At 61.3% G+C, this 43,224-nt stretch carries 46 protein-coding genes, 1 tRNA gene and 4 pseudogenes (1 of these 51 only partly in view); 30 read left to right on the plus strand and 21 right to left on the minus strand.

All coding sequences use genetic code 11. The annotated features are described in order from the left end of the window. Nucleotides 1-285, minus strand: partial view of a radical SAM family heme chaperone HemW gene (gene hemW / locus ACXJKO_RS02285; protein ID WP_457089456.1) — the beginning only. It extends 876 nt beyond the left edge of the window; 285 of the gene's 1,161 nt are visible here — the first part of the coding sequence; it begins with the start codon at nucleotides 283-285; its stop codon lies off the left edge, out of view. A 285-nt stretch (nucleotides 286-570) separates the two neighbouring features. Here hemW and ACXJKO_RS02290 point away from each other — a divergent pair, with 285 nt between their 5' ends. Together ACXJKO_RS02290 and ACXJKO_RS02295 are read left to right on the plus strand one after the other, a co-directional pair. Then, nucleotides 571-1,242, plus strand: coding sequence for a TetR/AcrR family transcriptional regulator (locus ACXJKO_RS02290; RefSeq protein ID WP_457089457.1), 672 nt, complete (start codon nucleotides 571-573; stop codon nucleotides 1,240-1,242). 123 nt (nucleotides 1,243-1,365) lie between these two features. Continuing rightward, nucleotides 1,366-1,842 (plus strand): DUF2852 domain-containing protein, encoded by a 477-nt coding sequence (locus ACXJKO_RS02295; RefSeq protein ID WP_457089458.1) that lies wholly within the window; start codon nucleotides 1,366-1,368, stop codon nucleotides 1,840-1,842. A 186-nt stretch (nucleotides 1,843-2,028) separates the two neighbouring features. Here ACXJKO_RS02295 and rdgB read toward each other — a convergent pair whose 3' ends face one another. Both rdgB and rph read right to left on the minus strand, forming a co-directional pair. Next, on the minus strand, nucleotides 2,029-2,670 hold the full coding sequence (rdgB, locus tag ACXJKO_RS02300; protein WP_457089459.1) for an RdgB/HAM1 family non-canonical purine NTP pyrophosphatase: 642 nt from the start codon (nucleotides 2,668-2,670) through the stop codon (nucleotides 2,029-2,031). Further along, nucleotides 2,667-3,380, minus strand: coding sequence for a ribonuclease PH (gene rph / locus ACXJKO_RS02305; protein WP_457089460.1), 714 nt, complete (start codon nucleotides 3,378-3,380; stop codon nucleotides 2,667-2,669). The genes rdgB and rph overlap by 4 nt, the downstream gene beginning before the upstream one ends. 147 nt (nucleotides 3,381-3,527) lie before the next feature. Here rph and hrcA point away from each other — a divergent pair, with 147 nt between their 5' ends. From hrcA to ACXJKO_RS02330, 5 genes are all read left to right on the plus strand, one after another. Next, entirely contained in the window at nucleotides 3,528-4,619 is a 1,092-nt protein-coding gene (gene hrcA, locus ACXJKO_RS02310) for a heat-inducible transcriptional repressor HrcA (protein ID WP_457089461.1), read from the plus strand. 134 nt (nucleotides 4,620-4,753) lie between these two features. Further along, nucleotides 4,754-5,182, plus strand: coding sequence for a hypothetical protein (locus tag ACXJKO_RS02315; RefSeq protein ID WP_457089462.1), 429 nt, complete (start codon nucleotides 4,754-4,756; stop codon nucleotides 5,180-5,182). Nucleotides 5,183-5,588: 406 nt separating this feature from the next. After that, entirely contained in the window at nucleotides 5,589-7,067 is a 1,479-nt protein-coding gene (locus tag ACXJKO_RS02320; protein WP_457089463.1) for a SulP family inorganic anion transporter, read from the plus strand. Between the two features lie 110 nt (nucleotides 7,068-7,177). Continuing rightward, complete coding sequence (lepA, locus tag ACXJKO_RS02325; RefSeq protein ID WP_457089464.1) at nucleotides 7,178-8,983, plus strand: translation elongation factor 4; 1,806 nt, start codon at nucleotides 7,178-7,180, stop codon at nucleotides 8,981-8,983. 238 nt (nucleotides 8,984-9,221) lie between these two features. After that, nucleotides 9,222-10,457, plus strand: coding sequence for an MFS transporter (locus ACXJKO_RS02330; protein ID WP_457089465.1), 1,236 nt, complete (start codon nucleotides 9,222-9,224; stop codon nucleotides 10,455-10,457). Here ACXJKO_RS02330 and arsC read toward each other — a convergent pair. Beyond that, nucleotides 10,454-10,879, minus strand: coding sequence for an arsenate reductase (glutaredoxin) (gene arsC / locus ACXJKO_RS02335; protein WP_457089466.1), 426 nt, complete (start codon nucleotides 10,877-10,879; stop codon nucleotides 10,454-10,456). The genes ACXJKO_RS02330 and arsC overlap by 4 nt on opposite strands. A 63-nt stretch (nucleotides 10,880-10,942) precedes the next feature. Continuing rightward, a complete protein-coding gene (locus ACXJKO_RS02340; protein ID WP_457089467.1) occupies nucleotides 10,943-11,569 on the minus strand; it encodes a hypothetical protein in 627 nt (208 codons plus the stop codon). 154 nt (nucleotides 11,570-11,723) lie between these two features. On the opposite strand from ACXJKO_RS02340, the gene ACXJKO_RS02345 reads away from it, so the two are divergent. Continuing rightward, entirely contained in the window at nucleotides 11,724-12,557 is an 834-nt protein-coding gene (locus ACXJKO_RS02345) for a lytic murein transglycosylase (protein WP_457089468.1), read from the plus strand. 55 nt (nucleotides 12,558-12,612) lie between these two features. Here ACXJKO_RS02345 and ACXJKO_RS02350 read toward each other — a convergent pair whose 3' ends face one another. From ACXJKO_RS02350 to ACXJKO_RS02360, 3 genes are all read right to left on the minus strand, one after another. Further along, nucleotides 12,613-13,701, minus strand: coding sequence for a TRAP transporter substrate-binding protein (locus ACXJKO_RS02350; RefSeq protein WP_457089469.1), 1,089 nt, complete (start codon nucleotides 13,699-13,701; stop codon nucleotides 12,613-12,615). Nucleotides 13,702-13,894: 193 nt separating this feature from the next. Then, a complete protein-coding gene (locus tag ACXJKO_RS02355) occupies nucleotides 13,895-14,071 on the minus strand; it encodes a DUF1328 domain-containing protein (protein ID WP_457089470.1) in 177 nt (58 codons plus the stop codon). 80 nt (nucleotides 14,072-14,151) lie between these two features. Next, complete coding sequence (locus ACXJKO_RS02360) at nucleotides 14,152-15,243, minus strand: ATP-dependent DNA helicase (protein ID WP_457089471.1); 1,092 nt, start codon at nucleotides 15,241-15,243, stop codon at nucleotides 14,152-14,154. 1,245 nt (nucleotides 15,244-16,488) lie between these two features. Between ACXJKO_RS02360 and ACXJKO_RS02365 the strand changes: the two genes are divergently transcribed. Further along, the gene (locus ACXJKO_RS02365; RefSeq protein WP_457089472.1) at nucleotides 16,489-17,172 is read left to right on the plus strand and encodes a hypothetical protein; all 684 of its coding nucleotides are present in this window, start codon (nucleotides 16,489-16,491) and stop codon (nucleotides 17,170-17,172) included. 111 nt (nucleotides 17,173-17,283) lie between these two features. On the opposite strand, the gene ACXJKO_RS02370 is transcribed toward ACXJKO_RS02365, so the two are convergent. After that, the gene (locus ACXJKO_RS02370; protein WP_457089473.1) at nucleotides 17,284-17,694 is read right to left on the minus strand and encodes a PRC-barrel domain-containing protein; all 411 of its coding nucleotides are present in this window, start codon (nucleotides 17,692-17,694) and stop codon (nucleotides 17,284-17,286) included. A 190-nt stretch (nucleotides 17,695-17,884) separates the two neighbouring features. Between ACXJKO_RS02370 and ACXJKO_RS02375 the strand changes: the two genes are divergently transcribed. Together ACXJKO_RS02375 and mepA are read left to right on the plus strand one after the other, a co-directional pair. Then, on the plus strand, nucleotides 17,885-19,045 hold the full coding sequence (locus ACXJKO_RS02375; protein ID WP_457089474.1) for an SDR family oxidoreductase: 1,161 nt from the start codon (nucleotides 17,885-17,887) through the stop codon (nucleotides 19,043-19,045). A gap of 102 nt (nucleotides 19,046-19,147) precedes the next feature. Continuing rightward, a complete protein-coding gene (gene mepA / locus ACXJKO_RS02380; protein ID WP_457089475.1) occupies nucleotides 19,148-20,059 on the plus strand; it encodes a penicillin-insensitive murein endopeptidase in 912 nt (303 codons plus the stop codon). 39 nt (nucleotides 20,060-20,098) lie between these two features. Here mepA and msrA read toward each other — a convergent pair whose 3' ends face one another. Then, on the minus strand, nucleotides 20,099-20,758 hold the full coding sequence (msrA, locus tag ACXJKO_RS02385) for a peptide-methionine (S)-S-oxide reductase MsrA (protein ID WP_457089476.1): 660 nt from the start codon (nucleotides 20,756-20,758) through the stop codon (nucleotides 20,099-20,101). Nucleotides 20,759-20,839: 81 nt separating this feature from the next. After that, nucleotides 20,840-21,160: a PetM family of cytochrome b6f complex subunit 7 gene (locus ACXJKO_RS02390; RefSeq protein ID WP_457089477.1), complete on the minus strand. Its 321-nt coding sequence runs from the start codon at nucleotides 21,158-21,160 to the stop codon at nucleotides 20,840-20,842. A gap of 200 nt (nucleotides 21,161-21,360) precedes the next feature. On the opposite strand from ACXJKO_RS02390, the gene ACXJKO_RS02395 reads away from it, so the two are divergent. The 10 genes and pseudogenes from ACXJKO_RS02395 (at nucleotide 21,361) to ACXJKO_RS02440 (ending at nucleotide 28,252) form a co-directional block, all read left to right on the plus strand. After that, a tRNA-Ser gene (locus ACXJKO_RS02395) sits at nucleotides 21,361-21,450 on the plus strand. Nucleotides 21,451-21,589: 139 nt separating this feature from the next. Beyond that, a pseudogene (locus tag ACXJKO_RS02400) lies at nucleotides 21,590-22,783 on the plus strand (tyrosine-type recombinase/integrase). A 118-nt stretch (nucleotides 22,784-22,901) separates the two neighbouring features. After that, nucleotides 22,902-23,168, plus strand: coding sequence for a hypothetical protein (locus ACXJKO_RS02405; protein WP_457089478.1), 267 nt, complete (start codon nucleotides 22,902-22,904; stop codon nucleotides 23,166-23,168). A 7-nt stretch (nucleotides 23,169-23,175) separates the two neighbouring features. Next, a complete protein-coding gene (locus ACXJKO_RS02410; protein ID WP_457089479.1) occupies nucleotides 23,176-23,805 on the plus strand; it encodes a hypothetical protein in 630 nt (209 codons plus the stop codon). A gap of 117 nt (nucleotides 23,806-23,922) precedes the next feature. Further along, the gene (locus ACXJKO_RS02415; protein ID WP_457089480.1) at nucleotides 23,923-24,120 is read left to right on the plus strand and encodes a helix-turn-helix transcriptional regulator; all 198 of its coding nucleotides are present in this window, start codon (nucleotides 23,923-23,925) and stop codon (nucleotides 24,118-24,120) included. A gap of 182 nt (nucleotides 24,121-24,302) precedes the next feature. Beyond that, nucleotides 24,303-24,551: pseudogene (locus tag ACXJKO_RS02420) on the plus strand (DUF7146 domain-containing protein); the annotation flags it as partial. A gap of 52 nt (nucleotides 24,552-24,603) precedes the next feature. Continuing rightward, a complete protein-coding gene (locus ACXJKO_RS02425; protein ID WP_457089505.1) occupies nucleotides 24,604-24,723 on the plus strand; it encodes a hypothetical protein in 120 nt (39 codons plus the stop codon). Further along, entirely contained in the window at nucleotides 24,680-24,973 is a 294-nt protein-coding gene (locus ACXJKO_RS02430) for a toprim domain-containing protein (protein ID WP_457089481.1), read from the plus strand. Before ACXJKO_RS02425 ends, ACXJKO_RS02430 begins: the two co-directional genes overlap by 44 nt. Next, complete coding sequence (locus ACXJKO_RS02435) at nucleotides 24,973-26,460, plus strand: YfjI family protein (RefSeq protein WP_457089482.1); 1,488 nt, start codon at nucleotides 24,973-24,975, stop codon at nucleotides 26,458-26,460. The genes ACXJKO_RS02430 and ACXJKO_RS02435 overlap by 1 nt, the downstream gene beginning before the upstream one ends. Before the next feature lie 948 nt (nucleotides 26,461-27,408). Next, nucleotides 27,409-28,252, plus strand: a pseudogene (locus ACXJKO_RS02440) (HD domain-containing protein). A gap of 75 nt (nucleotides 28,253-28,327) precedes the next feature. Here ACXJKO_RS02440 and ACXJKO_RS02445 read toward each other — a convergent pair. After that, nucleotides 28,328-28,582, minus strand: coding sequence for a hypothetical protein (locus ACXJKO_RS02445; RefSeq protein ID WP_457089483.1), 255 nt, complete (start codon nucleotides 28,580-28,582; stop codon nucleotides 28,328-28,330). Between the two features lie 551 nt (nucleotides 28,583-29,133). Between ACXJKO_RS02445 and ACXJKO_RS02450 the strand changes: the two genes are divergently transcribed. The 6 genes from ACXJKO_RS02450 to ACXJKO_RS02475 all read left to right on the plus strand — a co-directional run bounded on the left by ACXJKO_RS02450 (nucleotide 29,134) and on the right by ACXJKO_RS02475 (nucleotide 33,778). Beyond that, on the plus strand, nucleotides 29,134-29,694 hold the full coding sequence (locus ACXJKO_RS02450) for a hypothetical protein (protein WP_457089484.1): 561 nt from the start codon (nucleotides 29,134-29,136) through the stop codon (nucleotides 29,692-29,694). Between the two features lie 34 nt (nucleotides 29,695-29,728). Next, nucleotides 29,729-30,082 (plus strand): hypothetical protein, encoded by a 354-nt coding sequence (locus ACXJKO_RS02455; RefSeq protein ID WP_457089485.1) that lies wholly within the window; start codon nucleotides 29,729-29,731, stop codon nucleotides 30,080-30,082. A gap of 411 nt (nucleotides 30,083-30,493) precedes the next feature. Beyond that, nucleotides 30,494-31,153, plus strand: a complete 660-nt coding sequence (locus ACXJKO_RS02460; protein ID WP_457089486.1) for an ion channel — start codon at nucleotides 30,494-30,496, stop codon at nucleotides 31,151-31,153. A gap of 372 nt (nucleotides 31,154-31,525) precedes the next feature. Continuing rightward, a complete protein-coding gene (locus tag ACXJKO_RS02465; RefSeq protein WP_457089487.1) occupies nucleotides 31,526-32,212 on the plus strand; it encodes a hypothetical protein in 687 nt (228 codons plus the stop codon). Nucleotides 32,213-32,370: 158 nt separating this feature from the next. Continuing rightward, the gene (locus ACXJKO_RS02470) at nucleotides 32,371-33,192 is read left to right on the plus strand and encodes a lytic murein transglycosylase (RefSeq protein WP_457089488.1); all 822 of its coding nucleotides are present in this window, start codon (nucleotides 32,371-32,373) and stop codon (nucleotides 33,190-33,192) included. A 67-nt stretch (nucleotides 33,193-33,259) separates the two neighbouring features. Beyond that, complete coding sequence (locus tag ACXJKO_RS02475; RefSeq protein ID WP_457089489.1) at nucleotides 33,260-33,778, plus strand: N-acetyltransferase family protein; 519 nt, start codon at nucleotides 33,260-33,262, stop codon at nucleotides 33,776-33,778. Nucleotides 33,779-33,816: 38 nt separating this feature from the next. Here the strand turns inward: ACXJKO_RS02475 and ACXJKO_RS02480 are convergent, their stop codons facing one another. The 6 genes from ACXJKO_RS02480 to ACXJKO_RS02505 form a co-directional block, all read right to left on the minus strand. Continuing rightward, nucleotides 33,817-34,926 (minus strand): AI-2E family transporter, encoded by a 1,110-nt coding sequence (locus ACXJKO_RS02480; RefSeq protein WP_457089490.1) that lies wholly within the window; start codon nucleotides 34,924-34,926, stop codon nucleotides 33,817-33,819. A 116-nt stretch (nucleotides 34,927-35,042) separates the two neighbouring features. Continuing rightward, complete coding sequence (locus ACXJKO_RS02485) at nucleotides 35,043-35,297, minus strand: hypothetical protein (protein ID WP_457089491.1); 255 nt, start codon at nucleotides 35,295-35,297, stop codon at nucleotides 35,043-35,045. A gap of 108 nt (nucleotides 35,298-35,405) precedes the next feature. Continuing rightward, the gene (locus ACXJKO_RS02490) at nucleotides 35,406-35,777 is read right to left on the minus strand and encodes a hypothetical protein (RefSeq protein ID WP_457089492.1); all 372 of its coding nucleotides are present in this window, start codon (nucleotides 35,775-35,777) and stop codon (nucleotides 35,406-35,408) included. Between the two features lie 70 nt (nucleotides 35,778-35,847). Continuing rightward, nucleotides 35,848-36,411, minus strand: a complete 564-nt coding sequence (locus ACXJKO_RS02495) for an HdeD family acid-resistance protein (RefSeq protein WP_457089493.1) — start codon at nucleotides 36,409-36,411, stop codon at nucleotides 35,848-35,850. 94 nt (nucleotides 36,412-36,505) lie between these two features. Then, nucleotides 36,506-36,943 carry a hypothetical protein gene (locus ACXJKO_RS02500; RefSeq protein ID WP_457089494.1) on the minus strand — a complete coding sequence of 146 codons (438 nt, stop codon included), beginning with the start codon at nucleotides 36,941-36,943 and terminating at the stop codon, nucleotides 36,506-36,508. 549 nt (nucleotides 36,944-37,492) lie between these two features. Further along, a complete protein-coding gene (locus tag ACXJKO_RS02505; RefSeq protein ID WP_457089495.1) occupies nucleotides 37,493-37,663 on the minus strand; it encodes a DDE-type integrase/transposase/recombinase in 171 nt (56 codons plus the stop codon). A gap of 256 nt (nucleotides 37,664-37,919) precedes the next feature. Between ACXJKO_RS02505 and ACXJKO_RS02510 the strand changes: the two genes are divergently transcribed. The 3 genes from ACXJKO_RS02510 to ACXJKO_RS02520 all read left to right on the plus strand — a co-directional run bounded on the left by ACXJKO_RS02510 (nucleotide 37,920) and on the right by ACXJKO_RS02520 (nucleotide 40,471). After that, nucleotides 37,920-38,162, plus strand: a complete 243-nt coding sequence (locus ACXJKO_RS02510; RefSeq protein WP_457089496.1) for a hypothetical protein — start codon at nucleotides 37,920-37,922, stop codon at nucleotides 38,160-38,162. Between the two features lie 365 nt (nucleotides 38,163-38,527). Further along, on the plus strand, nucleotides 38,528-39,304 hold the full coding sequence (locus tag ACXJKO_RS02515; RefSeq protein ID WP_457089497.1) for an outer membrane protein: 777 nt from the start codon (nucleotides 38,528-38,530) through the stop codon (nucleotides 39,302-39,304). 204 nt (nucleotides 39,305-39,508) lie between these two features. Further along, entirely contained in the window at nucleotides 39,509-40,471 is a 963-nt protein-coding gene (locus tag ACXJKO_RS02520) for a DUF2279 domain-containing protein (RefSeq protein ID WP_457089498.1), read from the plus strand. A gap of 1,423 nt (nucleotides 40,472-41,894) precedes the next feature. Here ACXJKO_RS02520 and ACXJKO_RS02525 read toward each other — a convergent pair. From ACXJKO_RS02525 to ACXJKO_RS02535, 3 genes and pseudogenes are all read right to left on the minus strand, one after another. Next, a complete protein-coding gene (locus ACXJKO_RS02525) occupies nucleotides 41,895-42,140 on the minus strand; it encodes a hypothetical protein (protein ID WP_457089499.1) in 246 nt (81 codons plus the stop codon). 6 nt (nucleotides 42,141-42,146) lie between these two features. Next, on the minus strand, nucleotides 42,147-42,794 hold the full coding sequence (locus ACXJKO_RS02530; protein ID WP_457089500.1) for a calcium-binding protein: 648 nt from the start codon (nucleotides 42,792-42,794) through the stop codon (nucleotides 42,147-42,149). A gap of 206 nt (nucleotides 42,795-43,000) precedes the next feature. Further along, nucleotides 43,001-43,224 (minus strand): annotated as a pseudogene (locus ACXJKO_RS02535) (IS110 family transposase); the annotation flags it as partial.

Raw genomic sequence — 43,224 nt, forward strand, 5'->3', positions numbered from 1 at the left:
ATCCATGCTCCAAGCGCCGCCGATGGCGTCGAGAATCGCGCCGACCGTTTCCGGCTTCATGAGCGAGGGCGTGCCGCCGCCGAAGAAGATGCTGGTGACGGTCCGCCCCGGAATGCGCGCCGCCGTATGGGCGATTTCCCGCTTGAAGGCAGCCAGAAACCGCTCCTGATCCACCGGCTGGTGGCGGACATGGCTGTTGAAGTCGCAATAGGGGCACTTGGAAGCGCAAAAAGGCCAATGGACATAAACGCCAAAGCCCACATCACGCGTCGGATGATCGATCATGCGGGGTATATGGCAGGTCTTCCGCCGGACGTCACGGGTGCCTTTGTCGCGTGAAGCGCAGAGGTGTCATTCCCGGAAGGACTCGCCAGCGAAGGGGAAGGGAATCCATAGTGGTGCGCTTGATCGTGGATCCCCTTCCCGGCCCTGCTGGCCAGGGATGACACCGGAGGTGCAAAAGATTTCTGAACCTCTTCTCCAGGCAGTTGTTCACCCTGGAGAGCCCTTAAGCCCTAGCTTAGTCGGCCCCGGCGGCTTAAGGTCGAGGGCAGATACGAAGGATCCATCATGCGGCATTGGCGCGGCCCGTTCGACCGGCAGGGCTATCACCACGGCAATCTGAAGGAGGCGCTGATCGAGGCGGCGCAGCGCTTCATTGCCGAGCGGGGCCTTGGCGGGTTCACGCTGGCCGATGCGGCAAAGCTCGTGGGCGTAACGCCGGCGGCACTCTACCGCCATTTCCGGGGCCGTGACGCCCTGGTGGCCGAGGTAGCCTTCCGGGGCTACGACGAACTGGCGAAGAGGCTGGGCCGCGCTCTCCAGAGCGAGGGAACGCCGCTGGAGCGCTTCACCCGCATGGGCGAGGCTTATCTGGCCTTCGCGGAGCAGGAGCCCGGTTTCTATGCCGCCATGTTCTCGGCCAGACCCACGGAAGGCGAGGCCTGTGGCCCGTTCTGGGGCAAGGCTCAAGGTAAGGACGGCGAGAAAACGCCGGGCGCCGCCTTCGATTATCTCGTGAAGGCACTCGCTGAAACTTTCCCTGAAGGGTTTGAGAACGTCGATGGCCGTTTCATCGCCATCGAGGTCTGGGCACTCTCCCACGGCATTGCCACGCTGGATGCCGCCGGCCAGTTGCCGAAGGGCCATGGCCTGCCGGACAAGTACGAGCTCCTGCGTGCCGGCGTGCTTGCCCTCGTCCACGGCGCACTCAAGGGCCGGTCAGGGCAAACCGCCCGCTAGGTGCGGCAGTACACAGCCCGAAAACCCGTAGCCCGCTCCCGAAAAATAAACGGCGCTGTTCTCTTGAAACCGCCCAAGTCACCGCGCATGTTAATGTTGTTAGCATTAACATAGGACCTGCAAATGTCAGATTCTGCCTCCACCGCCTGGAATTCAGGCCCTCAACCGGGGCCCTGGAATGCCGGCGCCCATCGCCGCTGCGGGCGTCCGCCCCGGCGTGCGTTGGAGATCGTCGGAATTATCTTGGGCTTCATTTGGTTCTGGCCGCTCGCGCTGGCCTACGTGGTATGGAAAATGTGCGGATATCCCAAAAAAGACGAGGCGAAAGCCTTCTTCCGTGACACCTTCAACCGTGTCTCCGACGATATCTTCTCATCGCGTCGGTCGGCCGGTGGTTTCGGTTATGCCAGCACCGGCAATGCGGCCTTCGACGATTACCGCCGCAGCGAAATCGAGCGTCTTGAGGAAGAGCGCCGCAAGCTCGACCAAGAGGCCCGCGACTTCCGTGAATTCGTAGACGAGCTGAAGCGCGCCAAGGACCGTGAGGAATTCGATGCCTACATGGCCAAGCGCCGGGGCAACGGCCCGACGGCTGCGTAACGTCTAAGCTACGGGAAGCGCCCTCCGGGGCGCTTCTTCGTTTGTAGTTCAAACTTCTTTGATCATGGCCGGGCTCGTTCCGGCCATTGTCATTTCCAAATCACAAACCTCATGATGAGGGCGATGGGTTGGAAATGCAGTGGGCGTGGATGGCCGCAACAAGTGCGGCCATGACGGCAAGAGCTCTCAAACTCGCTTCAAGCACCCAGCCGCCAGCTTCACGAAAGCGCGCGCGCGGTGCGAGAGGCCTTCCGGTTCCGGCTTCGACCAGTCGACGCCGTGCTTCTCGTCCGAGGACAGTTCGCCGAAGGTTTCGGAAAAACCATCGGGCTTGAACATGGGATCGTAGCCGAAGCCCTTTTCTCCGCGCGGCGGCCAGACCACCTCGCCGAAGACGCGGCCTTCGAACAATTCCTCATGGCCATCGGGCCAGGCGATTACGAGAGCGGAGACGAAATGGGCCCGCTTGTCTGTGGCCTCGCGCTTTTCCATCTCGCGATGGACCCGCTCCATGGCCGCATAAAAATCCCTGTTCGGGCCGGACCAATCCGCCGTGAACAATCCGGGCGCGCCATCGAGCGCGTCAACGCAGAGGCCGGAATCGTCCGAGAATGCGGGCAATCCCGTGGCCTTCGCCGCAGCATGAGCCTTGATGGCCGCGTTTTCCGCGAACATGTGGCCGGTCTCGTCGGGAACCGGCAGGCCGAGATCGCCCGCTGAGACAGCCTCGATGCCGAAAGGCGCGAGCAGCTCGCGCATTTCACGCAGCTTGCCCGCGTTGTGGGTCGCGATGACGACCTTGCCGGTGAGAGGACGGCGCTGGCTCATGCCACGGCCTTTTTCTGCAGATCGACGAGCTGGGCCACGCCGGCCTTGGCGAGCTTCAGCAGGCTCAGGAATTCCTCTTCGGAGAAGGGCTTGCCTTCCGCCGTGCCCTGCACCTCGACGATGCCGCCGGAGCCGGTGATGACGAAGTTGGCGTCGGTCTCGGCGGCGGAATCCTCCGCGTAGTCGAGGTCGAGCACCGGCTGGCCCTGATAGATGCCGCAGGAGATGGCGGCCACGGGCTCACGCAGCGGGTTGATGGAGATGATCGAGCGACCCTGCATCCAGGTGAAGCATTCGTGCAAGGCCACCCAGGCGCCGGTGATGGAGGCGGTGCGGGTGCCGCCATCGGCCTGAATCACGTCGCAATCGAGCACGATCTGCCGCTCGCCGATGGCGGGCAGGTTCACGACGGCGCGTAAGCTACGGCCAATGAGGCGCTGGATTTCCTGCGTGCGGCCCGAAGGCTTGCCGGAATTGACCTCGCGCCGGGTGCGTTCGTGCGTGGCGCGGGGCAGCATGGAATATTCCGCCGTCACCCAGCCCTTGCCCGTGCCGCGCAGCCACGGTGGGCCTTTTTCCTCGAGCGAGGCCGTGCACAGCACCTTCGTATTGCCGAAGGAGACCAGGCAGGAGCCCTCCGCATAGCGCGCGACGCTTCGCTCCAGGGTGACGGGGCGCAGTTCGTCTGGGGCGCGGTTGGAAGGACGCATGGCCGGATTCTCCTTGAAACGATGACAGGTAAGCCTCTTAGAGGCGCTTAAGCGCTTTAGGCAAGCGGCAGCCTTGCCGAAAGCAGGCATGGTCCGCACATAATGCTGACTTGCATGGTGGAATTGTGAGAGCGTAGAAACCATTCGATGCACCCAACCAGCCCCTTCTCGAACCTGTCCGATCCCCGCGCCATCGCGGAGCTGAACGACCGTTCCCGCGAAATTTTCCGCCAGATCGTCGAGAGCTATCTCATGACAGGCGAGCCCGTGGGCTCGCGCCATCTCTCACGCCTTCTCCCCATGGCGCTCTCCCCCGCCTCGATCCGCAACGTCATGGCGGATCTTGAGGCGGCGGGCCTGATCTTCTCGCCCCATACCAGCGCGGGCCGTCTGCCCACGGAATCGGGCCTGCGGTTCTTCGTCGATGYGATGATGGAGATCGGCGACGTCACCACCGAGGAGCGGACCCGGATCGAAGCGCAGATGAAGGCTGTTGCCTCCGGCCATACGCTCGAAACGGCTCTCGCGGAGGCCTCCACGCTCCTCTCCGGAGTGTCCCGAGGCGCGGGCGTGGTGGTGACCTCGAAATCCAATACGCAGCTCAAGCATATCGAGTTCGTGCGGCTCGACCCCACCCGCGCGCTGGTGGTGCTCGTTTCAGAGGACGGATCGGTCGAAAACCGCCTGCTCGATCTTCCCGCTGGCCTACCCGCCGGCGCGCTGGTGGAAGCGGGAAACTTCCTCAACGCCCGTATTCAGGGCAAGACGATCGGCGACATCAAGCGCGAGATCGAGACCCGGCGCGGCGACATGGAGCGCGAGCTCGACGCGCTGACCGCCAAGCTAGTGGAAGCGGGCCTTGCCACGACCGTGGGTCCTGTGGGCGCGCGCCAGCTCATTGTGCGCGGCCAGGCCAATCTTCTCGATGACCTGAAGGCTGTTGAAGACCTGGACCGCATCCGCCTGCTCTTCTCCGATCTCGAAACGCAGACGGATGTGATCGACCTGCTCAGCCGCGCGGAAGGCGGTGAAGGCGTGCGCATCTTCATCGGTTCGGAGAACAAGCTGTTCTCGATGTCCGGCTCCTCGATGATCGCAGCGCCCTTCCGCGACGGCAGCCAGAAGATCGTAGGTGTTCTCGGCGTCATCGGGCCGACGCGGCTCAACTATGCGCGCATCGTGCCGATGGTGGATTACACGGCCAAGGTGATCTCGCGCATTCTCGAACAGGGACGATAAGCCGCTGTCGCTTCCGCTAGGGATTCCGACACAGTCTCAACACGTTGCCGTGAGATAAAGGAACCTGTGTAGCCACCCGCGTTAAACCTCTTGTCCATGATTGGACAATGTTCCTGTCTATCGAGGAGGCTCCAGTGAAAACGCTTACTATTCTCGCCGGGACCGGTTTCATCATCCTTGGCGCGCTCGGTTCGGCCCAGGCGCAGCTCAGCGGGACGCCGAATTCCCCATTCCCATATGCCGCTCCTAATGAAGTGCAGATCATCAACGGAATGCCCTGCCGCACCGTGCTCGATCGCGGCAGCAATCAGCGCATTCCGATTCAATGCGCAGGCCCGAGCGGTGTTGTCGGCTTGGCTCCAGACATGGCGCCCGGCATGGAACCCATGACCACCGGCAGCATCCTTCCAGCCCCTGTTCCGGGCGGAGCCGTGTCCGGCACTCCGGGTTCGCTCTTCCCGTATGCAGCGCCGCATGAGATCAGCTACATCAACGGCATGGTCTGCCGCACTGTTCTGATCCCTGGCACGAGCTCACGCGTTCCTGTGGAATGCGCCCGCTAGTCTAATCACCACGACAAGCGCGGATGTGAGTCCGCGTTTCTCGTATTGAGCCGATGATTATCTAACTCCCCCGCTCTTCAAGTACCGCCTGAAGAGCGGTGAAATCATGCAGGCCGATTGCGGGCGAATCGCCACGCGATTAAATCCTTGTCGCATGCGTCAAGGTCATGGCTTTGAAAGCGAATCGTCATTGCATTGCAGCTGGAGCCTGTTATGCAGGTTTGCATGCTCCAGACGATGGTTCTTGTCCTATTTTCGCAGATGACGCCGCCGTAGCGCTTGCGTCACGGCGCAGCCATGCGCGCTGAAGCTTCCCCATTTCTATTCTACCGCAAGGCACCTTGCTCCGCAGGAAGCGCGCCATCGCGGTCGATCATGCCCTTCGACGGCCCCCGAGATTTTTGACATGACGCACCTCTCCCGCCTCAAGGCCGAATGGTTTCCGAACGTTCGCGCCGATCTCCTCGCCGGCACTGTCGTTGCCCTCGCCCTCATTCCGGAAGCCATCGCCTTCTCGATCATCGCCGGCGTCGATCCGCAGGTCGGTCTCTACGCCTCGTTCTGCATCGCCATCATCACCGCCATCGCGGGCGGACGCCCCGGCATGATCTCCGCCGCGACCGGCGCCATGGCGCTCGTCATGGGATCGCTCGTGAAGGATCACGGGCTGCAATACCTGCTCGCCGCCACGCTTCTCACCGGTGCGCTTCAGATCCTGGCGGGTTTTCTCCGGCTCGGCGACCTCATGCGCTTCGTCTCACGCTCCGTCGTGACAGGCTTCGTGAACGCGCTCGCCATTCTCATCTTCATGGCGCAGTTGCCGGAGTTCAACGGCGCGCCTCCGCTCATGTATGGCATGGTCGCGGTGGGCCTTGCCATCATCTATCTGCTGCCGCTGGTGACGAAAGCCGTGCCTTCCGCGCTCGTCACCATCGTGCTCCTGACGGCGATCTCCATTTATTTCGGCTTCGACCTTCGTACTGTGGGCGACATGGGCCAGCTCCCGAGCGCCCTACCCACCTTCGCATTTCCCGACGTGCCGCTGAATCTCGAGACGCTCAAGATCATCCTGCCCTACTCGCTTACTCTCACGATGGTGGGCTTGCTCGAATCCCTCATGACCGCCGCCATCGTGGACGAGATGACGGATACGGACAGCTCCAAGAACAGGGAATGCACGGGCCAGGGCCTCGCTAATATCGTAGCGGGCTTCTTCGGCGGCATGGCGGGCTGCGCCATGATCGGCCAGTCGGTGATCAACGTGTCTTCCGGCGGACGCGGCAGGCTGTCGACCTTCTGGGCCGGCGCATTCCTGCTCTTCCTCATTCTCGTTCTGGACGATTGGGTGCGCCAGATCCCCATGGCGGCCCTCGTCGCGGTGATGATCATGGTCTCGATCAACACCTTCCAATGGGGCTCGATCCTGGCCATGCGCTTCCATCCGAAGAGTTCCAGCATCGTGATGCTGGCCACCGTCGCCGTGGTGGTCCTCACCCATGACCTCGCCAAGGGCGTGCTGGTGGGCGTGATCCTGAGCGGCATCTTCTTCGCTCGAAAGGTCGCCAAGTTCTTCCAGGTAGAGTCGAGCCGGGAGGGTAACGTGCGCACCTACCGCGTGAATGGGGAAATCTTCTTCGCCACGGCCGAGGCCTTCCACAGCGCCTTCGACTTCCGCGAGGAGAACCTAGAGAAGGTCGTCATCGACGTCCATGCCTCCCATTTCTGGGATATTACCGGCATCAACGCCCTCGATCGGGTTGTGCTGAAATTCCGCCGCCACGATATTCCGGTGGAGATCGTGGGCCTCAACGAGGCGAGCGCTACGTTGGTGGATCGCCTGGGCACCCACAACAAGGAAGGGGCCAAGCTGGCCTCGGGGCACTAAAGGGCCGCAAAAGGCCGGAAACGGCCACGCGACACCGCCTTCCCTTGGCTTTATGGGGCCGGGCTGCTATTGCCCGGCCAACAGGGTTTCATACCCGCCCGAGTTTTATGATGACCGCACGTACGTTCGACAACATCCGCAACTTCTCCATCGTGGCTCATATCGACCACGGCAAGTCGACGCTCGCCGACCGCCTGATCCAGACCACGGGGGCGCTCACCGCCCGTGAGATGACGGAGCAGGTGCTCGACAACATGGATATCGAGCGCGAGCGCGGCATCACCATCAAAGCGCAGACCGTGCGCCTGGAATACAAGGCCCAGGACGGCAAGACCTATATCCTGAATCTCATGGACACCCCCGGCCACGTGGACTTCGCCTACGAGGTCTCGCGCTCGCTCGCGGCCTGTGAAGGCTCCCTGCTGGTGGTGGACGCCTCCCAGGGCGTCGAGGCGCAGACGCTTGCCAACGTCTACCAGGCCATCGACGCCAACCACGAGATCGTGCCCGTCCTCAACAAGATCGACCTGCCCGCCGCCGATCCGGACCGGATCAAGGAGCAGATCGAGGAGGTGATCGGCATCGACGCCTCCGAGGCCGTGCCGGTTTCGGCCAAGAGCGGCCTCAATATCGAGGGCGTGCTGGAAGCCATCGTCAAGAAGCTGCCGCCGCCGAAGGGCGACCCGGATGCGCCGCTCAAAGCGCTCCTGGTCGATTCCTGGTACGACGCCTATCTCGGCGTGGTCGTGCTGGTGCGCATCATCGACGGCACCCTGAAGAAGGGCCAGACCATCAAGATGATGGGCACCAACGCCACCTACAGCCTCGACCGCGTCGGCGTGTTCAATCCGAAAATGACCGAGATGGCCGTGCTCGGCCCGGGCGAGGTCGGCTTCTTCACCGCCTCGATCAAGGAAGTGGCCGATACCCGCGTCGGCGACACCATCACCGACGACCGCAAGCCGACGGCGCAAGCGCTTCCGGGCTTCAAGCCCGTGCAGCCGGTGGTGTTCTGCGGCCTCTTCCCCGTCGATGCCGCCGAGTTCGAGAACCTGCGCGGCGCCATGGGCAAGCTGCGCCTCAACGATGCCAGCTTCTCCTACGAGATGGAAACATCGGCGGCGCTGGGCTTCGGTTTCCGCTGCGGTTTCCTCGGCCTGTTGCATCTCGAAATCATTCAGGAGCGCCTGGAGCGCGAGTTCAACCTCGACCTCATCTCCACCGCGCCTTCCGTGGTGTATCACCTGAAGCTGCGCGACGGCTCGACCATCGAGTTGCACAACCCGGCCGACATGCCGGACGTGATGAAGATCGAGACCATCGAGGAGCCGTGGATCCGCGCCACGATCCTCACCCCCGACGATTATCTCGGCTCCGTCCTCAAGCTGTGCCAGGATCGGCGCGGCGTGCAGATCGACCTGAACTATGTCGGCAAGCGCGCCATGGTGGTCTATGACCTGCCGCTGAACGAAGTGGTGTTCGATTTCTACGACCGCCTGAAGTCGATCTCGAAGGGCTACGCGTCCTTCGACTATCACATCTCCGATTATCGCGAGGGCGACCTCGTGAAGATGTCGGTGCTGGTCAATGCAGAGCCCGTGGACGCGCTCTCCATGCTGGTCCACCGCGACCGCGCCGAGAGCCGCGGCCGCGCCATGTGCGAGAAGCTGAAAGAACTGATCCCGCCGCACATGTTCCAGATCCCGGTTCAGGCGGCCATCGGCGGCAAGATCATCGCCCGCGAAACCATCCGCGCSCTGCGCAAGGACGTGACCGCCAAGTGCTACGGCGGCGACGCCTCCCGTAAGCGCAAGCTGCTCGACAAGCAGAAGGAAGGCAAGAAGCGCATGCGCCAGTTCGGCAAGGTCGACATCCCGCAGGAAGCTTTCATCGCCGCCCTGAAGATGGACACCTGAGGCGCGCCAATCCTGACTCTCTAAAGCCCGGCTTGGCAGCAAGCCGGGCTTTTTTGTTGGCCCCGGCAAATTGAAACTTCGGAACCCTGCCCTCCTGGTCCGAGTTCAACCCACGCACAGGGCTTGGCTCCCACCGACATTATCATGGCACGGCATTTCTTTTATGCCGGGCTTTGGCGCGTCATGAATGCGGACCGGGCTCTCACGACATGGATCGAATTTGCTTCTAGGAGAGCTTATGCCCACCTCCATGCGCTCCGTGCTGCCCACTCTGCTCGCGCTGCTTCTCGGCTATGCCCTCATTCAGATCGGCAATACCCTGCAGGGCACATTGCTGAGCGTGCGGGGTAGTCTGGAGCAGTTTTCGCCTGCGCAGATCGGCGCCGTCGGGTCGGCGTTCTGGGCGGGCATTGTCGTTGGCTCGTTGTGGGCGGGACGGGTGATCACGCAGGTCGGGCATACGCGCACCTTCGCGGCTCTTGCGGCCATCGCGGCAAGCACCGCGCTGCTTCATATCCTCGTGATCAGTCCTGCCGTGTGGATCGCGGCCCGGGCGCTGACGGGCTTTTGTTTCGCGGGCCTTTTCATCGTGGTGGAAAGCTGGCTCAACGCCTCCGTCACCGCCCAGACGCGCGGGCAGGTTCTCAGCGTGTACGGCATGACGGGCCTCATCGCAGGCATCGGCGGACAGATGCTTCTGCCCACGGGCGATCCCGCCAGTTTCCAGCTCTTCTGCTTCGTCGCCATTCTCATCTGTCTCTCGCTGGTGCCCACCGCGCTCTCGCGCGCGGGCGCTCCTGCTCATGCGGTGAGCGATACCCGGATCAACATCGTGCAGCTTTACCGCCAATCGCCTTTCGGCGTGGYGGCGGCGGTGCTCTGCGGCATCACCACGAGTTCGTTCTTCGCCCTCGGTCCCCTCTGGGCGCAGGAGCGAGGATTGAGCACGGCGGAAATCGCGATCTTCATGGCCTGCGGCACGCTGGGCGGCTTCCTCACCACATGGCCGCTCGGCTGGTTGTCCGACCGCATGGACCGGCGCCACGTGATCGTCGGCACGGCAGCCATGGCTGCGGCGATCCTGCTGGTGCTCATCAATTTCGTGCCGCAGGCGGTGCCGGTGTGGGTGGTCTTCGTCTATGTGGCAATCTTCGGCGGCAGCGTGATCCCCACCTACAGCATCGTCACCGCGCATGTGAACGACATGGTCCGCCCCGGCGAGTTCGTGGCGGCGGCCGGCGGCCTTCTTATCCTGCAAGGCGTGGGTTCGGTGATCGGGCCAGTGATCTCGGGCTTTGCGATGACGGAATTCGGACGCCTCGGGCTGCTCTACATCGTCATCATCGCCCAGGCGCTCATGGCGATCTGGGGGGCCTATCGCAGCCTCCAGCGCGCAGCTCCTCCGACCGAGGAGAAGGAGAACTTCGTCATCGAACCGACGATCCCCGTCGGCACGCGGCTGGATGCGTCCTAAGCCGTCCCAGCACGCCGCCCGGATGCATCGACGACCAGTTCGCCATCCTCCTTGCGGAACTCGCCTTGCTGCGGCGGCAGGATCTCGATCACCGCTTCCGAGGGACGGCAGAGGCGCACGCCGAGCGGTGTGACAACGATGGGACGGTTGATGAGGATGGGATGCTCCATCATGGCGTCGAGCAACTGGTCGTCGCTCAAGCCCGGATCGGAGAGGCCGAGCTCGTGATAAGGCGTGTCCTTCTCACGGATGACGTCGCGGACACTCACGCCCATGCGTGCAATGAGCTCGCGCAGCAGGAGACGGGTCGGCGGCGTTTTCAGATACTCGATCACGTGCGGCTCGATGCCTGCATTGCGGATGAGGCCGAGGGCGTTACGCGAGGTGCCGCATTGCGGATTGTGATAGATGACCACGTCCATGGCTTGCTCCAATTCCTTACGCATAACGCAGGAGGGATGAAGCGTGCAATCTCCTGAAACGGATCACACTGCGCAGGCAGGACCGCGCTGCACTTTCAGGCTCGTCAGTATGGCCTTCATCAGTGTTTCATACTGCCCCTTCTCCTCGACATTGGTCAGGGAGAGCTCAAGCACCCAATCGCTCGACAGCGGCACGATCAGCGTTTCGACAGTCATGCCTTGGGCGCCGGAGGGCAGATGGGCATCGATCCAGGTGGCGGACCAGCGCGTCGCACCGGTGGAGAGCGATGCGAGCGAAATAGATTGCGCCGGACGCCCGAGCAGATTCTCGTAATCCCGCTGCAGCAACGCGGCGTCGCGGCTTGCGAGATCGGGCTGCGGCAGGCCGCGCAACTCATGCGCGGGACGCATGCTCACCTCCAATTCGGCATTGGAGAACACCGCCTTCAGGCGGGTATCCAGACCGCCGGTCTGCGAGCGCCATTCCTGCGGCAGCGACAGCGCGAAACAGGCCTCGTGCGCGGCGGGACCTAGCACACGTGTCTGACCCACGCGCGCATCGAAGCGCACCTGCACACTCCCCTGCCATGAACCGTCGAGGGGAACGTTGGCGGCTTGCGCCATCGGCGACAGGCACAGCAACGCCGCGAGGGCAGCGGAGCACGAGCGCATTGTCAGGGCTTGGATCATCGTATTCCCCAAGGCGAGCAATAAGGCCTTCCTATAGCAACGCTCGAATCCTCCGGTGGGTTGCGTTGTTTGGGTTTGCGGCAAGGCGTGGCCTTGAGTTGCGGTGTGTCGGCCCTACCTCGTTCAACAGCTAGACGATTTCAGGAGAGAACTCATGAAGGCCTTGATGCGCGCTTCATTCATCGCAACCCTCCTGGTTGCCGCAGGATCTGCTTCGGCCGCCACATGCCGCGATCCGGCGGGTTTCGAGAAATGGCTCGGCGATATCCAGCAGGAAGCCATCGCACAGGGCATTTCACCCCGCGCGGTGGAGCAGGGATTGGCAGGTGTCACCTTTGACCAAGGCATCATCCGGCGCGATCGCGGCCAGGGCGTGTTCAAGCAGAGTTTCGAGCAATTCGCCGGGCGCATGGTCTCGCCCGGTCGTCTCAAGGGCGGTGCCAACATGCTCAAGCGCCACGCGGCCACTCTCGCGCGCATCGAGCAGCGCTACGGCGTGCCGGGTCCGGTGCTCGTCGCAATCTGGGGATTGGAGACCGATTTCGGCGCGGTGAAGGGCAACCTTCCCGTCATTCGCTCGGTCGCCACGCTCGCCTATGATTGCCGCCGCTCGGAATTCTTCCAAGCCCATCTCTTCGATGCCCTGCGCATCGTCGACCACGGAGACCTGACGCCTGGCGAGATGCGCGGGGCGTGGGCAGGCGAAATGGGACAGACCCAGTTCATGCCGTCGAACTACGTGAAATACGCTGTCGATTTTGACGGCGACGGGCGTGCGGATCTGCTGCACAGCCCAGCAGACGTGCTGGCATCCACCGCTAATTACCTGAAGGGCCACGGCTGGTCGCGAGGCGGCGGCTGGGAGCCGGGCTCCGCGAATTTCGAGGCGATCCGTGCCTGGAACAAGTCGCAGGTCTACTCACGCACGATCGCGTTCTACGCCACTAAGCTCGCGGGCGGCGACACATCGTCTTTCGCCAGTCAGTAAGACCACGAAAAAGGGCGGCACCGAGGCCGCCCTTTCATTGTCTTTGCGAGCCTGATCAGCCCCGTGCGCGGGCGCGGATCATGAAGGTATCGTAGGCGTATTCGGCAACCTGGAACCACAGATATTCCTCGTTCCGGAACGCCTTGTAGCTGTCGTAGAGCTTCTTGAAATCGGGGTTCTTGGCGGAGATCTCGTCGTAGATCTCGTTGGCTGCCTTGTAGGCCGCTTCCATGATCTCCTGCGAGAACGGACGCAGCTGCGCGCCGTTGCCGATGAGGTTGCGCAGGCCTGCCGGATTCTTGGCGTCGTACTTGGCCTGCGTGTCCACGTTCACATAGCCCGCAGCCGATTGAATGGCAGCCTGATAGGCCTTCGGCAGCTCGTTCCACTTCTGCAGATTGATGAAGAAGTGGATGGCCGGCCCGCCTTCCCAGAAGCCCGGGTAGTAGTAATAAGGGGCGACCTTGTTGAGACCGAGCTTGTCGTCGTCATAGGGCGCAACCCACTCGGCAGCATCAATGGTGCCGCGCTCGAGCGAGGGATAGAGATCGCCGCCGGCGATCTGTTGCGGCACGACGCCGAGCTTGCCCATGATCTGGCCGGCAAGACCCGCGATGCGCATCTTGAGGCCCTGCAGATCCTGAACGGTCTTGATCTCTTTCCGGAACCAGCCGCCCATCTGCGCGCCGGTGTTGCCGGCGGGAAGCGCATAGAGGTTATGCTTGGCATAGAACTCGTTCAGCAGCTGATTGCCGCCACCGTGGTAGAGCCACGCATTGGTCTGGCGCGAGTTGAGGCCGAACGGCAGGTTGGTGCCGATGGCGAAAGTCGGGTCCTTGCCGACATAGTAGTACGAGCAGGTATGGCCCATCTCCACTGTGCCGCCGGCAATCGCATCGGCCGCCTGCGGCGTGCCGACGATCTCACCCGGCGCGAAGGGCTGGATGATGAACTTGCCGTCCGTCGCCTCGGACACGAGTTTGGACAGCGTCTCGCCGCCACCGTAGAGGGTATCGAGGGATTTCGGGAAGGCGGATGTCAGGCGCCAGCGAATTTCCGGCGAGGACTGGGCAATGGCGGGCATCGCAATGGTTCCCGCAGCCGCACCGACAGTGGCGGCCTTGAGGAATGCACGGCGTTTCATGGGCGTCTCTTTCTTGTTCTGAGGTTTTAAAGCGCGCCCGAGACATAAAGTTTCAAGAACGCACTATAAAACGCAAAAGGCGAGACGTCTCTCTTACTGAGCTTTAGGAAAGGAGGGAGGGCCGCTGGAGCATTGACCGCATGCGCCAGATGCATGCTTGGCGCTATGGCACACGCTTGCGACGGCCTGCCCTTTAAAACAGGAACAGCTCTCCGGCGCCCCACGCCAGGAGCACGAGAAGGATGAAGCCGACCAGGAAGATGCCGAACAGGACCTTCGCAATCGTCTTAGCGCCCGAGGCGACACCGGTGAAGCCGAGGGCACCCGCCACGAGGGAGACGACGAGAAAGATCAGGGCCCATTTCAACATTGTTCAAGCCTCATCGAATAGTTGAGCTTGAAGCATAAGCATTGAGGGCGAGGCAGGTTCCTTCTACCGACGAGAAGGCCTTACATCACCACGGTCACCGTATCGGCTGCACGCGTGAGCCCGGTATAGAGCCAGCGGCTGCGATGCTCCCTGAAGGCATAGGATTCATCGAAGAGCACCAGATCGTCCCATTGCGAACCCTGGGCTTTGTGCACGGTGAGCGCGTAGCCGAAGGTGAACTCGTCGGATTCCTTGCGCAGCGCGAAGGGCACCTCCTCTTCCGTGCCTTCGAAGAAAGCCTTGTGGACCGAAACCTCCACGGACCGGCGTCTGGCATCGTCGTCGGCCAGCACGTCCATGCGGATGAAGTCGTTGCGGATGCCGCGCAGGGTCTGGATGCTCCAGGTGCCGCCGTTGAGCAGGGCCTTGGTCTTGTCGTTGCGCAGGCAGACCAGCTTCTCGCCAACCGCCGGCATGGGGCTGCGATAGCCGTTCAGCTCGCGCAGGCGCGTGTTGTAGAGGCGCCTCGTCTTGTTGAGCCCGACGAGCACCTGATCGGCCTTCATGACGGTATCCGCATCGATCTCCCTCCGGCGGATAATCCGGCTGTTTCCATAGGTTCCAAGCTCCAGATGACCGCCTTCCCGAACGATCATGGAAAGATGAACGATGGGATTATCTTTGGCCTGCCGATGTACTTCCGTGAGCATGACGTCGGGTTCGGCCTCGGTGAAAAAGCCTCCGCCCTTCACCGGCGGCAGCTGCGCCGGATCGCCGAGCACGAGAACGGGCTTGCCGAAGGACAGGAGATCGCGGCCCAGTTCCTCGTCCACCATCGAGCATTCGTCGATCACGATGAGGTCGGATTTCGCGGCCTGGCTCTGCCGGTTGATGACGAATTGCGGACCGTTTTCATCGCCCTCCCGCGACCGGTAGATCATGGAATGAATGGTCGATGCGTCGGCGCATCCCTTGGTCCGCAACACCAGGGCCGCCTTGCCGGTATAGGCGCCGAACGACACCTCGCCATCGACGCCCTCGGCGATGTGCCGGGCAAGAGTCGTCTTGCCCGTACCTGCATATCCGAAGAGGCGAAAGACCGGACGATCACCCTGGCGCAGCCAATCTGCGACGGCTTTCAGGGCGGCATCCTGTTGCGGCGACCAGCTCATGGAGATTGCGTTTCTTGATCCAGACGGAAGGGATGGGCGGAGGACGATCCCCCAAGCTTGTGGAGAGGGCTCGAAATCGAGGCGTCACCATAATGCGGGGCGATTACAAATGCGATGCCGAGTTTGCAGGATACACGCGACCTTTTGGCTGCGCCGCAGGCATTCCCGAAACCAGCCGGGAGGTCAAGTGTCAAAGCTCGGAGCCCGCGTGCAACAGCAGGTGCGACCAGCATGAAGTCCACCAACCACAAGGGTTTTGACAATTTCTGACTCGATCCGGGACGTGTGAGGAAGCGCACTGCGCACACCCGCGAGGCACCACATGAACCCTCTCCGCTACAGCTTGCGCAGCCTTTGCCGTAACCCGTTGAAGCGTCGCTCTCCGGCCTTGTCGGCGAGACGCACGGCGGGCGCCCCGGAGCATCCGCTCCACGATGCGAAGCAGAAGCTGGCAGATGGGTTTCTCCCGGTCGGGCGCGAGTGTTCAACACGAGCCCACGCAACGATCCTGACCACCTTCCGAGGCCGTGATGACAACGCCGTGATAGGGCCCGCCCCATCGCTCATCTGCCGTGCACATCGGGTGCGCCGAGCCGCTCGTCRCATCCCGGCAATTGATCGAGATCGAGCCTCGCCAACCGACCCCGCAAGCGCACCGATCGATGCTCCGCGCAGGCTGACGAGAGACGTAATCGGGAGCGCGTCGAACACGCCTCGTGATGCTCCTGATCCTGTCGCTACGTCACCGCTCGTTGAAGTGATTCTCGTCGCGCCTGACACATCGCACGGTCGTTTGGACATGCGCGGAGCATGTTTTTCGACCGGAACGCACAAAAAAATTTTCAGCCTCGAAATGCCTCCCGAAACACGCCTCGAAACCTCCATGGGAACATGTACTTCCGCAGGTCTGCGCAGGCGGCATCATCGAAGGGAGATTGCGCGACCTCCGCCTCAACATCGCTTCTAACATATTGATATAAAAGGATTTTAAAGTAGCGCTCATGATGACGATCATAGAGTGGAAGTGATGACGAGGTGTCCCAAGAAGAGACTCATTGAGTCGTTTCTTTCGCCTTCTATCGCGTGCTGAAAGTGCAAGTTCAGGCGGGTTATCCGGCGAAAGTATCCACAGAAAAAGTGCCCGTTCTACTTTCTACACTTTCCGTTAATCGGAACCCGCTTGGTATAACGACGTTGCCTTCCAAGCGTGACGGTTGCGCGCGAAGGCCCTTGAAGGAGGCGGCTATGCCGATTGATGTTAAGTCCAACCCGCTGACAGCATTGTTCACGGGTGACACCGGTGCGACCAGCACCAAGAAAAAGAGCGGAGCCAAGAAGGGCTCCAAGACCAGCGCCAAGAAGGCCAGCACTTCCTCGGCTCGCAAGAGCACGAAGAAGGCCGGCACGAAGACCGCTGCGAAGAAGACCACTGCCAAGAAGCCCGCAGCTAAGAAGACCGCAGCCAAGACGACGGCTCGGAAGTCTGCTGCCAAGACCTCGGCCAAGTCGGCCGTGAAGTCCACGGCTCGGAAGTCTGCTGCCAAGAAGACCACGGCACGCAAGACCGCCGCGAAGAAGACCTCGGCCAAGTCGGCCGTGAAGTCTGCAGCCAAGACGACGGCTCGCAAGACCGCTGCCAAGAAGACTGCTGCGAAGTCGACGAAGTCGGCTGCGAAGAAGTCCACGGCTCGCAAGCCCGCCGCTCGCAAGACGGCTGCCAAGGCCACGGCTCGCAAGACCACGGCCCGCAAGACCGCTGCCCGCAGCTCCAGCCGCACTGCGGTGAAGGCTTCGGCCCGCAAGACGGCCGCCAAGTCCACGACGAAGCGCGCCGCCGCAGCCTCCAGCCGTACTTCCGCTACGAAGAAGTCCGGCAAGGTCGCCAAGCGTTCGACCGGCGCTCGCAAGAGCCCCGCGAAGAAGCGCTAAGACAAGCATGCCCCATGCGCCGGGATAGGGCTTCCGCCTGTCACCGGCGCATGGGCATAAAAAATCGCCCGGTGAAAGCCGGGCGATTTTCTTTTTCTAGGGTCGGTCTGATCAGCGGCCGGTGCTCATCGGGTCGCTGTCGCCCCAATAGGGGGTGGCGTTGTAGTAGCGGTGGACGTGCTCCTCCCATTCCCGGTCGTAGGAGGCATCGTGCCCCTCGGCCGTGCGGCGGGGAGCCCCGCGCAGCTGGTCTTCGTTGAGGTTGAGCTCGTAGGCGTCGAGCTCCGTATTGTACTTCAGGACGCTCCAGGGCAGCGTGTAGTATTCCTCGCCGAGGCCCATGAAGCCGCCGAAGCTCATGACCGCGTAAGCGACCTTGCCGGACCGCTTCTCGATCATCACGCGCTCGATGGTGCCGATCTTGTCGCCGTCGGTGCGGCGCACCGGCGTTCCTTCCACCTTATCGCTGGCGATGAGGCTGTGGGTCTCGCGGACGTCACCGCTTTGTGCCGTCGTCTGCATGTCTCACTCCTTATCGTTGAAGATATAAGGCAACGCTCCGTCAAAACCCCGGTTCCGAGCCAAAGCCTTCGTCCGCATGGCCTTCCGGTCGCGCGTATGCTCCCGGCCGCAAGCGCTGCCGTAGGAACCGCCGCGATCGCCCTCACGTTGATCCACGTTTGTGAATCCCAGGACATCGAAGGAGATTGCCATGCCCGTTCGCCAGAAGCCGGTCGAGGAGCAAGTGGTCGTCATCACGGGCGCTTCCAGCGGTATCGGCCTTGCGACAGCGCACCTGTTCGCCTCGCGTGGAGTCAAAGGCCTCGTTCTGGCGGCGCGCAACGAACAGGCCCTGCGCAAGGTTGCCGACGAACTCGGCCGCAATGGCACCCGCGCCATCGCGGTGCCCGCCGATGTCAGCAAGCGCGAGGACATCGAGCGCATCGCCAAGACGGCCATCGACACATTCGGCGAGTTTGATACCTGGGTGAACGATGCGGCCGTCGCTCTCTATGGCTCCTCCGACAAGATCCCGATCGAGGACCAGCGCCAGCTCTTCGAAGTCAACTACTGGGGCGTCGTGAACGGCTCCCTGATCGCCGCCGAGCACCTGCGCAACCGGAGCGGCACGATCATCAATGTGGGCAGCGTCTTGTCCGAGCGGACGATGATGCTGCAGACGCAGTACTCTGCCTCGAAACATGCAGTGAAGGCTTTCACGGACGGCCTGCGTATGGAACTGGAGACGCAGGGCGCTCCCGTTGTCATGACCCTCATCAAGCCCTCGGCGATCGACACGCCATATGTCGAGCACGCTCGCAATTACCTGGACAAAGAGGCCGCCGTTCCGCCGCCGACCTACGATCCGCATCTCGTCGCCAGGGCCATCGTGTTCGCCGCCGAGCACCAGCGGCGCGAGCTCACCATCGGCTTCGGCGGATGGGTGATCGGCGCAATGGGCAAGCTGGCGCCGCGCCTCACCGACAAGGCGATGGAGCTGACCGGCTACAGCTCGCAGACCACCGATCATCCCGAGCGGCCGCAGATGCGCGATAACCTCTATCGCTCCCGTGAGGACGGTGACATGTATTCCTCGCTGCCGGGCGAGCCGCGCAAGACGAGCCTGCTGCTCGAAGCGCAACTCCATCCCTTGGCAACCGCAGCGGTGCTCGCAGGCATTGGCGCAGCCATCGCCAGCCTCTTCTTCGCGCCGCTCACCCGTGCAAGGCCGCGCCGTCGCTCGAAGCAGTCTTTGCCGCGCTATCAGCCGCAGATGCGCCGAAGCGGCAACGGCCATGACAAGCGCGTCATGGGCCCAGGTCATGTAAGCCAGCGCGGCACCCATGAGGGGCGCCCGCAGCCGCGCCACTGAACTAGGGGAAGGCCCGGATCATCGGGGMCTTTTTCTTTCGAGCGACATCATGGCCGCAGGGCACCAGTTTGCGAGTTGCGGCGCAAAGGTTAGCCTTCTGCCATGAACACGATTCGTCTCCTCACGCTCACCGTCAGCCTGCTCATCACTGGGTCGGCGATGGCTCAGGACAGGGGTTCGGTGGATCCGAAGCCCTTAGCGCCTCTTTCGAACCCGGACGATCCGAGGCTTGCCGCCAAGGAGTTGTTCGGCCGACGCGACAAGCCCGCCTCGCTCCAGGCGCGCTCCATCGGTAGCTATGCCCGCGGCTGCGTGGCCGGCGCAATGGCCATTCCGGTGGACGGAGACACGTGGCAGGTCATGCGCCTGTCGCGCAATCGCAACTGGGGCCACCCGCAACTGATCGCCCTGCTGCAGCGGCTGTCCGCGCGCGTCCCGTCCATCAACGGCTGGCCCGGCCTGCTCATCGGAGACATGTCCCAGCCACGTGGCGGGCCGATGCTGACCGGGCACGCCTCTCACCAGATCGGCCTCGATGCGGATGTGTGGCTGACGCCCATGCCGGACCGCCGACTGTCGCGTCTGGAGCGCGAGGAGATGTCGGCCACCAATGTGGTGCGCGATGATTGGCTCGATATCGATCCCGCCATCTGGACACCGCAGCACATGGCGCTTATCCGCGCGGCGGCGTCAGAACGAAGCGTCGCGCGCATCTTCGTCAATCCGGCGATCAAGAAGGCTTTGTGCCGCGAGGCCGGGCAGGATCGATCCTGGCTGAGCAAGGTGCGCCCGACATACGGCCACAACTACCATTTCCACATCCGCCTCGCCTGCCCTGCCGGCGAAGCGGGATGCTCCGATCAGGACCCGCCGCCAGGCGGCGACGGCTGCGGCGCGGATCTCGCGCAGTGGTTCACGCCGCAGATGCTCCATCCGAAACCAGGCAAGCCGCGCCCGCCGCTGACGATGGCGCAACTACCCGAGGAATGCCGGCGCGTGCTGGTGTCGCCATGAAAGAAGGGCCGGACGAATTGCACCGTCCGGCCCACTGATTTACTCGGCCGCGATGCCGGTTCCGATCTGGCACGACACGCCGGTGCCGCCGAGACCGCAATAACCGTTCGGGTTCTTCGCCAAGTATTGCTGGTGGTAATCCTCGGCGAAGTAGAACGGGCCGGCATCCAGGATTTCCGTGGTGACCGGGCCATAGCCGCGCTCCGATAGAGCTTGGCCATAAGCAGCCTTCGACGCCTCGGCAGCCTTTCGCTGCGCCTCGTCGAATACATAGATCCCGGAGCGGTACTGCGTGCCCACATCGTTGCCCTGCCGCATGCCCTGGGTCGGGTCGTGGTTCTCCCAGAAGGTCTTCAGAAGGTCCTCATAGGAAATCTTCTTCGGATCGAAGACGACAAGCACGACCTCGTTCTGCCCGGTCATGCCGCTGCAGACCTCTTCGTAGGTCGGGTTGGGCGTGATGCCAGCCGCATAGCCCACGGCCGTGACCCAGATACCGTCTCCCAGCTGCCAGAACTTGCGCTCGGCACCCCAGAAGCAGCCGAGGCCGAACACGGCCTTCTCCATGCCGTCCGGGTAAGGCGGCTGAAGCGACCGGCCGTTGACGAAGTGCTTCTCGGCGGTCGGCAAGGGATTGGAACGGCCCGGCAGAGCCTGGGCGGCATTGGGCATTTCAACGGGTTTGCGGAAGCTGAACATGGAGGCCTCTTTCGTGACCTCACTTATGTAAGCATTCCTTTTCCGGATGGGAGTGCGGCATCCGTCAGCCGCAGCGCATGATCAGCGATCGAACACGTAGCCGATGGGCTCCATGGGCTTCTGCCCAAGCCACAGGAGCAGTGCACCGATCAGAAAGCCCGTCACGGAGGCGGGGAGCTGAAGGAACTGGATCACATAGGGATCCCAGAGCCAGGAATAGGTGTGCCCTGTAAACTGGCGCTCAAGTCCCGTGACGGCGCCGGGAAACAATATTCCTGCCGCCTCTTGGATGCTGACGAACGAGACGGCTTGGTTGACCATGGAACGCGTGCCGTCGATCACCAGACCGACGAAGCCAGCGGCCACCAGCAGAAGCCCCAAACTACGCGCCAGGAATTTCAAGAATTTATCCCCTCTAAACAGAGGGGGATATGTAGAGCGTTTTGTCGCCGCCGGAAAGTCGATTCACACAAACTTCCCACACAATCGGACTTGCCTTTTGCACCCGTTTAGCGATACACGGGCGCTCCGCACGACGTGCGAGCAACCTGTTACGCGGCTTCGCGAACAAGGTTACTGGGCCCGATGGGCTCTTTTATGCTGGAGGGGTGGCCGAGTGGTTGAAGGCGCACGCCTGGAAAGTGTGTATACGGGAAACCGTATCGCGGGTTCGAATCCCGCTCCCTCCGCCATCCTCGTGTCCAAGACCGTCTAGCCCCATCCAGAAATGTCATTCCGGGCAATGACTTGAGCCTCAGAACCTGTCCATGCGCATCTATTGCAATCCAGCCCAATCCGGCTAAAATTGTGGGGTTAGATGTGGGCACACCCATGCCCAAGAGATCAGGCAAGCATCCCGAGAAGGCGCTCTCGGCCGTGCAGGTTCGATCCCTGCGCGAGCCAGGCCGGTATGCCGACGGGAATGGTCTCTACCTTGAGGTTGATGTGTCCGGGGCAAAGCGCTGGACCCTGCGGACGGTGGTCCGGGGCCGGCGGCGCGACATCGGTCTTGGCAGCACTACTCTCGTCTCCTTGGCGGAAGCCCGCGAGACGGCACTCGCCCTGCGCAAGATCGCTCGCCAGGGCGGAGATCCGGTGGCGGAGCGGCGTACTAGCACTCGTATCGTTCCGACCTTTGCTGATGCAGCGGAGCGGGTTCATGCTGAGTACAGGAACTCCTGGCGAAACGCTAAGCATGCCCAGCAGTGGATCAATACCCTGCGCCAGTACGCCAATCCCGTTTTGGGCGAACTGACGGTCGATCGAATCAATACGCCCGAGATCCTGAAGGTTCTGGCTCCGATCTAGCTGACCCGGCCAGAAACCGCCCGCCGGGTTCGCCAAAGGATTGGCACCGTGCTTGATTGGGCCAAGGCGGCTGGGTTCCGGTCAGGCGACAATCCGGTGGAGGGCGTCACGAAGGGGCTGCCGAAGCAATCCGACGAACCCGACCACCATGCCGCCCTGCCCTACGTGGACGTGCCGCAGTTCATCGAGAAACTGCATGCCTCAAGCAGTGCCGAGATCGTGCGGCTCGCCTTCGAGTTCCTGATCCTGACCGCCACACGCACCAATGAGGTGCTCGGCGCCACGTGGGGCGAGATCGATCTATCACAGCAGCTTTGGACGATTCCGGCCAAGCGTATGAAGGGAGGACGGGAACATCGTGTGCCCCTGGCTCCGCGCTGCCTTGAGATCATTGGCAGGGCGAAGGAGCTTGGATGCGGGAGCGATTACTTGTTTCCGAGCCGCTCTCCTGCCCGGCCGCTCTCAAACATGGCTTTCCTGATGGCGCTGCGCGGCATGCACGTTCAAGTGACGGCCCACGGGTTTCGCTCAGCGTTCCGGGATTGGGCCGCGGAACAGACGAGCCATCCTCATGATGTCTGCGAGATGGCGCTGGCTCATTCCATTCCGAACCGCGTCGAAGCGGCCTACCGCAGAGGCGACCTGCTGGAGAAACGACGCGAGTTGATGGATGAGTGGTACCGCTTTGTGACTGTGGCGTCACCTGCGGGAACGTAGAGGTTCATCAGGCGGCGCGTCTCCCAGAGAGGCAATCCGGAAGCACCGAAGCTGACGGCTTGCGTTCGCCGTCGCCGGATTACACTCTTGCTGTGATACGAGAGCAATGGAGATCCTCATGTCGGATAAGTCCCGCGAGGAGATGATCCGCTTTCTCCGAGATCGGACGGTTTACCTTAAGAAGCTCGAACAGGTGTTGAACCGCTCTCCTGAACATCTTGCCGGGCCTTCTGATGGTCCCCAGCAACGCTTACGGGAAAATGAGGCATGGATAACCTCTCTCTACGATATGCCCGATGCAAAGCTTAAGGAGATGTATGAGGATGAGGTGAGGGACAGCAAAGGGTTCCTTCGACCACTCGGTGTTCGCCGCGGGTGTCTTTGAGCCGGGGGTGGCAACGGCCGACTTTAATCGCTGGGGCAAACGTCCCTCCTGGTCATCCGAAGAGGCCGTTGCACTAACTCTGGGCAAGGATCCCGATTTGGTGAACTGGGAACGTGTGCAGAACTATGTCGGCTACCATGCCTTTGCCGACGAGTATGCTGAGCTTCGAGAGCGCATCGGGCGAGCGGAAGCTGTGGGAGAATTGGCATTTCCAATTAAGCCAGAACAGTTTGTCATGTGGCTGGAGCGCGATGGCATTCGTTGTCCAGAGGAGCTTGGAGTAGCGTTGACTGCGCTGTCTGGCCACGCCGGCAGCAAGGAAGATCCGAACGGAAATTTGGCGGCTCAGCGAAGCCGATTGCAGGACGAGAACGACACTCTTCGGCAGAGAATCTCAGAGCTGGAGTTACAGTTGCAGGAAAACCCTCCGGGTTGGATGAATACACGCACGAGCTTGCTGCGCTTGGTGATAGCGATGGCGATCAAGGGCTACGCGTGGGATCCAAAGAAAGCGCGGACGACGACGGTGAGGGAGATCAAGTCGGACCTCAACGAATTGGGCCTTGACCTCGACGAGGGCACCATTCTGGGCTGCCTGAGGACGGCCGCCAGCGAGGTACTATCCGGTCCTGACTAATCTTCCCAATAATGTTTGTCGCGCAAGCCGAATTCGGCTTGGGCTAAACCGAATTCGGCCACAGCACTCGCTGGATCGTCGAAGATCGCCCTGTCGCTCATTAGACAGAGGTGATCCATGCCGCATCCCACAAGTCTTCCTGAGACCGGCTTCGTCCGGCTTGCGTCCGTTCTCGCTCTTATCCCGATTGGGCGCGCAACCTGGTGGGCGGGCGTGCGCTCGGGCCGCTTCCCGCAACCCGTGAAGCTCGGCCCGAACATCACCGCCTGGCGCGTGGAAGACATCCGCGGCCTGATCAAGGAGGGTGTGCAATGAGAGCCGAGATCATTGCTCGTGCTCTCGATGGGCAGCGGTGCGGCGCGGGCTGGACTGCCCGCTGCCCGGCTCATGACGATTATAATCCGAGCCTTTCGCTGCGCGACAGCCGTGACGGCAAGCTGCTGGTTCACTCTCATGCCGGTTGCCCGCAGGCGACCGTGCTGAGCGCCCTTCGCGCCATGGGCCTGTCGAACGGCTTCGACTCCGACGCTGTCGCTGCTGAACCCGCCCGGGCCTCCAAACAGAGCCTTAATGACGCGACGGCTACGGATCGGGCATGGCGCTTGTGGTTCGCGAGCGAGCCAGCGGCGGGCACGTTGGTGGACGTATATCTGAAGAACCGTGGCCTCACGGGACCTGTTCCGCCGACCCTGCGCTTCCTGCTCTCCTGCTGGCATGCGCCGTCCCGAACCAAGCTTCCGGCCATGATCGCTGCCGTGTGGCCCAAGCCAGAACATCGTCGCGATCCATCGCACCTACCTGTGCTCGGACGGTATCGGCAAGGCGCCTGTGTCTCCTGTCAAGATGAGCCTCGGTCCGTGGCGGAGCCGTCCACTTGTCTCCCTGCGGCGAGCACTTGGCGGTAGCGGAGGGGATTGAGACGGCGCTGTCGGTCCAGCTCGCCACGGGCATTCCGGCCTGGTCAGCTCTGAGCGCCAATGGCATCCGCGCGCTTCGCCTGCCGCCGCTTCCATTGGCCACCGTGGTGACGATTGCGGCGGATCCCGATCCTGTTGGCATGAATGCCGCGTGTGATGCGGCGGAGCGATGGCTCGCCGAAGGACGGGAGGTGCGGATCGCTGCTCCGCCTCTCGGACACGACTTCAACGATCTTTTGAGGGCCCAGTAATGACGAGCCATCACGCCAAAGCCGTGTTCGATGCTGCCATCACGGTTTCGCCCGAGCCGCCGATGCCGCTGCAGCGCGAGTTGCCGCCGGCGGAGCCGTTTCCGGTGGATGCCCTCGGCACCTTGCTCGGCGAGGCCACCACGGCAATCCAGGTCAAAACCCAGGCGCCTCGCGCCATCTGCGCCCAGTCTGTTCTGGGAGCCGCAGTCCTGGCCGTGCAAGGTCATGCGGATGTGCGGCTTCCGATGGGACAGACACGGCCTGTGTCGTGCTACTTCATCACTATTGGCGCGTCAGGGGAGCGCAAGAGCACCGCCGACAATGAAGCCTTGCGGCCGATCCGGCGGCATGAAGAAGCCCTGCGGCGCTACCTCAATGGCCGGGATGCCTGGGCCAAGCAGCGTGATCAGGTGCTCAACAACAAAAAGCATTATCCTGACGTGGAGACAAAGGAAGCAGGACTCAAGCTCCTAGGGCCGGCGCCCGTGGCACCGCTGAACCCGATGCTGATCTGCACAGAGCCGACCTTCGAGGGTATTGAGCGCCTGTTGCCTCTCGGGCAGCCGAGCCTGGGGGTATTCTCGGCGGAAGGCGGCCAGTTTGTCGGTGGTCATGGCATGCGGGAGGAGACGAAGCTGCGCACTGCGACGTCCTTGTCGAGCATGTGGGACGGGCAGCCGATCCGGCGCGTGCGGGCCAGCGACGGCGCCATCGTTCTGCCTGGCCGTCGACTGGCGCTGCACCTGATGGTGCAACCGGACGTCGCGACGATCCTGCTGTCGGACCGGCTTTTGGCTGATCAGGGCCTCCTATCCCGCCTGCTGGTCACGGCTCCGCCGACGGCGGCGGGCACGCGCTTCTGGCGCGAAACCGCCGTGTCTGATCCTGCCATTGACGCTTTCGACATGCGGTTATTCGGGATCCTCCGCGCGCCTCTGCCGCTTGCGCAGGGCACGCTGAACGAATTGAACCCGCCTGCCTTGGAATTCTCGAGTCAGGCGCGGAGCCGCTGGATCCGGTTCTCCGACGAGGTGGAAAGCGAGGTTGGGCCTGGCGGCAGATTGGAGCCGATCCGGGGGTTGGCCAGCAAACTGGCCGAGCATGCCGCCCGCCTCGCGGGCATTCTGTCGCTCGTGCGCGATGTGGCGGGTCGAGAGATTTCCTGCGAGTCTCTTGAGGCCGGGATCGAACTGGCGCGGCACTATGCCCAGGAGGCGCTCCGCCTCGAAGGGGCCTCGGCCATACGGCCGGAGATCATCCGCGCGAAACAGCTCCTGACATGGCTTCACGAGCACTGGGGCGAGCCCCTGGTGTCCCTTCCTGATGTGTATCAGTGGGGGCCAAGCCCCCTCCGGGACAAGAAATCGGCGCTGGAGGCCATCACGATCCTGGAGGGGCACCTCTGGCTCCTGCGTCATGAGGGGGCAGCGGTCGTCAAGAATGTCCGTCGTCGCGATGTCTGGCATATCATTCGTCGCCCGATCTGACCAAGCGTGATCTACCCGAAGCCACCGGCTCTCAGCTAAACTGCTAAAATTACTAAAGCCGATTGCGACATGCGGTGCCTTAGCAGGATTAGCAGTTTAGCGCTGTGCAGGCTTGATGGCCTGCAATCTGTGGCAGTCTCGGCTGTGCCTCGCGACGCTGACAGCTGGGTGGCGTTTGAATTTTTGATTATTTGAATTTTCGGCCTTTTAGCCGGCCTTCCTCGGTACTTGGCGGACTTCTCAGGCCTATGGGCCGAGGCGATGCTGCCCAGCGCTGTCGACGTTTATCTCAATCACCAAATCCTCCTTTGAAAAAGGGCCTTTTGGGAGTCGCAATAGTAGGCGGGTTTAGCAACAGCCCGGCCTGCTTCCACAAAAAAATCGACCGCGGGCTCTCTTTTACAGAGTCATGGAGCATGAGTGCGAGCGCTAAGGTCAGCCTCCGCCGGTATTGGAGGCACTCGTCCTCTGGTCTTGACGCTGAGATGTCATAGCTGTGCCAGCCTTTTCCCTACGCCCATGACTTCTGTTCAACCCGTAGGCAAAAGAGCAAGAGGCAAAAGCAACGGCATGCGCGTGGGCCAGTGTGCTTTAACTTGGCCAGTGATCTCTTGTCCTTACCCTCAATGATCTCCCCTGACGGTTATCTCCGCACAATCTTAACCCGCGAGGCGATCGCCACTGGGCTCTACACGCCGGCGAACATCTTCCGGGCCGAGTGGCTCCCCGTCCTGCGGGATTGGGCCGGATCCGAGTTGAGACTAATTGCTCCGAGGTGCGCCCCTCTGCCCCATCCCTGTTGGGAAACAGCCAACCTCCGTTCGTTGCGGGCACGAATTGTTCGAACAATGGACGTTCCGCTGCCGAGGCCTGCGCGCTCTCCGCAGACCTTTCGCATGAACTCGGCTATAATCTCGGACGGGGCCGCACCGCATGCAGGAGGCTTGCATGATGACGATGCCGGAGATCATGGCGGACGAGCTCGGAAGGCACATCGCAGGCGATTTCCGACGGCTGTTCGGCCCCTCGCATCAGGACAAGGCCGAGCGCCTCGACAGTACCGCTCGCATGGCTCTGGAATGCCTCGGCCGGAGCGACGCCCTCTACCACAATGTCGAACATACCCTTCTGGTCACCTTAGTCGGTCGGGACATCCTCCATGGTCGGATCCTGACGGAGCGCCTGGAGCCGGACGATTACTCGCATACGATCATCGCCTGCCTGCTGCACGACATCGGCTATGTCCGCGGCATCCTGAAGGGTGACGGCAAGGATAAGTTCGTGGTAGATGCAAGCGGGACGACCGTGAGCTTGCAGCGCGGCGCCTCGGATGCGGCGCTCGCTCCCTATCATGTCGACCGCTCCAAGCTCTTCGTCATGGAGCTCTGACCGGCTCACCCCTGCTTGATGTGGGGCGGGTGTCGCGGGCCGTTGAGCTTACGCGCTTCCCCGTGTGCGATCGATCGGAGAATGCGCAGGACGTCCGGGAGGGACGCTTGGTCCAGGCCGCCGACCTGATCGGCCAGCTCGGTGATCCTCTTTACCTGAAGAAGGCGAATGCCCTGTTCCGCGAGTTCGAGGAGATCGGCCTCAACCGGCAACTCGGCTATGCCTCGCCGGCCGACTTGGTCGAGTGTTATCCGGACTTCTATTGGTCCAGCGTATCGTCGCACCTCGAGGAGGCGATTGCCTATCTGAACGTGACGGCGGCAGGCCGGCAGTGGATCGCGAACCTGCACAGCCACGTGTTCTGTGCCCAGCACGCCTTGCCCTCATGGGACCGCAGCGTTAGCCCATATCCACATCGATCAGGCAGCCCATGGCCTAACGCCGTCCGAGTGACCGCGTCAGACGCAAGGATTCACTGTCAGCATCCGTCGCAAATTCCCCGATCGACGAGCTGATCGATTTGCCGGTCCATGCGCTCCATCTCGGCATCAGCCACGGTATCAATCGATGAAAAGTCGTTGCGCGGCTCCGTGAAAACCTCCTTTTCAAGCTGACTTTGCGATGGAATCTTGATTTCTCCTGAGGGTGTGAACGGACCGGACCTGCGCTGCGACCAAGCCGGCACTGACGCGAACAGGAGACCAATCATCACCGCGATGAACGTAACTCTCATGGCGTGCTTCCTTCCGAAATCTGGGCTCCACTCACCCTGCTTCTAGGAACGCTCAACAAGAGCAAATCAGGCCGAGACATGCTTGATCGATAAGGACAACCGCTCATCCTTTTGCGACGCTCTTGCCCGGCATCATGCTGCATGGTGCCTTGACTGTCTCTAGGATTCGACCAAGTCGACGCTCGGAAATGGCGCATCGGCTGCGAATAGATTTCTGGCACGTTGATGCGCGCCTCGGGAGAACAGGATAGCAAGCGTTCCGGAGTCCTCCAAAAGAAGAGGCTTGCTACCTCTTTTTCCCATCGGTATTTCTGTTGGATCGAGCATCGTCGACGCAAAGAAGCCAACATGGATCGATACAATTCCCACGCTGATAAGCTGGTGTCCGTGCATTCCTGGTCCTCAAGCTTTCGCGCACCAGCTTTCATGCAAAACCTGAACTCCCGCGTCGCATCCGCCCCAAGGTTGATTGAGATGTGAGGAGGCCTGCCGGAAGGCGCGGATGTGCGTCCGAGTTGAAACTGTTTCTGGTTTCCAACTGGAGAAGCATCATGACCCGATTGCCTGTTCTGGCGATAGCGGCATTCAGCCTCTTCGCCTCACCCACCTTCCTTCTCACAACGACGACTCCGGCTGCTGCCCAAGAGGTCGGGTGGCGCAATGACGGATCCGACATCAGCGACAGCAGCTTGCGCGATCTTCTGCGAGACTGGATTCAGGAACGCGGCGATCGCCGCGACATGCTCATGGATCTTGTCCAAGAGCGTCGTGATCAGCGCGACATGCTCATGGATCTGCTCCAGGAGCGCCGGGATCGCCGTAGCGAACTGGCGGATTTCCTACGGGATCATCCCGGCCTGCGAGACCGCCTCCGCGAACGGCTGGCCGCACGATCGGACGACGAGGGTGGCGGCGCCTTGCGGGACCGTCTCCGTGAACGGGTAGCCTCGCGATGGGATGACGAGGACGATGGCGGTGGCTTGCGCGGTCGCCTGCGGGAACGTCTGGCCGCGCGAATGGATGGCGGCGGCTGCTACTTCCTCGCCCGCAGCCTGCGAGCCCAAGACGGTAGCCTCCTGGTCTTGGTACGCCGGCGCATTTGCCGCGACTGATCCGCTCCTAACCTAAACTCAGAGGAGAAGCGATATGAGAAGGGCGTTTCTTGTGGCAGCCGGGCTGATGCTGTTCACCGTGCCTGCCCTCAGCCAAAGTTCGGGCGAAGCCGATGACCGCGGCTCGTCGTACGGTCGGCAGGATCGAGACCTCGACGATCTTCTACGCGGGCTCGACGGGAGCGCAATGGGACGGGGAGGACCGGCACGCGGCGCGGGTTTCCTGCTGCGCGCCGGGGATGCGACCCTCGCCGTGCGGTGCGATCCGCGCGACTCCATGAGAGCTTGCGTCGAGGCGGCCACGACGTTGCTGGAGCGGGCTCGTGCAGGAATGCCGTCAGGCACTAGCCCGGGTGGAGCGGCTCCAGGTACACCTCCATCCCGATAGACTGCTCATGAAGTGGAAGCTGCGCTGTCCAGACGCGGTGCAGCTTCACGATGCTCGTGCAGATTTATCCAGTGGCTGCCAACATCGTCCGGTGGCGCAACAGGATAGGTCATACAAAAGAGGGCTGGGCGTGAGTTCAAATTCACACCCGGCGTTCTCGTGTCCTCATCTTGGGTGGGGCCGCTTCACCTCCACCGTCCGGTGATGGGCCAAGTTGTACAGCCCACCCAAGGCGGCGTCGGCTCGTTCATTATAGAGTACAGTTTACGCGACGATCAGATTGATGGGATTACCACCAGAGCTCACCTTTTGCGGCCACGCCGCCTTAGAAACCATGCACGACAGGGCAATAAGCGCTACAATGCGAGCGGAATGCTTCGGATCGTGGATCGCATAAGCAAAGTTCGCCAGATGCGGCGACTGTATACGGACCGGCTGCTCACCCTGCTGACCGTAGTGCTCATGCTCGCGATTTTCGTATTCGCACCGCTTCAGGCCATGGGAATCTTCGTGTTCCAAGGCTTCGCGATCGCCGCCCTTCTGGCAATCGTCGGCAGCATGTTCGTCATCTCCGAGCATCCTGCGGCTGTGATCGTGATGTTCATCTGCCTCATGGCGAACATCGTCGTCTTCGTGCTGCGTCTTTACTATCCTCCCTGGCCATACAACCTTTATCTATTAGCGGCGGCGTGGCTTGCCATCGCGGTCACTCTTGGGGCAGTCGTCGCCCAGGCTGTCTTCCGACGCGGCCGTGTCACCTATCACCGGATCGTTGGCGCCATCCTGCTGTACCTGCTCATCGCCGTATTGTTTGGGACGTTGTTCATGTTTGTCGGGCTGTCGACGCCGGATGCATTCAAGGGCATCGCCTTCGAAGACAACGCCGCCCTCGCTAATTCGGTCTTTTACCTGAGTTTCGTTACTCTGACGTCGACAGGCTTCGGCGACATCGTTCCCGTGCATCCAATCGCACGTACCCTATGCACGCTCGAAAGCCTCATCGGCCAACTTTATCCGGCAACGCTGCTGGCAAGGATCGTGACCCTCGAGATGCGTCAGGGCAGCCGCTGAGAATGTCATCTTATGGATTAGGCCGCCTTTACTTCGGGGCTTGGCGTGCCTCACGGCACTGTTCGTGATCCGCGATAGCGCCCCGCGGGAAAGCTGAAATCTTCCTCATCGCGGCTCGAGCGGTTTTCTGCTATTATTCCGTCGAGCCTTATAAGACGGCGCTTCGATTGAGGCACCTCAATCTTCTTGTGAATGGAGGCGGCGATGGTCCGCTTCAACGCAAAGATTCTCGGGCTCTTCATGTGGCTGCCGGTCCTCCTTTGTGCGGTCCCCCTCCAGGCGGACCCTTTCTTCGTCAGGGTCTATGGCAGGACATACAAAATCGACCCTCGATACCCGACTGACGAACCGCAAGGGCCAAAGGCAGAGGCTATGAAAGCCCTCCCCTCAGATCTCTCGAAAGGCCCAGGATTCAGACCCTCCCATGAGCAGGTGCTTGCCGAAGTCGAGGAAAGGGTCTGGATCGCGCGCACCCAACTCGATGACGCGATAGAGAAGGCGGCTGCTGCGAGCGGGTCGCAATATACGGGGGCCAATGCGACCGAGACTACAGGATCGCCTGCGACCGGAGGAGAGAAGACCCGTTCACCGGAGTTGCAGACCCTCTACGATCGTCATCGGGCTTTGGATCTCCTGGTACGGGAATTGCGCAGGTCCATGGACTTGCCTGTGAGAACTCCAATAGCAGGCTTCTCCCGACCTGATCTGTCGCCCGAGATCGAGGCCAGCTATCGCAGCCTGAACTTTGATTCCTTGGAGGCCTATTACAGCTTCAGGCGCGTCAAGGCGGCCTTTCGCTCGAACGACGTACGGCTTCTCGACCGGGTCACTCACTATCCTCTCGTGGTGACTGGAAAGGTCAGGCGACGCATTCGCAACCGTGATCAGCTTGCGGCCGCAAGGGAAACAGTTCTCAATCCACGCATCCTGGAGGTCGTCGCAAAGTCCGACTTTCAGACGGTCTTCGTTCGGGACAAAGGGATGATGCTTGGCGAGGGAGAAGTCTGGATCATCCATGACAAGGCAGGCTTTGGGCTCGGAGCGATCAACCTGGAATGAGTACACCGGCGCGAAATTATTCGTTTACGCCTGGATGTGACGTTTCTGACATGAGTGAGCTCGGTCCAGAGGAATGTGGGAGCCTGCTTTGACGCCTCATCTCAGCCCTGATGCTGCGTCAGGCTACCTCAGCGAAACCGATGTGAGGGGACAGGGGAATGATTGTAGACAGATCGAACAGTTGGTCCGCCGGAGTCGCCTTGGTGTTACTCGCTGGGATGGCAAATCCGGCGATAGCGGCCCAGTGCGGAAGCACGGCGGATGGTTTCGCCACCTGGAAGCAGCAGTTTGCAGGCGAAGCGAGGGCACGAGGCGTCAGTGCCGCGACCATCACGGCTCTCATGGGCACAACCTATGCAACAGCGACAATCGCCGCCGATCGTGGCCAGAAGAGTTTTCGTCTGTCGCTTGACCAATTTCTCGCCAAGAGAGGGGGGTCGACGATCATTGCGCGGGGACGGGCACTCAAACAGTCCCAGGCAGCACTCTTCGCATCTCTTGAGCAACGCTTCGGCGTTCCACCAGGACCGCTCCTGGCGATTTGGGGCATGGAAACAGCCTTTGGACGGCAACGCGGAAACCAGAACACGTTATCGGCTGTGGCAACGCTCGCCTACGACTGCCGTCGCTCAGCTTTCTTTACCGAGCAGCTCTACGCCACTCTGACCCTGGTGGACCGTGGCATTCTCTCGGCGGACACGCGCGGCTCCATGCACGGCGAGATCGGCCAGACCCAGTTCTTGCCCAAGAGCATCCTGAACTACGGCACCGGCGGCGATCTCGATATTGCGGCAAATGCACTTGCCTCGACGGCCAACTTTCTCAGGGCCAACGGCTGGCGCGCAGGTGCGGGCTATCAGCCCGGCGAAGCCAATTTCAGCGCAATCCAAGCCTGGAATGCAGCTTCCGTCTATCAGCAAGCCATCGCCCAGATCGGCAGACAAATCGACGGGAGAGACGGCACCGCAGCGAGCCGCTGATGCGGATTCATGGCCCAGAATGTCAAGGCATTTGGCATCGCCCCATCAGGACTTTCAGGAGGCAGCCATGCATGTGAGCGACTACTCCGCCACCGAGACCCTGCGGGACGGCCGCACGATTGAAATTCGTGCGCTGAGGCCAACCGATCGAGCTGGGTTGCTGGCCGCAGTCGGGCGCGTCAGCGATCAGTCTCTCTATCGACGCTTCTTCGCCTTCAAACGCGGTTTCACGGAGCAAGAAGTCGATTTCTATCTCAATGTTGATTTCGTGGGCCACGTCGCTTTGGTCGCATTGCTGGAAGAGAACGGCCATCCGGAAATCGTTGGCGGGTGCCGCTACATTGTGGGACCTTCAGGCCAAGCCGAGGTTGCCTTCGCCATCGATGATGCTCATCAGGGACAGGGCATCGGCACAGCCCTCATGCGTCACCTCGTGAACATCGCGCGCAGCGCCGGGCTCAAGGAGTTGACCGCCGACGTTTTGCCAGAGAACGCCGCCATGTTGAAGATATTCAGGAAGAGCGGGCTCGGCATCCAGACTGAGCGGGAGTCGGGCAGCACCCATCTCGTCCTTCATCTTTCGTGAGCTGGGAATGCCAAGTCCAACACGATCAAGTACCATCGCTATGACGGCGCAGCCTCATCGTGTTGATATCGGCCGTCGGCTGGGTGCTGCTGCAACCATTCCACCAGAAGCACATAACCGACGGCGAGAAGCACGGGGCCGACGAACAGACCGAGAAGCCCATCGACAATCACGCCGCCGATGACACCCATCAGGATGACCGGCATGGGCACCTCCAGCCCCCTGCCGAGCAGCAAGGGTCTCAGGATGTTGTCGCTCAGTCCCACGACAATGTTCCAGATGAGAAAGATGATGGCCGCCTGCGTGGGCTCCGTTGTGAAGACATAGACGACGATGGGGAGAGACAGCAGAAGCAAAGGGATTTGCATGATTCCGAGCAGGAGCGCGATGAGCGTCAGGGGGCCAGCTGCTTGAAGCCCGATCACGAAGAAGCCTACACCCAAGAGCACTGCCTGGATCAGCGCCACGCCTACCACGCCGAGCCCGACGCCGCGGATCGTGGCCGCGGTCAACGTGACCAACTGCGTCGCTCGCATCGTGCTGCCGGTGACACGAACCAGCAAGCGCCGGGCGAATTCGGTCGCCCCCTTGCCATAGGCGATGAGCACGGCGGCAATTCCAAATGAAAGAACGAATGACAGTTCGCCAAGGGCCAGGCCGCCGGCGAACGACCCCAACCAGGTCAAGGGGCCGCTCAGCAAATGGCCATATTTGGTGAGGGCCGCCGGCAGGTTGGTGGCGACGAGAACCCAGGCCTCGGTCAGCTTTTCGCCGACCAGTGGCGTGCTGTCGAGCCACAGCGGTGGCGGCGGCATTATTAGCTCGCGGCTCTGCAAGCTCGATATAAGCGAGTATAGCGACGTCGCGAGCGACGTCACCACGATGACCATGGGCCCCAACATCACCGCAACGCCAATCAGCCCAATCAGCAGCGCCGACCAGCGCTGCCCGAGATAGGTGGCGAGGCGCACATGCAGAGGATACAGCACTACCGCCAGAATCGCTGACCACATCAGAATGAAGGCAAACGGCAGCACGATCCGGGCGCAGGCGTAAACAAGCACAGCCACCAGCCCGATCCGAAGCGTGGTGTCGAACATGGTCGAGGATTCAGGCCCAGTGCCAAGGTCGGGCGCGTTCTGGTCCATCGACGTGTTCCCTTTGTACGCCGGACTATAAGTTCTCGCGCATTCACATCGTCATGGGTTTCCATGCGCAAACAGGTTCCATTCGCCCAGGACCCGTTTGCACATGAGAGAGCAGCTCAGCGCCGCCCCACCCGATTAACCGGACCGCCACGGTTCATCGGCGTTCCGGGGCGCACGCCAACACCTGGAGCCCCGACACCGGGCGTCACGGCCGCGCGCGCAACCGGTCGCGGACGCAGCACGACTCCGGGCCGCACGACACAACCGACAGGATAGTTGACGTACTGGCAGTAAACCACGGCACGGGCCTCTTCAGTACTTGCCGCGATGAATCCAGCGATGAGCGCCGACAATGCGATCAGAAGTTTCATTTCCGCCTCCCTATATCCACCGAATGAATTCTGGCCCCTCCACGCAGAGATGCTTGATCAATCGGGACAAGACGCTGACAGTTTCAGCCACCGCAAGATCCCTCCTGCTCATCCCCATCTGGAGGCAGTCCACCGCCCTGAGCAGGCTATGCTCCCGATCACGGTCCATACGCCGGACCCCGAATTCCCTGAGAGTTTCCCGGTAATCGCGACATGGGCCCTGCGACGTTGGACGCTGATCCGAACTCCCCCGTTCTGCTCCAGTCCGCCGACCGCCTTATCCTGATTGCCCCGCGCAGCCGCGTTATGGGGAACGCCGTTTTCGACCACGACCGTATAATCATGCGCCCTGCGACAGCCGCCTTTCTCAGGGACGGCATGAATGCTCCAGCGTCCATCGAATTGCTGCTGCGCAAGAGCGGCGTTGCCCATCAAGGCGAATGTCACGATCAGCGAGGAAATGGCCAGAAGACGATGCATGAGCGATCTCCTTCCATCTGAGCCAGACAACATTCGGCATGGGCCAAGCGATCCAGCAGCAGACCACCACTCACGCTATGCGGTGAGCCGCATAGACTGCCCAGCACCAGGACAGGCCATAGGCGACGAGATCAGCCGAGACGAACAGCCCCAGTACCCATAGCCCTGATACCGGCCATTGACCGAGGAGGAGCAGTCCGAGCGCAGCCGAGACGACGGCCAGCACGAGCCCCAGCCCGCGCGCATGTTGTCCCTCCCGGGCCAGCATCCAGGCGGCCCGCACGGCGCCGGACGCAACCAGCAGGGCTCCGAGCACCAAGGTCAGGGCAACTCCGGCCCCGGCGGGCTGGAACACCGCGTACAACCCGGCCGCTACATAGAGCAGCCCTAGCATGAGGCACAGCGCGCGGGAGAGCCGACTACCTGCCGTCACCGGTAGCGCGATCACCTCAATTGCCTGAATGGCTCCAGCCACGATCAGGAGGGCACCGTACCAAGCCACATCGACGATGACAAACGTGAGGGTCATGAACAGGCCGATGACGCCGAGCACGACTGCCAGAGCCCCTACCCCAAGCAGCCATCCGCGGCTGATCGCCGATACTCCGAGATCGGTTCGCAAGACCGTCGCCATGGCGCGGCTCCGTCACTGAGAATAAGCCTGCGCAGCATCGAATTGGTTCCTATCCGATGCCGCGCAGGTATCATCCGGTTTGTCACCTCACCGGTCACTGGGCCCCGCGGACCATGACGTCGCCGGCGCATGCGATGGGAACACGAGCGCCGAGCCGTCTGTCGTACATCGTCCGGCAGGGAACCCCATTATACATCCTGATCTCCTCAGGCCGTGCATAAGGAAAGAGGGATCCCGGTGTGCCAGTGAGCGGAACTCCTGTCGCGGCGCCTGAAGCGGTGCTTCCGGTCGTAGCAACATCGACCCTGGAGACGTGGACCTCACCCGCGCACTGGATAGGCACGCGGGTCTTGAGCTTCTTGTCGTACATCGTCCGGCAGGGAACCCCGTTGAACATCTGTACCTCGTGAGCCGCTGCGTAGGGGAAGGGAGATCCTGGCGTTCCCCGAACAGGGCTGGGCTGCGCCGCGGCAAGGCCGATTCCGCCGATGGTTATCAGGGCAGCACTCGCAAGAACAATCGACATTCTCATGGTAATCCTCCTTGCAGCTGACACATCATGCATGGTGTTGACGCGAAGTGCGTTCTTCGTCAGAACCTCACATTATCTGTCGCAAATGCATGTTGTGCTTGACCAGAGGGGACAAAGTCTTGACCGTTTTGGCCACCCATCCGTTTCTCTTAAGATTTTTTTGCGAAGACACACTCGCCGATCACTCAAAGATCACGAGGATGCTTCTATAAGGCGCAGGATATTATCAACGGCAATGGATCGGGGATGTCCTCCTGGTTGAATGGGGTTTCGATCAAGAACTTGATCAAAGGCTGTTGCGAGTCATTTCGCAGCCCTAGGCGACTCGGCAAGGAGATTGCCCAACGCAGGCCGTTACGGAAATAATCCTAGCTCCGATTTGGCGGCTATCAGTAGTCGGCTCCGTGAAGGTGGTTTCGGTTGAAGCCCAACCAGATGCACGAAGGTGGCGGGGCCGGCCTGTCGTGCCATAGGACAGAATTGCCTCACGGCTGTCGGGCTGCCATCGATGACAATCCGATCCGTTCAGCCATACCACCTCAAGGCTCATCACAAGAAGCACGTGGCAGCAGCGAGAGTTCGCCGTTCGCTGCACCCGAACTCGACGATGTCGCGGTTGCTGTCGATGGCGCGATACAGGTACCGCCAGTAACCACGGGCCCTGATATAGGTCTCATCCACATGCCGGTTGCCCGGTGGGCGGTCACGATGGATCGTCATGTGATCGACTGCACACTTTGTTTCGCCATCCTCTCTTCAGGTTCCGAATGCTGAGGCTGAATGGGGCAGTTCTATTCGCACAGGGGGATCGCCCGGCGACCGAAATGGCGACCGGCTGAACATCAAACGCCTTCGGACCGTTCAAGAGAGTATGCCTAACGAAGCTGCCGAACAATTTGCGACAGTTTCCGATCGCCCTTACCATATGGTCGGAGCCAGACAGGGCAGCTTGCGAGACCATTGGAGGTCAGGTGTGATGTCGGTACTCCTCATAACTATTCTGATGTACGGACACCCGTCACAGGCCCGCTTCGTTCCGGCCATTCATAGTATAGAATTTAGCACCAAGAACGCATGCCAGGCGGCACGCGATGCATACTTGCGCGAACTCGAGCCAATCGTCACTGAGCTCAACGCGGCGATCAAAGATGCGAAGGATGTTGGCGATATCAAAAGTCCGGCAGGAATTATCATTACCGGGCAATGTTTTGATCGGTGATTAATAAAGTAGCCAACGTCGACTTGGGAGGCTCTCGCTTCGATTGCGAGATAACGCCGGAACTATCGCCTACCAAATGGTCGTAGATTTTCGCCGGGTTCAAGACAAAACCCTGCCCCTGGGTTAAGGGCAGGGCTAAGTGTTCACCTCGCCTTCGGAGGTCTCCGAAAAACAGAGGCAGTAGGCCATTTGGCTGCGCTCACGTCAATTGTTATACTGTATTAGCAACACGATAGGCTTGTATTCATGCCAGCAATACTGTCGCAAACAATGAAATCGTACGCGTGTTGCTTTCATGCCATAGCCAGAACCTGACAGCGCTTCATACTGCTCCATGCGAGTCCTCGCACAAGGGATTAAAGCACATGAAATCACGTCTTCTTGGCCTCTTGGCCGCTACGGCACTCTCCACGGCTGGCATCACAGCAGCCTCTGCCGCCGATCTTCCTCAGGCTCCGCCGCCGGCTCCGATCGTAGTCCCGGTCTTCACCTGGACGGGCTTCTATGCCGGTGTGAATGCTGGCTGGGGTTGGCGCGACGATAACTCGGCATCCGTGATTCTGGACGGACCGGGTGTTGCTGTTCCGGGAACGCTGTTCTTCGACGACGATAACGACGGCGGCTTCACCGGCGGCGGCCAGATCGGTTACAATTGGCAGTTCGGCTCGTTCGTGGTCGGCGCCGAGGCCGACATCCAGTGGGCCGATACCGGCGATGGCGTCAACGTCCGGTTCGTGCCGGCTGCGCTTCCTGGGGCCTTTGTACCAGGCGAGTTCGAGAATGACTTGTCGGATTGGTTCGGCACGCTTCGTCTCCGCGCGGGTGTCGCCTTCGACCGCGTCCTGATCTACGCCACGGGTGGTCTCGCCTACTCCGATGACAACACCGGCTGGGTGGCCGGTGGCGGTGTCGAATGGGCTCTGCCGGTGAACTGGTTCGGCTCGTCGGCCGTCACCTTCGGCCTGGAAGGGTTATGGATCAGCGTCGACAATGACGACAATAACGTCTTCGACCGTCAGATCGGGACCTTCACCCCAGCCGTAGGACCGGTGCAGCCCGTTTTCGCTCCCGGGTTTGGCAATGACGAAAACGAGTTCTTCGTCGCACGCGCCAAGCTGAACTTCAAGTTCGGCACTTACTGAGCCGTTGATCCAACAAGGGAAAGGCCCGGGCTGTGCCGGGCCTTTCGTTCGGCCGCTTGTCATAGGGAGATCCGGCCGAGGAAGTCTGAAGAGAATCAATTGATGCGGGTCGTCGTCCTTGTTGCTTGTCTTGCCGCCCTCGGGACCGTTTTGCATCCAGAGGCAACCTTGGCGCAACCGAGCGGAACCTCGGAAGCCCGCTCCGTGACCCGAGCGAAGAAGCACCATACGAGACCGCCCGCAGACGCGGCCACTACGGCTGCGCCGCCCTTGCAGGCAGGCCTTGAGCCGGCGCCCGTCCCTCCGACCTTCTACTCGCTCCACCAGCTCGGCGATCATCTGCATGCGATCCGGTGGGAGCTCGCCATCGTCGGAGCAGGATTTGCCGTCATCGGCTTTAAGGACTGGGACTGGGGCAACACGTCCGGGTTCCAGACCATCGAGGAAGGATGGTTTTCCAAGAACACCCGGCACGGCGGCATGGACAAGATCGGCCACTCATTCTCGACCTATGTCATCGCCGACCTTTTGACGGACCGGATCCGGGCCAATGCCTCGAATCCCGCAGGTGCGCCCATCACGGCCGCGCTCGTCGCGTTCGGCATTATGGGCCTCGCCGAGACCATGGACGGGTTCACCGGCAGGCATCGCTTCTCGCGCGAGGACATCGTGGCGAACGGTGTTGGGGCGCTGTTCTCCGTCTTCCGGAATTCCATTCCCGGAATGAGGGAAAAGCTGGACTGGCGGTTCATGTACACGCCTGCGAGCTATGAGCGGCCAGGTATTACGGGAGACAACGGCATTCTGCCGCCCTATGAGCGCCAGCGCTACATCATGGCGCTGAAGGGCAGCGGGTTCGAAACGCTTAAAAGTACGCCGCTACGCTTTGCCGAGCTGCATGTCGGCTTCGATGCACGCGGCTTCGAGGAGAAGGAGCGAGCCCTCGGCTATCCGATTGAACGATCCTTCTATGTCGGGGTGGGACTGAACCTCAACGAGGTGCTCTTTGGAACCGGACCCAACCCGAATTTCGCCCGGTATAGGGATACGCTTCCTGGCTGGGCCGCGCGCAAGACGCTCGAATACATCCAGGTGCCTTACACGTCGGTCTACGCCGAGGACCGTTTCTCGACGGTGCGTCGTGTGGGAACGACGTTCGAGGACTGAGCTGACAAGAGCGCTTGGCAGGCTGGACCATCAGAGACTGCGGAACCCGATAGGCGTCAGCCGTAGAGCGCACGGACTTCGCACAACCAGACTCAGAAAATACAGCGCCCGGCGTCGAACCGGGCGCTGCTTAAACGATGATGAATGTTGAACTATTGACTGTTGGTTTCAGACGCCAGCTCAAAACATCTCACTCGTATTGAGCGCAAACGCTCCCATTCCATCGCACGCATCTGCGTTCTTCTCGGCGGTTGTGGCGTTTCTCGATTCTGGACTGGCAAACACCATTAACCCTTGTCCTGCCCGGCCCGCAACCGGCGACGACTGGCGTGACCATACTCTCCGACTGGATTGGCGAAAGTGGCATTGCCTGCGTCGGTGAAGCGATGGCTAAAGCAAAACCCAAAACAGCGATCACTCTGATCATTGGAGTCTCCCTTTCTAAAGCTTCATTCCAAGTCGAGAACGTCGGCCAACTTTGGAATCCAAGCAACCATAGACCATCCCGCAATGTAGGAGCCGATGTTCCTTCGGGTCCCAAACCCCTCGCAAAGCCTGAATCCTACGCTGAATCTTGAGGGGGTGCTTGATCAGTTGAGACATTGTCTTGACAGAACTGGACCGATGGTCAGCTCCCTCCGCTCTGGCCCTGGGATCATCACCCGCCGGACGATGTCCAGCCGTTGACCGGTCTACGCGCTGCCGCGAACCTGCTTTTCCTAGCCTCGGAAGGTCTGGAATGGGTCGATTTTGTTGAAAAACTCGTTGGCAGAGCATCGATAGTCTACTGGTTGTATGTGGCTGACTAGGACGGCCCAGCATCCAGTATGAGGTCGGCCCAAGAACGGCTTGCCCGGAGTTTTTCAACAATATCGGTCAGGCACGGCCCTCCAGCTAGACCTTGTGAGAGTCCGCTCTGCACTTGGGAATGGACGTCGAAGGCTGCTGAGCCTATAAAAAATGTGGGGTAGAGTGTGGGATCCGGCATGCGCACGCCAGCTAAATAACTGAAAATACAGGAACTTCCTCCCGTCTCCGTAGGACGCTCCCTCCGCCACTATCTAAGTGACTGATATTCCAGGACATTTCATTTCAGATGTCCTTCCTCTAAGTGCCGGATTTCTTGTGCCAATTTCGGGACAACCATTCTCTGGCGGACGTTCTYTGGACGCCGAAGAGRGTCTTTMCGGCYCCAACTTTGCCTCTGTTCTCCGCCYKAAAACCACTYAGTCYGGTTGCGGTGTAGTAGCGAACTTCAGGGTAGCATAGAGGCATGTACTAAGGACAAAACCAAGAGAGCCCACCGTACATTACACACGGCGGGCTCGCTTGGTTGTTGGCTGTGCTTGGCTGGTGCGACTTAGAAGTGCCACTCCCAGGCACCATTGACCACACCGCCCTTGAGCTGGTCGGCCTTCACGCCCTACAAAAGGACCTTGCGGCCGCCGTCAAGCGCGATCTCCGTGCCGACCAGCGTCGACCAGTTCCAGATCGTCTTCGGCATGTTGTGACCCGTGAACCAGTTCTGCGACGACACGCTTGTCAGACGCAGCACATCACTCCAGCCGAAGTCCTTGATCACGTCCGAGCCGCCGCCCACATCGAACACGAACTGGTCCGAATGCGCCCCGCCATACAGCGTGTCGTCACCGGCCCCGCCGTTGAGCACGTCGTATCAGTCCTGGCCGAACAGCACGTCGTCTCCCTCCGAGCCAAACAGCGTGTCCTGATCGGAACCACCATAGAGCGTGTCGTTGTGATTACCGCCGTTCATCCAGTCGTTGTCGTTACCGCCCCACAAGAGGTCGTCACCGTCCTCGCCCAGCAGCAGGTCGTTGCCGTCGTCGCCGTAGAGCTGGTCGTTGTCGGCGTCGCCCCAGAGCTGATCGTGGCCGTCGCCGCCATCGGCCGTGTCGTTGCCAGCACCGCCCCACGTCATATCATCTTCAGCCTCGCCGTACATCGCGTCGTTGCCGGCGCCGCCCGAGAGATAATCGTTGTCGTTGCCGCCATAGGCGCGGTCGTGCCCGTCCCCCATGTCGAGCGCATCGCTGCCAGTGCCGCCGATCAGCGTATCGTCGCCATCCTGACCCCAGAGCACGTCGTCACCATCACCGCCATCGAGCGCATCGTTGCCGGTCCCGCCCAGCAACGTGTCGTTACCTTCGCCCCCTTCGAGCGTGTCATTGTCCTCACCACCATCGAGGTGATCGTTGCCGGTCCAGCCGATCAGGGTATCGTTGCCGTAGCGGCCATAGAGATGATCATTGTCCTCGCCGGCGTCGAGATGATCATCGCCATCACCACCATCGTCCGCGCGCATCCAGGACTCGCTACCGGAAAGACCTCTGTGGGCCAAAATGGCACCCAGTCTTGTGGTTGCGCCGGGCAGACCGTTCGTCCATCTCTTCCTTCATCTCGCAGACCTCGGCGGGAAACTGCTGGTTATCTGACGGATGTCATTGTCCGACCCTCAGGGTTGATGGTTCACGCGAACCCGTTCAGGAAAGGCTCACGAGCAAGTTCGCCTCAGACGGCATGAAAAGCACTCCTGGGCTGATAGGCGGGGCCGCGCGCCAGCACCGCCCAGGCAATGCGGGCGAGCTTATTGGCGAGTGCAATCACCAGCATGTTGCGATGCAGCCTCCGGCCCGTGGTCTCAATCCAGGGCCACAGGCCGAGCCTCGCCCCATGCGGTCGACGCACCAGCACGATGTGGGCGGCTTGGACGAAGAGCGTCCGCAGGTACTTGT

This window comes from Microvirga sp. P5_D2 (assembly GCF_054049475.1).

Excerpts from the sequence above, each read along its gene's own strand:
- ACXJKO_RS02350 (WP_457089469.1), bottom strand. The coding sequence starts at position 13,701 with ATGAAACGCCGTGCATTCCTCAAGGCCGCCACTGTCGGTGCGGCTGCG.
- ACXJKO_RS02295 (WP_457089458.1), top strand. The coding sequence starts at position 1,366 with ATGTCAGATTCTGCCTCCACCGCCTGGAATTCAGGCCCTCAACCGGGG.
- ACXJKO_RS02365 (WP_457089472.1), top strand. The coding sequence starts at position 16,489 with ATGCCGATTGATGTTAAGTCCAACCCGCTGACAGCATTGTTCACGGGT.
- ACXJKO_RS02290 (WP_457089457.1), top strand. The coding sequence starts at position 571 with ATGCGGCATTGGCGCGGCCCGTTCGACCGGCAGGGCTATCACCACGGC.
- ACXJKO_RS02460 (WP_457089486.1), top strand. The coding sequence starts at position 30,494 with ATGCGGCGACTGTATACGGACCGGCTGCTCACCCTGCTGACCGTAGTG.
- ACXJKO_RS02485 (WP_457089491.1), bottom strand. The coding sequence starts at position 35,297 with ATGAAACTTCTGATCGCATTGTCGGCGCTCATCGCTGGATTCATCGCG.
- arsC (WP_457089466.1), bottom strand. The coding sequence starts at position 10,879 with ATGGACGTGGTCATCTATCACAATCCGCAATGCGGCACCTCGCGTAAC.
- ACXJKO_RS02450 (WP_457089484.1), top strand. The coding sequence starts at position 29,134 with ATGACCCGATTGCCTGTTCTGGCGATAGCGGCATTCAGCCTCTTCGCC.
- ACXJKO_RS02465 (WP_457089487.1), top strand. The coding sequence starts at position 31,526 with ATGAAAGCCCTCCCCTCAGATCTCTCGAAAGGCCCAGGATTCAGACCC.
- ACXJKO_RS02480 (WP_457089490.1), bottom strand. The coding sequence starts at position 34,926 with ATGGACCAGAACGCGCCCGACCTTGGCACTGGGCCTGAATCCTCGACC.
- ACXJKO_RS02470 (WP_457089488.1), top strand. The coding sequence starts at position 32,371 with ATGATTGTAGACAGATCGAACAGTTGGTCCGCCGGAGTCGCCTTGGTG.
- ACXJKO_RS02435 (WP_457089482.1), top strand. The coding sequence starts at position 24,973 with ATGACGAGCCATCACGCCAAAGCCGTGTTCGATGCTGCCATCACGGTT.
- ACXJKO_RS02370 (WP_457089473.1), bottom strand. The coding sequence starts at position 17,694 with ATGCAGACGACGGCACAAAGCGGTGACGTCCGCGAGACCCACAGCCTC.
- ACXJKO_RS02445 (WP_457089483.1), bottom strand. The coding sequence starts at position 28,582 with ATGAGAGTTACGTTCATCGCGGTGATGATTGGTCTCCTGTTCGCGTCA.
- ACXJKO_RS02475 (WP_457089489.1), top strand. The coding sequence starts at position 33,260 with ATGCATGTGAGCGACTACTCCGCCACCGAGACCCTGCGGGACGGCCGC.
- ACXJKO_RS02345 (WP_457089468.1), top strand. The coding sequence starts at position 11,724 with ATGAAGGCCTTGATGCGCGCTTCATTCATCGCAACCCTCCTGGTTGCC.
- ACXJKO_RS02355 (WP_457089470.1), bottom strand. The coding sequence starts at position 14,071 with ATGTTGAAATGGGCCCTGATCTTTCTCGTCGTCTCCCTCGTGGCGGGT.
- ACXJKO_RS02405 (WP_457089478.1), top strand. The coding sequence starts at position 22,902 with ATGTCGGATAAGTCCCGCGAGGAGATGATCCGCTTTCTCCGAGATCGG.
- msrA (WP_457089476.1), bottom strand. The coding sequence starts at position 20,758 with ATGTTCAGCTTCCGCAAACCCGTTGAAATGCCCAATGCCGCCCAGGCT.
- ACXJKO_RS02320 (WP_457089463.1), top strand. The coding sequence starts at position 5,589 with ATGACGCACCTCTCCCGCCTCAAGGCCGAATGGTTTCCGAACGTTCGC.
- ACXJKO_RS02340 (WP_457089467.1), bottom strand. The coding sequence starts at position 11,569 with ATGATCCAAGCCCTGACAATGCGCTCGTGCTCCGCTGCCCTCGCGGCG.
- mepA (WP_457089475.1), top strand. The coding sequence starts at position 19,148 with ATGAACACGATTCGTCTCCTCACGCTCACCGTCAGCCTGCTCATCACT.
- ACXJKO_RS02490 (WP_457089492.1), bottom strand. The coding sequence starts at position 35,777 with ATGCATCGTCTTCTGGCCATTTCCTCGCTGATCGTGACATTCGCCTTG.
- ACXJKO_RS02455 (WP_457089485.1), top strand. The coding sequence starts at position 29,729 with ATGAGAAGGGCGTTTCTTGTGGCAGCCGGGCTGATGCTGTTCACCGTG.
- ACXJKO_RS02495 (WP_457089493.1), bottom strand. The coding sequence starts at position 36,411 with ATGGCGACGGTCTTGCGAACCGATCTCGGAGTATCGGCGATCAGCCGC.
- ACXJKO_RS02530 (WP_457089500.1), bottom strand. The coding sequence starts at position 42,794 with ATGCGCGCGGACGATGGTGGTGATGGCGATGATCATCTCGACGCCGGC.
- ACXJKO_RS02415 (WP_457089480.1), top strand. The coding sequence starts at position 23,923 with ATGCCGCATCCCACAAGTCTTCCTGAGACCGGCTTCGTCCGGCTTGCG.
- ACXJKO_RS02510 (WP_457089496.1), top strand. The coding sequence starts at position 37,920 with ATGTCGGTACTCCTCATAACTATTCTGATGTACGGACACCCGTCACAG.
- ACXJKO_RS02515 (WP_457089497.1), top strand. The coding sequence starts at position 38,528 with ATGAAATCACGTCTTCTTGGCCTCTTGGCCGCTACGGCACTCTCCACG.
- ACXJKO_RS02375 (WP_457089474.1), top strand. The coding sequence starts at position 17,885 with ATGCCCGTTCGCCAGAAGCCGGTCGAGGAGCAAGTGGTCGTCATCACG.
- rph (WP_457089460.1), bottom strand. The coding sequence starts at position 3,380 with ATGCGTCCTTCCAACCGCGCCCCAGACGAACTGCGCCCCGTCACCCTG.
- ACXJKO_RS02500 (WP_457089494.1), bottom strand. The coding sequence starts at position 36,943 with ATGAGAATGTCGATTGTTCTTGCGAGTGCTGCCCTGATAACCATCGGC.
- rdgB (WP_457089459.1), bottom strand. The coding sequence starts at position 2,670 with ATGAGCCAGCGCCGTCCTCTCACCGGCAAGGTCGTCATCGCGACCCAC.
- ACXJKO_RS02360 (WP_457089471.1), bottom strand. The coding sequence starts at position 15,243 with ATGAGCTGGTCGCCGCAACAGGATGCCGCCCTGAAAGCCGTCGCAGAT.
- ACXJKO_RS02505 (WP_457089495.1), bottom strand. The coding sequence starts at position 37,663 with ATGACGATCCATCGTGACCGCCCACCGGGCAACCGGCATGTGGATGAG.